Annotated in this window: 57 protein-coding genes and 5 tRNA genes (2 of these 62 running past the window's edge); 38 read left to right on the top strand and 24 right to left on the bottom strand. The window is 70.5% G+C overall.

The genetic code is table 11. The annotated features are described in order from the left end of the window. From ppk2 to ACIRJR_RS26060, 3 genes are all read left to right on the top strand, one after another. Nucleotides 1–788: the 3' portion of a polyphosphate kinase 2 gene (ppk2, locus tag ACIRJR_RS26050; protein ID WP_403784841.1), read on the top strand. 163 nt of this gene lie to the left of the window's left edge; the window shows 788 of its 951 coding nt (coding positions 164–951); the start codon falls outside the window, past its left edge; its stop codon occupies nt 786–788. Nucleotides 789–831: 43 nt separating this feature from the next. Beyond that, nucleotides 832–1368 carry a DUF402 domain-containing protein gene (locus tag ACIRJR_RS26055; protein WP_403784843.1) on the top strand — a complete coding sequence of 179 codons (537 nt, stop codon included), beginning with the start codon at nt 832–834 and terminating at the stop codon, nt 1366–1368. Between the two features lie 143 nt (nt 1369–1511). After that, a complete protein-coding gene (locus tag ACIRJR_RS26060) occupies nt 1512–2084 on the top strand; it encodes a GNAT family N-acetyltransferase (protein WP_403784845.1) in 573 nt (190 codons plus the stop codon). Nucleotides 2085–2127: 43 nt separating this feature from the next. Here the strand turns inward: ACIRJR_RS26060 and ACIRJR_RS26065 are convergent, their stop codons facing one another. Next, a complete protein-coding gene (locus tag ACIRJR_RS26065; protein ID WP_403784847.1) occupies nt 2128–2892 on the bottom strand; it encodes a DUF4097 family beta strand repeat-containing protein in 765 nt (254 codons plus the stop codon). Nucleotides 2893–3046: 154 nt separating this feature from the next. Further along, a complete protein-coding gene (locus tag ACIRJR_RS26070; protein WP_403784849.1) occupies nt 3047–4444 on the bottom strand; it encodes a cellulase family glycosylhydrolase in 1398 nt (465 codons plus the stop codon). A 702-nt stretch (nt 4445–5146) separates the two neighbouring features. Between ACIRJR_RS26070 and ACIRJR_RS26075 the strand changes: the two genes are divergently transcribed. Together ACIRJR_RS26075 and ACIRJR_RS26080 are read left to right on the top strand one after the other, a co-directional pair. Beyond that, a complete protein-coding gene (locus ACIRJR_RS26075) occupies nt 5147–5383 on the top strand; it encodes a hypothetical protein (RefSeq protein WP_403784851.1) in 237 nt (78 codons plus the stop codon). Between the two features lie 134 nt (nt 5384–5517). Further along, nucleotides 5518–6564, top strand: coding sequence for a sigma-70 family RNA polymerase sigma factor (locus ACIRJR_RS26080; RefSeq protein WP_403784853.1), 1047 nt, complete (start codon nt 5518–5520; stop codon nt 6562–6564). Between the two features lie 59 nt (nt 6565–6623). On the opposite strand, the gene ACIRJR_RS26085 is transcribed toward ACIRJR_RS26080, so the two are convergent. Together ACIRJR_RS26085 and ACIRJR_RS26090 are read right to left on the bottom strand one after the other, a co-directional pair. Then, on the bottom strand, nt 6624–6875 hold the full coding sequence (locus tag ACIRJR_RS26085; protein ID WP_403784855.1) for a DUF397 domain-containing protein: 252 nt from the start codon (nt 6873–6875) through the stop codon (nt 6624–6626). Beyond that, nucleotides 6872–7693 carry a Scr1 family TA system antitoxin-like transcriptional regulator gene (locus ACIRJR_RS26090; protein ID WP_403784857.1) on the bottom strand — a complete coding sequence of 274 codons (822 nt, stop codon included), beginning with the start codon at nt 7691–7693 and terminating at the stop codon, nt 6872–6874. The genes ACIRJR_RS26085 and ACIRJR_RS26090 overlap by 4 nt, the downstream gene beginning before the upstream one ends. A 112-nt stretch (nt 7694–7805) precedes the next feature. On the opposite strand from ACIRJR_RS26090, the gene ACIRJR_RS26095 reads away from it, so the two are divergent. The 3 genes from ACIRJR_RS26095 to ACIRJR_RS26105 are packed head-to-tail and all read left to right on the top strand — an operon-like array spanning nt 7806 to nt 9940. Beyond that, nucleotides 7806–8252 carry an ATP-binding protein gene (locus tag ACIRJR_RS26095; RefSeq protein WP_403784859.1) on the top strand — a complete coding sequence of 149 codons (447 nt, stop codon included), beginning with the start codon at nt 7806–7808 and terminating at the stop codon, nt 8250–8252. A gap of 15 nt (nt 8253–8267) precedes the next feature. Next, nucleotides 8268–9308 (top strand): NAD(P)/FAD-dependent oxidoreductase, encoded by a 1041-nt coding sequence (locus tag ACIRJR_RS26100; RefSeq protein WP_403784861.1) that lies wholly within the window; start codon nt 8268–8270, stop codon nt 9306–9308. Then, entirely contained in the window at nt 9305–9940 is a 636-nt protein-coding gene (locus tag ACIRJR_RS26105; protein WP_403784863.1) for an SAM-dependent methyltransferase, read from the top strand. The genes ACIRJR_RS26100 and ACIRJR_RS26105 overlap by 4 nt, the downstream gene beginning before the upstream one ends. Before the next feature lie 63 nt (nt 9941–10003). Here the strand turns inward: ACIRJR_RS26105 and ACIRJR_RS26110 are convergent, their stop codons facing one another. Next, on the bottom strand, nt 10004–10618 hold the full coding sequence (locus ACIRJR_RS26110) for a YceI family protein (protein ID WP_403784865.1): 615 nt from the start codon (nt 10616–10618) through the stop codon (nt 10004–10006). 240 nt (nt 10619–10858) lie between these two features. On the opposite strand from ACIRJR_RS26110, the gene ACIRJR_RS26115 reads away from it, so the two are divergent. Next, nucleotides 10859–11380, top strand: coding sequence for a hypothetical protein (locus ACIRJR_RS26115; protein ID WP_403784867.1), 522 nt, complete (start codon nt 10859–10861; stop codon nt 11378–11380). 72 nt (nt 11381–11452) lie between these two features. On the opposite strand, the gene ACIRJR_RS26120 is transcribed toward ACIRJR_RS26115, so the two are convergent. From ACIRJR_RS26120 to ACIRJR_RS26130, 3 genes are all read right to left on the bottom strand, one after another. Beyond that, nucleotides 11453–11677, bottom strand: a complete 225-nt coding sequence (locus ACIRJR_RS26120) for a hypothetical protein (RefSeq protein WP_403784869.1) — start codon at nt 11675–11677, stop codon at nt 11453–11455. Nucleotides 11678–11771: 94 nt separating this feature from the next. Continuing rightward, nucleotides 11772–13517 carry an amidohydrolase gene (locus tag ACIRJR_RS26125; protein WP_403784871.1) on the bottom strand — a complete coding sequence of 582 codons (1746 nt, stop codon included), beginning with the start codon at nt 13515–13517 and terminating at the stop codon, nt 11772–11774. A 222-nt stretch (nt 13518–13739) separates the two neighbouring features. Continuing rightward, nucleotides 13740–14951, bottom strand: a complete 1212-nt coding sequence (locus tag ACIRJR_RS26130; RefSeq protein WP_403785143.1) for a glycoside hydrolase family 64 protein — start codon at nt 14949–14951, stop codon at nt 13740–13742. Nucleotides 14952–15714: 763 nt separating this feature from the next. On the opposite strand from ACIRJR_RS26130, the gene ACIRJR_RS26135 reads away from it, so the two are divergent. Together ACIRJR_RS26135 and ACIRJR_RS26140 are read left to right on the top strand one after the other, a co-directional pair. After that, nucleotides 15715–17298 carry an acyl-CoA carboxylase subunit beta gene (locus ACIRJR_RS26135; protein ID WP_403784873.1) on the top strand — a complete coding sequence of 528 codons (1584 nt, stop codon included), beginning with the start codon at nt 15715–15717 and terminating at the stop codon, nt 17296–17298. 62 nt (nt 17299–17360) lie between these two features. Then, nucleotides 17361–17564: an acyl-CoA carboxylase subunit epsilon gene (locus ACIRJR_RS26140; protein ID WP_403784875.1), complete on the top strand. Its 204-nt coding sequence runs from the start codon at nt 17361–17363 to the stop codon at nt 17562–17564. A gap of 113 nt (nt 17565–17677) precedes the next feature. Here ACIRJR_RS26140 and ACIRJR_RS26145 read toward each other — a convergent pair whose 3' ends face one another. The 8 genes from ACIRJR_RS26145 to ACIRJR_RS26180 all read right to left on the bottom strand — a co-directional run bounded on the left by ACIRJR_RS26145 (nt 17678) and on the right by ACIRJR_RS26180 (nt 28171). Beyond that, complete coding sequence (locus ACIRJR_RS26145) at nt 17678–18259, bottom strand: ATP/GTP-binding protein (protein WP_014048542.1); 582 nt, start codon at nt 18257–18259, stop codon at nt 17678–17680. Then, nucleotides 18240–18911 carry a DUF742 domain-containing protein gene (locus ACIRJR_RS26150; protein ID WP_403784877.1) on the bottom strand — a complete coding sequence of 224 codons (672 nt, stop codon included), beginning with the start codon at nt 18909–18911 and terminating at the stop codon, nt 18240–18242. The genes ACIRJR_RS26145 and ACIRJR_RS26150 overlap by 20 nt, the downstream gene beginning before the upstream one ends. Nucleotides 18912–19000: 89 nt before the next feature. Next, complete coding sequence (locus ACIRJR_RS26155) at nt 19001–19414, bottom strand: roadblock/LC7 domain-containing protein (RefSeq protein WP_006127847.1); 414 nt, start codon at nt 19412–19414, stop codon at nt 19001–19003. A 10-nt stretch (nt 19415–19424) separates the two neighbouring features. Next, nucleotides 19425–22631: a nitrate- and nitrite sensing domain-containing protein gene (locus tag ACIRJR_RS26160; protein ID WP_403784879.1), complete on the bottom strand. Its 3207-nt coding sequence runs from the start codon at nt 22629–22631 to the stop codon at nt 19425–19427. Between the two features lie 350 nt (nt 22632–22981). Then, on the bottom strand, nt 22982–23563 hold the full coding sequence (locus tag ACIRJR_RS26165; RefSeq protein WP_014153856.1) for an ATP/GTP-binding protein: 582 nt from the start codon (nt 23561–23563) through the stop codon (nt 22982–22984). Then, a complete protein-coding gene (locus ACIRJR_RS26170) occupies nt 23544–23951 on the bottom strand; it encodes a DUF742 domain-containing protein (protein WP_003966010.1) in 408 nt (135 codons plus the stop codon). Before ACIRJR_RS26170 ends, ACIRJR_RS26165 begins: the two co-directional genes overlap by 20 nt. A 134-nt stretch (nt 23952–24085) precedes the next feature. After that, the gene (locus ACIRJR_RS26175; RefSeq protein ID WP_006127850.1) at nt 24086–24499 is read right to left on the bottom strand and encodes a roadblock/LC7 domain-containing protein; all 414 of its coding nucleotides are present in this window, start codon (nt 24497–24499) and stop codon (nt 24086–24088) included. A gap of 9 nt (nt 24500–24508) precedes the next feature. After that, complete coding sequence (locus ACIRJR_RS26180) at nt 24509–28171, bottom strand: nitrate- and nitrite sensing domain-containing protein (protein WP_403784881.1); 3663 nt, start codon at nt 28169–28171, stop codon at nt 24509–24511. Between the two features lie 608 nt (nt 28172–28779). On the opposite strand from ACIRJR_RS26180, the gene ACIRJR_RS26185 reads away from it, so the two are divergent. From ACIRJR_RS26185 to ACIRJR_RS26225, 9 genes are all read left to right on the top strand, one after another. Next, nucleotides 28780–28962, top strand: a complete 183-nt coding sequence (locus tag ACIRJR_RS26185; RefSeq protein WP_403784883.1) for a hypothetical protein — start codon at nt 28780–28782, stop codon at nt 28960–28962. A gap of 102 nt (nt 28963–29064) precedes the next feature. After that, entirely contained in the window at nt 29065–29841 is a 777-nt protein-coding gene (locus tag ACIRJR_RS26190; RefSeq protein ID WP_403784884.1) for a fumarylacetoacetate hydrolase family protein, read from the top strand. Further along, nucleotides 29834–31315: a glutamate--tRNA ligase gene (gene gltX / locus ACIRJR_RS26195; RefSeq protein WP_403784886.1), complete on the top strand. Its 1482-nt coding sequence runs from the start codon at nt 29834–29836 to the stop codon at nt 31313–31315. Before ACIRJR_RS26190 ends, gltX begins: the two co-directional genes overlap by 8 nt. Before the next feature lie 100 nt (nt 31316–31415). Next, the gene (locus tag ACIRJR_RS26200; protein WP_403784888.1) at nt 31416–32135 is read left to right on the top strand and encodes an HAD family hydrolase; all 720 of its coding nucleotides are present in this window, start codon (nt 31416–31418) and stop codon (nt 32133–32135) included. Nucleotides 32136–32220: 85 nt separating this feature from the next. After that, nucleotides 32221–32292 (top strand) — tRNA-Gln (locus ACIRJR_RS26205). Between the two features lie 19 nt (nt 32293–32311). Then, a tRNA-Glu gene (locus ACIRJR_RS26210) sits at nt 32312–32384 on the top strand. 83 nt (nt 32385–32467) lie between these two features. Further along, nucleotides 32468–32540, top strand: a tRNA-Glu gene (locus tag ACIRJR_RS26215). A 12-nt stretch (nt 32541–32552) separates the two neighbouring features. Next, nucleotides 32553–32624 (top strand) — tRNA-Gln (locus ACIRJR_RS26220). A 20-nt stretch (nt 32625–32644) separates the two neighbouring features. Then, nucleotides 32645–32717 (top strand) — tRNA-Glu (locus tag ACIRJR_RS26225). A gap of 252 nt (nt 32718–32969) precedes the next feature. Here ACIRJR_RS26225 and ndgR read toward each other — a convergent pair. Beyond that, a complete protein-coding gene (ndgR, locus tag ACIRJR_RS26230) occupies nt 32970–33686 on the bottom strand; it encodes an IclR family transcriptional regulator NdgR (protein WP_033303994.1) in 717 nt (238 codons plus the stop codon). 173 nt (nt 33687–33859) lie between these two features. Here ndgR and leuC point away from each other — a divergent pair, with 173 nt between their 5' ends. The 4 genes from leuC (at nt 33860) to ACIRJR_RS26250 (ending at nt 37011) form a co-directional block, all read left to right on the top strand. Next, complete coding sequence (leuC, locus tag ACIRJR_RS26235; protein WP_403784890.1) at nt 33860–35284, top strand: 3-isopropylmalate dehydratase large subunit; 1425 nt, start codon at nt 33860–33862, stop codon at nt 35282–35284. Between the two features lie 5 nt (nt 35285–35289). Further along, nucleotides 35290–35883, top strand: coding sequence for a 3-isopropylmalate dehydratase small subunit (gene leuD / locus ACIRJR_RS26240; protein ID WP_403784892.1), 594 nt, complete (start codon nt 35290–35292; stop codon nt 35881–35883). A gap of 104 nt (nt 35884–35987) precedes the next feature. Then, nucleotides 35988–36215 carry a hypothetical protein gene (locus tag ACIRJR_RS26245; protein WP_403784894.1) on the top strand — a complete coding sequence of 76 codons (228 nt, stop codon included), beginning with the start codon at nt 35988–35990 and terminating at the stop codon, nt 36213–36215. A 142-nt stretch (nt 36216–36357) separates the two neighbouring features. After that, complete coding sequence (locus ACIRJR_RS26250; RefSeq protein ID WP_403784896.1) at nt 36358–37011, top strand: HU family DNA-binding protein; 654 nt, start codon at nt 36358–36360, stop codon at nt 37009–37011. A gap of 111 nt (nt 37012–37122) precedes the next feature. Here the strand turns inward: ACIRJR_RS26250 and ACIRJR_RS26255 are convergent, their stop codons facing one another. Together ACIRJR_RS26255 and cofC are read right to left on the bottom strand one after the other, a co-directional pair. Beyond that, nucleotides 37123–37326, bottom strand: a complete 204-nt coding sequence (locus ACIRJR_RS26255; RefSeq protein ID WP_403784898.1) for a hypothetical protein — start codon at nt 37324–37326, stop codon at nt 37123–37125. 10 nt (nt 37327–37336) lie between these two features. Continuing rightward, nucleotides 37337–38023: a 2-phospho-L-lactate guanylyltransferase gene (cofC, locus tag ACIRJR_RS26260; protein WP_403785145.1), complete on the bottom strand. Its 687-nt coding sequence runs from the start codon at nt 38021–38023 to the stop codon at nt 37337–37339. A gap of 147 nt (nt 38024–38170) precedes the next feature. On the opposite strand from cofC, the gene ACIRJR_RS26265 reads away from it, so the two are divergent. From ACIRJR_RS26265 to ACIRJR_RS26275, 3 genes are read left to right on the top strand one after another with little or no spacing between them, the layout of a single operon-like run. Continuing rightward, nucleotides 38171–38923, top strand: coding sequence for a lysophospholipid acyltransferase family protein (locus ACIRJR_RS26265; protein ID WP_403784900.1), 753 nt, complete (start codon nt 38171–38173; stop codon nt 38921–38923). Continuing rightward, the gene (locus ACIRJR_RS26270) at nt 38920–39930 is read left to right on the top strand and encodes an NAD(P)H-dependent glycerol-3-phosphate dehydrogenase (protein WP_403784902.1); all 1011 of its coding nucleotides are present in this window, start codon (nt 38920–38922) and stop codon (nt 39928–39930) included. Before ACIRJR_RS26265 ends, ACIRJR_RS26270 begins: the two co-directional genes overlap by 4 nt. Before the next feature lie 34 nt (nt 39931–39964). Beyond that, nucleotides 39965–41149, top strand: a complete 1185-nt coding sequence (locus tag ACIRJR_RS26275) for a D-alanine--D-alanine ligase family protein (RefSeq protein WP_403784904.1) — start codon at nt 39965–39967, stop codon at nt 41147–41149. Between the two features lie 30 nt (nt 41150–41179). Here ACIRJR_RS26275 and ACIRJR_RS26280 read toward each other — a convergent pair whose 3' ends face one another. Further along, nucleotides 41180–41665 (bottom strand): DUF3515 domain-containing protein, encoded by a 486-nt coding sequence (locus tag ACIRJR_RS26280; RefSeq protein WP_403784906.1) that lies wholly within the window; start codon nt 41663–41665, stop codon nt 41180–41182. Between the two features lie 20 nt (nt 41666–41685). Further along, nucleotides 41686–41919, bottom strand: coding sequence for an Lrp/AsnC family transcriptional regulator (locus ACIRJR_RS26285; RefSeq protein WP_403784908.1), 234 nt, complete (start codon nt 41917–41919; stop codon nt 41686–41688). Nucleotides 41920–42239: 320 nt separating this feature from the next. Here ACIRJR_RS26285 and ACIRJR_RS26290 point away from each other — a divergent pair, with 320 nt between their 5' ends. Together ACIRJR_RS26290 and thiD are read left to right on the top strand one after the other, a co-directional pair. After that, the gene (locus ACIRJR_RS26290) at nt 42240–43208 is read left to right on the top strand and encodes a thiamine-phosphate kinase (protein WP_403784910.1); all 969 of its coding nucleotides are present in this window, start codon (nt 42240–42242) and stop codon (nt 43206–43208) included. 77 nt (nt 43209–43285) lie between these two features. Then, a complete protein-coding gene (thiD, locus tag ACIRJR_RS26295) occupies nt 43286–44095 on the top strand; it encodes a bifunctional hydroxymethylpyrimidine kinase/phosphomethylpyrimidine kinase (protein ID WP_403784912.1) in 810 nt (269 codons plus the stop codon). Nucleotides 44096–44325: 230 nt separating this feature from the next. Here thiD and rpmB read toward each other — a convergent pair whose 3' ends face one another. Then, entirely contained in the window at nt 44326–44511 is a 186-nt protein-coding gene (gene rpmB / locus ACIRJR_RS26300; protein WP_003965989.1) for a 50S ribosomal protein L28, read from the bottom strand. 256 nt (nt 44512–44767) lie between these two features. On the opposite strand from rpmB, the gene ACIRJR_RS26305 reads away from it, so the two are divergent. The 9 genes from ACIRJR_RS26305 to mutM all read left to right on the top strand — a co-directional run bounded on the left by ACIRJR_RS26305 (nt 44768) and on the right by mutM (nt 53831). Beyond that, a complete protein-coding gene (locus tag ACIRJR_RS26305; protein WP_403784914.1) occupies nt 44768–46390 on the top strand; it encodes a DAK2 domain-containing protein in 1623 nt (540 codons plus the stop codon). Between the two features lie 51 nt (nt 46391–46441). Beyond that, nucleotides 46442–48670, top strand: coding sequence for an ATP-dependent DNA helicase RecG (gene recG, locus ACIRJR_RS26310; protein WP_403784916.1), 2229 nt, complete (start codon nt 46442–46444; stop codon nt 48668–48670). Nucleotides 48671–48759: 89 nt separating this feature from the next. After that, nucleotides 48760–49344 (top strand): 16S rRNA (guanine(966)-N(2))-methyltransferase RsmD, encoded by a 585-nt coding sequence (gene rsmD, locus ACIRJR_RS26315; RefSeq protein ID WP_403784918.1) that lies wholly within the window; start codon nt 48760–48762, stop codon nt 49342–49344. A 26-nt stretch (nt 49345–49370) separates the two neighbouring features. Next, nucleotides 49371–49850, top strand: coding sequence for a pantetheine-phosphate adenylyltransferase (gene coaD / locus ACIRJR_RS26320; protein WP_403785148.1), 480 nt, complete (start codon nt 49371–49373; stop codon nt 49848–49850). 97 nt (nt 49851–49947) lie between these two features. After that, nucleotides 49948–51060, top strand: coding sequence for a cell division initiation protein (locus tag ACIRJR_RS26325; RefSeq protein ID WP_403784920.1), 1113 nt, complete (start codon nt 49948–49950; stop codon nt 51058–51060). A 149-nt stretch (nt 51061–51209) separates the two neighbouring features. Next, entirely contained in the window at nt 51210–51875 is a 666-nt protein-coding gene (locus ACIRJR_RS26330; protein ID WP_361583551.1) for a DUF177 domain-containing protein, read from the top strand. Between the two features lie 2 nt (nt 51876–51877). Further along, nucleotides 51878–52051 carry a 50S ribosomal protein L32 gene (gene rpmF / locus ACIRJR_RS26335; RefSeq protein WP_003965982.1) on the top strand — a complete coding sequence of 58 codons (174 nt, stop codon included), beginning with the start codon at nt 51878–51880 and terminating at the stop codon, nt 52049–52051. A gap of 19 nt (nt 52052–52070) precedes the next feature. Further along, nucleotides 52071–52895 (top strand): ribonuclease III, encoded by an 825-nt coding sequence (gene rnc / locus ACIRJR_RS26340; RefSeq protein ID WP_403784922.1) that lies wholly within the window; start codon nt 52071–52073, stop codon nt 52893–52895. Nucleotides 52896–52973: 78 nt separating this feature from the next. Continuing rightward, a complete protein-coding gene (mutM, locus tag ACIRJR_RS26345; RefSeq protein WP_403784924.1) occupies nt 52974–53831 on the top strand; it encodes a bifunctional DNA-formamidopyrimidine glycosylase/DNA-(apurinic or apyrimidinic site) lyase in 858 nt (285 codons plus the stop codon). Nucleotides 53832–53840: 9 nt separating this feature from the next. Here the strand turns inward: mutM and ACIRJR_RS26350 are convergent, their stop codons facing one another. Together ACIRJR_RS26350 and ACIRJR_RS26355 are read right to left on the bottom strand one after the other, a co-directional pair. Then, a complete protein-coding gene (locus ACIRJR_RS26350; protein ID WP_403784926.1) occupies nt 53841–54248 on the bottom strand; it encodes a winged helix-turn-helix transcriptional regulator in 408 nt (135 codons plus the stop codon). A 74-nt stretch (nt 54249–54322) separates the two neighbouring features. Next, a protein-coding gene (locus ACIRJR_RS26355) for a PA14 domain-containing protein (protein ID WP_403784928.1) crosses the window boundary here: on the bottom strand, nt 54323–55620 show its 3' portion. It continues 742 nt past the right edge of the window; the window shows 1298 of its 2040 coding nt (coding positions 743–2040); its start codon lies beyond the right edge, outside the window — the gene reads right to left on this strand; it ends in the stop codon at nt 54323–54325.

Here is a 55620-nt window from a genome sequence, read left to right on the forward strand (position 1 = left end):
TCAAGCGCGTCCTGCAGATCGAGATGCTCAAGCTGCAGCGGTGGACGAAGGACACCGGCGCCCGGGTCGTCGTGGTCTGCGAAGGCCGGGACGCGGCCGGCAAGGGCGGCACCATCCAGCGCTTCACCGAACGCCTCAACCCCCGTGGCGCACGCATCGTGGCCCTGGACAAGCCCACGGACCGCGAGCGCGGACAGTGGTACTTCCAGCGCTACGTCGCCCACCTGCCGGCCCCCGGCGAGCTCGTCTTCTTCGACCGCTCCTGGTACAACCGGGCCGGCGTCGAACGAGTCATGGGCTTCTGCACCCCGTCCGAGTACGAACTCTTCCTCCGGCAGTGCCCGGCCTTCGAGGAGATGCTCGTCGACGACGGCATGGTGGTCGTCAAGTTCTGGTTCTCCGTCTCCCGCGCCGAGCAGCGCACCCGCTTCGCCATCCGGCAGGTCGACCCCGTACGCCAGTGGAAGCTCTCGCCCACGGACATAGACTCCCTCGACCGCTGGGACGACTACACCACGGCGAAGATCGACATGTTCCGTGCCACCGACACCCAGCACGCGCCCTGGACCGTCGTGAAGAGCAACGACAAGCGCAGGGCCCGCCTGGAGGCGATGCGCAGCCTCCTCGCGCGCATCGACTACGCGGCGAAGGACGCCGAAGCCGTCGGCAGGCCCGACCCGCTCATCGTGGGCGCCGCCGCCACCCTGCTGGAGCCGGGCGAGGAGGACACCGCCCTCTCACCCACCCGGTTCGCCCCGAACGCCGAGGGGCCCGGCGCGCACCCGTGACCCGTGCCGGGCTACCGGCCGGGAGAGTGGGCAGGGTGGAGGGATGACGACTCGGGGAACGTCCGTGCTGGTCGACGTCCGGAAGTACGACGGCGGGGTCAGCGGACGGTGGACGGCCGTGCGGCTGGGGGAGGACGAGCACGGTGTGTGGCTGGGCACGGCGAGGGGCGTCCCCGTCGCCGCGTCCGGGGGCGGCTGGACGAACCGGTTCGACCACGTGCTGCTGGTCCCGCGCGACCAGTGGTGGATCGCCACGTTCTGCGCGGAACCGGGCCCCGAGGTCTACTGCGACGTGTGCACCGTCCCGGTGTGGGACGCCGGCGGCACCGTGTTGCGCACGGTCGATCTGGACCTCGATGTCGTACGGTTCCGCGGCGGAGACGCGTACTCCAAGGACGAGGAGGAGTTCGCCGAACACCGGGTGAGTCACGGCTACCCCGCGAGCGTCGTCGAAGGCGCCCTGGAGGCCTGTGCCCGGCTCATGGAGGCGTGCCGCGGTGAGGGCGCCGGCACGGAACCCTTCACCTCGGCGTACCGGACCTGGCTCGATCTCATGGCCGGGGACTCCGGGCACCGGTGAACCTGTCCGTGAGGCGGGAGGGCCGAAGCCGGCGAATCGGGTTCCCGCCGCCTTCCGGAGCCCTGGACGGGCAGTTCCGGTGTCCGGTGCCGTGTCGTCGGGGGATGCGCGTGTCACCACGCGGGCCGTGGCATCGTGGCGCCATGACCATCGCAGTCCGCCCGGCTTCCGCCTTCGAGGATGTCCGTACCCTGGTCGGCCCGAAGTCACCCGGGGCCAACGTCTGCTGGTGCCTGAGCTACCGGATCCCGTCCAGGCTCAACAACGAACTGCGCGGGCCCGCGCGCGGTGAGTACGTCGCCGGGCTGTGCCGTGCGGAGCCTCCGCCCGGAGTGCTCGCCTACGACGGCGACGAGCCGGTGGGCTGGGCCGCCGTGGCGCCGCGCTCGGACACCACCTTCGCGCGCAGCCGCAGGATCCCGCACGTCGACGCCCTGCCGGTCTGGTCGCTGTGGTGCGTCCGTGTGCGCCCAGGCCACCGTGGAAAGGGCATCTCGCACGCGCTGATCGAGGGTGCGGTCGAGTTCGCCCGTTCCCACGGCGCACCGGCCATCGAGGCCTACCCGCTCGACAACGGTGGTGCCGAGGTCGACCTGACCATGGCGTACGCCGGGATCCGGAAGAACTTCGAGCGGGCCGGATTCGCCCACGCCTCCGACACCACCTCGGTGCTGGCCGGTCACCCCCGCGTTCTGATGCGGCTCGACCTGCGCTGACGGACCGGCCCGGGGCCGGGCGCCGGTCCGGGCACGCCGCCGCTCAGTCGCGTGCTGCCGTGACGTCACCGTTGACGGTGGAGAGCGACATCTCGTGACCGGCCTTGTCCGTCGCGCTCGGGACGGTGACCGAGGTCCGGCCGTTCCGCGCGGTGGCGGTGGTGCGGTAGGCGGGGGCGTCGTGGGGGAACGACACCCGGACCGAACCGTTGGTCGTGAGCGCGGTGAGCCCGGCGGGCGAGGTCGCGTTGCCGATCGCCACGTCCCCGTTCACGGTCTCCGCGTGCAGGTGCGCGGAGCGCAACGTGCCCGCCCGGACGGAGCCGTTGCGGGTGGTGAGCCGGACCGTGGCGTCATCCCGGCCCGAACGGGTCACCGTCACATCGCCGTTGACCGTGGTCAGGTCCAACTCGGCCTCGATGCCCGCCGCGTCGACGCCCGCGTTCCTCGCCGTGACCGTGACGGACGTACCGGCGGGGACGCCGACCACGGGCATCCGGGGGCAGCCGGGCAGATCGCGGCCGTCGTCGTCCTCGCAGGCCAGGTCCAGGGTCCAGGTGTCGTCATGGCGCGACCAGCCGCTCGTGACGTGCCGGTCGGCAGTGGCCCGGTCGCCTTCCGCCGGCCGCAGCCGCACGCCGTTCTCGGTGGTGATCAACAGGTGCGACCCCGGGGAGAGGCCGGGCGGTGACAGTCCGAGACGCCCGTCCGGGCCCCCGTCGTGACCGCCGCCGCACCCCGCCGTCAGGGGCACGACGGCCAGCAGTGCGGCGAGAGGCCATCCGTGGCCGAGGGTTCTGGTGTCCATGCCTGCTCGTCTTCCCGGAGCCGGGCCGTCCATGGCACGGTCCTGGCCCCGCCGGACCGACCGCCGACGTGCCGGGGCCGGCCGGCCCGGGCACGCCGTGCGGTCGACGGCGCGCCCGGTCCCGTGTCCCGGAGTTCCCGACGGCCGGGGGAGGTCAGCTCGTGGGGAAGCTGTCCGGCGTACTGATCCGGCTCTTGAGCAGGGCTCCCGACTCCGTCAGCACACCGCTGCTGCTGTAGTCGCCACCGCCGCAGGTCCCGGGCTTGAACGCCGCGCTGCTCTCGGGTGCGTCGGAGTAGGTCCAGTTCGCGTAGCTGATCTTCCGCTGGTCGAGCAGGTCCAGCCAGGCCGTGGTGCTCGCCCGGTCCATCGCTCCGCCGCCGGTGGCGCTCACCGTGCCGAACTCGGAGACGAACAGGGGGAGTCGTGAGGCCGCCTGGCTCAGTGTGGCGCGGTAGTTGTCCTTGTGGCTCGCGGCGTAGAAGTGGAACGCGTACATGATGTTGGTGGCGTTGACCGGGCTGTTGACGACCTCGCTCTCGTTGGAGCCGTCGGAGACCCCCAGTGAGGACCAGCCGCGGGTGCCGACGATGACCACGGCGTCCGGGTCGGCGGCCCTGATCACGGGGATGACCTGCTCGGCGTAGCTCTTGATGCCCGCCCAGCTCACGCCGTTGGGCTCGTTGGCGATCTCGTAGATCACGTTCTTCTTGGCGGCGTTGCGGGCGGCGACGGACGCGAAGAACGTCTTCGCGCGGGCGAGGTTGTGGTTCGGGTCGCCCGGCGTGAGGGTGTGGAAGTCGATCAGCGCGTACATGCCGCGGGCCTCGGCCATGTCGACGAGGCCGTTCACCTTGCTGGTGAAGCCCGCGGGATCGGTCTCGTAACCGTCCTCCTGCACGTACATGGCGGCGCGCAGCAGGTCGGCCTTCCAGTCGTTCGCCAGCGCGTCCAGGGACGCGGTGTCGTAGCACTGGCTGAACCACTGGAGGCCGTGCGTGCTCATGCCGCGCAGCTGGATGGGGCGGTCGTACTGGTTGCACAGGTTCACGCCGCAGACGTGGAGTTGGCCGTTGACGTCCACGGGGGTGCCGTTGTCGTCGCCGTCTCCGTCGTCGCCACCGTCACCGGGCGGGGGCTCCTCTTCGAGGGAGCCCGTGCAGGCGACGCCGTTGAGCGTGAACGCCGTCGGCTTCGGGTTGGCGCCCGTGAAGGTGCCCGTGAACCCCAGGTCGGCCGACGCGTTGGTGGCCAGCGTGCGGTTCCAGTCGACGCCCGCGGCGGTGACCGCGGAGCCGGACTGCGACCAGGTGGCGTTCCAGCCCTGGGCGATCTTCTGTCCCGCGTCGGGCAGGGAGAACCCGAGAGTCCATCCGGTGAGGGGTGCACCCAGGTTGGTGACCTTCACCCCGGCCTGGAAGCCGCCCGTCCACTGGCTGGTGACGGTGTAGTCGACCTTGCAGCCGGTGGCGGCCGCCGCCTGGGGAGCCACTGCTGCCGTGAGGCCCAGGACTGTCGCACAGGTCGCCAGTAAGGCGAGTAGGCGTTTCATAGCGTTCCTCCTCGTGGGGGTGAAGCGGAAACAGCACCATGGGAGCGCTCCCAAAGCCCATCGGGGCGAGACCGTACACCGGTGCGCGGGGGTGCGTACAGAGATTCGACAGGCATTCGACGAAGAGCGGCCCGGCGGGCGGGCGCGGGATCCGGCCGGGCGGGCCGGGGGGTGAGGTCCTCGGGCGGTCCGGCCGTCAGGCCGCTCGCAGGCCCGGACCCGGAGCCCCGGGGCGACGTGCGGTGCACGCTGCCCCCCGACAGCGCGGGGCGCCCCGTCAGGCCCCCTGCGGCAGATCTGCACACGGTGCATGCAGGTGGCGCGCGGCCGGAGACCGTCCCGCGCGGCCGGACCCGGTGCGGCGCGTCCACAGCCGGGAATGTCTCTTTCGCTGCGGCTTAAAGACGTGGTCGCCCGGCTGTCCGTCGGTCAGCGAAGTGAAGAAGCTGTACCGGTCCGAAGGGTGATGTGAGCGCACCGTCCTTTCGTCGCGGAAAAGCCTGAGGAGGCCCTGCCGGGCGGGTGGCTTCCCCCCGAGCTCACGTGCTTACATCCTCCACATCGCGGAAGCCGCACAGGAATGTGCCGCATCCCTCGGGCCCCACATCGAGGCGCCGGCAACCGCGAAAGCGGCAAGGGCCTTCTTTCCTGACGGTGCCGGCCCCTGCCATTTTCGGAATTGACGCGAAGGGAATTCACATCATGAGCTCCGCCCCCCAGGTGCAGACCCAGGAAATCTCCGACGCCGACCTGGACAACGTGTCCGGTGGCCTCGGCGGTGCGGTTTCTCTCGACGCGCCGGTCGTCGGCGGCATCGCGGGTGGCGTCAGCGCCGGCCTGACGGGCGTGGCGCCGCTCGCGGGCGGCATCGCGGGCGCCGTCGGCGCCAACGTGCTGGGCGTCGCCGGGATCGGCTCCGCCACCACGCTCTCGGCCTGATCCACGCTCTCGGCCTGATCCGACAGCGAGCCCGTATGCCCCGATGCCGACCCAGGCCGCGGGGCATACGGGTCGTGGGGCACCGTGATCGGGCACATGGCGAACCCTGAACCACGGACCAGAGGGCTTTGAAGGTGAAGGACTCAGGTACCGCTCGTCGACCGCACGGTCCGGGCAACCGGTGGGAACTCGTCTGGAGCCACCGGGACGAACTGCTGGAGATGGCGCGCAGCCGCTCGGCGAGCGCCGAAGAGGCCGAGGACGCCGTCCAGGAAGCGATGATCCGCGCGGTGGAGGATCCCGACGTCCAGTACGGCCGGGTCCGCTCATGGCTCAGGCTCGCGACCGTACGCGCGTGCGCCGACCGGCGTCGCCAGGTCGTCCGGGACTCGGAGTTGAGCGAGAGCCTCTCCGCCACCCTCGCCGACCCGTGCATGGTGGAAGAGGCGGCGTGTGACCGGGCGGAGGCCAGGTGGCTGGCCGCCCGCAGCGCGGAGTTGCTGCCCGCACGCCAGGTGGAGGCGCTGCGGCTGCGGTCCCAGGACCTCGACGTCGGCCAGGTGGCCCGGACCATGGGCCTGAGTTACCGGGCCACCGAGTCACTGCTCGCCCGGGCCAGGCGCTCACTGCGCAACGCCCTGGCCGGAGGCCTCACGCTCGCCATGACCGTGTGGCTGTCCGTGCGGAGATTCCCGCGTACGGGGGTCACCCAGCAGGCGGTGGCGGCATCGGCGGCGGTGACGGTCACCGTGGTGGGACTGACCCTGCCCGCCGATTCCCCCGCCCGACCGGAGAGCCGGCCTCCTGCGGACAGCTTCACCCCGCCGGCCGTGGAGGCTCCCGCTCCCCGCGTGACTCCGGGAAGTTCTCCCACGCCTTCCGCTTCCCCGGACTCCACCGACCGGAAGATCCGGGACCATGCGCGGCCGACGCCGAGGAAGCCGCCGAGAACGCGCGAGCCGTCGAATGCGGCAGTCGTGGAGATAGAGATCGGATTCGGCGAGCGCGCGACCGTACTACGACCGGTGGCCATAGCGGCGTCGATTCCGGACCTTCGTGTCGACGTGCCCGAAATCGATGTCCCTGAAGTGCCGCCGGCGCCGGTCGATGTCTCCACCGAAAGGCCCACCGTGCTACCGGATCTGGATCGGACCGGCCGACAGGGAGTACTTTCCCGCTGAGCCTTCTCCTTGGCTGTCGGCCCGGCCCGGCACCTGTGTGATCCGGGGGAGATCTGCTGTCAGAGGGCGGCGCGGACGAACGCGGCCCAGGCGGCCGGAGGCACGGTCAGCACCGGGCCGTCGGTGACCTTGGAGTCGCGGATGTGCACGGCGGAGGGGTGTGCGGCCACCTCGACGCAGGCGCCGCCCTGATCGCTGCTGTAGCTGGACTTGTGCCAGTCGTAGGCGACTTCGAGACAGTCGCCGCCCTCGCTGCCGCTGTAACTCGACTTGAACCAGGCGAGCGCCGTGCCGTGTGCTGCGCGGGTCATGACTCTCCAAGCAGGTCGTCCAGTAGGCGCATGCTTTCCTCGGGGGAAAACGCCTGCGAACGCAGCATCCCATATTTCTGCTGCAGCACACTGACCTCGTCGAGGTCGTCCAGCAGGACGCTGACCCGTTGTCCTTCGATGTAGGCGAGTTGATCGTGGTCCGGGGTCTCCAGCAGCACCATGGGACCGTCGAGGGCGGCGTGCGTCTCCCGGTTCGTGGGCATGATCTGGACCCCCAAGCAGGGTAGCTCCGCGCAGCGCCGCAGATGCCTGAGCTGTTCGCGGAGTACGGCCATGCCTCCGAGGGGCCGGGCCAGAATGCATTCCTCGATCAGGAAGTTGGCCATCAGCCGGGGCTTGCGCTCGAACACGCGCTGCCGGTCGAGCCGGGCTGCGAGGCGTTCATCCAGCTCGTCGTCTTCCAGGGGCGGGTAAAGGCTCGCGAAGACAGCGCGTGCGTACGCCTCCGTCTGGAGCTGCCCAGGCACCACCTGATTCTGATACGACAGCAGTGTCACCGCCTCCTGCTCGTACTCCACGAAGTCCTGCACGAACGCCGGGAACCGCTCCCTCTGCGGCACCTTCGCCACCGCGACCGACAACACCCCCTTCGTGTCCAGCAGTTCGTCCAACTGTGCCGCGAAGTCGGCCTGGAGCGGGCGGCGGCCCTGCTCGATCGAGGCGATCGTGTCCTCGCCCACGCAGAAGCGGTCGGCCAGCGCGGCCTGGGTGAGCCCGGCCGCCCGGCGGAAGGCCGCGACCTGGGCGCCGATCACATGCCAGGACGTGACCCGCTTGTTCCTCTTCGCCGAGTGCATGAAGTGCCTTTCCCCGTACGCGGGTCCTGGCGGACCCGTCTGCGCTCGTACAAACGCGGTGTACGACCTGACGCGGTGAAGAACTCTAGTCACGTTCTGTGACAGTCGTCGGGTGAACGAATCAACTCAACTCATCGACTTCCGCGAGGCGTTCTACCGCCGTGAGCGCAGGTCCGTCCCCCTCGCGCGCCAGTTCGTCCGGGAGGCGCTGCTCGACTGGGCGTGCGAGGTGGATCTCGGCGACGTACTGCTCTGTGCAGGTGAGCTGGTCACCAACGCACTGGTCCACGGTGTCCCGCCCGGGAGGGGCTTCCGGGTCCGGCTGACATGGGGGAGCAGGCTCCGGATCGAGGTGCACGACAGCGGCGGGGGCCGGGTCGGGGTGCCGTTGGCCCCCGGCCCCCTCGCCGAGTGCGGGCGTGGGCTCACGCTCGTCGGGGCGCTCTCCGACGCGTGGGGGGTGGGGGAGCGGGATCCCGGGAAGACCGTCTGGTGCGAGTTTGCCGGTTCGGCAAGCAAGCTTGTCGAAGTGGCGCCTGGCGCGCACCATCTCCCGTAACAGGAGGTGATCCGCATGAGCGAGACGAACCAGCGGTACGACGTAGTGGTGATCGGCGGTGGGGCCGCCGGGCTGAGCGGGGCACTCGCCCTGGCCAGGGCCCGGCGTTCCGTGCTCGTGATCGACTCGGGCAGCCCGCGCAACGCGCCCGCGTCCCACGTGCACAACTACCTCGGCCGGGAGGGGACCCCGCCCTCGGAGCTGCTGGCCACAGGCCGGGCCGAGGCGGCGGGCTACGGGGCGGAGATCGTCCAGGGCAACGTCGTCTCGGCCGAGAAGCTGGCCGGCGGCTTCCGCGTCGTACAGGAGGACGGGACCACCGTCCACGCCCGACGGCTGCTCGTGACCACCGGGATCGTGGACGAGCTGCCGGCCGTGGAGGGCCTGGCCGAGCGCTGGGGCAGCGAGGTGCTGCACTGCCCGTACTGCCACGGGTGGGAGGTGCGGGACAGGCCGGTCGGCATTCTGGCGAGCAGCCCCATGGCCGTGCACCACGCGCTGCTCTGGCGGCAGTGGACCGACGACGTGATGCTGTTCCGGCACGACCAGCCCGACTTCAGTGACGAGGAGTACGAGCAGTTCGCCGCGCGGGGCATTTCGGTGGTGGAGGGCGAGGTGGCCGCGGTGGAGGTGGCCGACGACCGGCTCACCGGCGTGCGGCTGGCCGGGGGCACGGTGATCCCGCGGGATGCGCTCGTGGTCCAGCCGCGCTTCACCGCCCGGTCGGCGGTGCTGGAGGGACTCGGCCTGGCGCCCACCGAGATGACGATGGGCGACCACGTCATCGGCACGTACATCGCGGCCGACCCCGCCGGGGCGACCGACGTGCCCGGCGTATGGGTGGCCGGTAACGTCGCCAACCTCATGGAGCAGGTCGTCGGAGCGGCGGCAGCCGGGCTTAAGGCGGCCTCGATGATCAACATGGACCTCGTCACCGACGACACCCGCCGGGCGGTCGACGCCCGCCGCGCACCCTTCTCGGCCGAGGCCGAGCGCCAGGTCACCGAGCGCGTGCTCGGGGACCGCCGTCATGGACTTCAGGAGACGACACGATGACCACCGACAGCACCCGCACCGACGCCGAGATGTGGGACGACCGGTACCGCGAGAGCGACCGGATCTGGAGCGGGAACCCCAATGCCGCCCTCGTCCGGGAAGTGGACGGGCTCAAGCCGGGCCGCGCCCTCGACCTGGGATGCGGGGAGGGCGCCGACGCGGTCTGGCTCGCCCGGCAGGGCTGGAAGGTCACCGCCACCGACATCTCGCGGGTGGCCCTGGACCGGGCGGCCGGTCATGCGGCCGACGCCGGTGTCACGGACGGGGTCGACTGGCAGTGGCACGACCTCGGGGTGTCGTTCCCCGAGGGGGAGTACGACCTTGTCTCCGCCCAGTTCCTGCACTCGATGGGCGACCTGCCCCGCGACGAGATCCTCCGGCGGGCGGCGTCGGCGGTCTCCCCGGGCGGAGTGCTGCTGATCGTCGGACATGCCGGCTTCCCTTCCTGGGAGCACGACCACCCGGACGTCGAACTGCCGACGACGGACGAGGTCCTGGCCTCCCTCGAACTCCCGGAGGGAGAGTGGGAGGTGCTGGTCAGCGCGGAGCACGAGCGCGTCCAGAACGACCCCGACGGCAATCCGACCACCCGGACCGACAACGCGCTGAAGGTCCGCCGCACCGCCGGATGACGCCGAGCGCCCGCCGGCCTCCCCCGAAGGGAAGGACCGGCGGGCGCGCTCGGTTCCGGAGGGTCAGGCCTGCGGGGCGGCCTTGATCGCGGAGATGTCGAAGTTCAGCTTGACCTTGTCGCCGACCAGCACGCCGCCGGTCTCCAGCGCGGCGTTGTAGGTCAGGCCCCAGTCGGAGCGCAGGATCTCGGCGCTGCCCTCGAAGCCGACGCGCTGGTTGCCGTAGGGGTCGGTGGCGGAGCCGTTGAACTCCAGGTCGATGGAGAGCGGGCGGGTGACGTCCTTGATCGTCAGGTCACCGGTGACGCGGTACGTGTCGCCGCCGAGCTGCTCGGCCTGGGTGGAGCGGAACGTCATGAGGGGGAACTTCTCGGCGTCGAAGAAGTCGCCGCTGACCAGGTGGCCGTCGCGGTCGGTGATGCCGGTGTCGACGCTGGAGATCCTGACGTCGATGGACGCGGTGGAGGCGGCGGGGTTCGCGCCGTCCAGCACCAGGGTGCCCTCGTGCTCGCCGAAGGAGCCGCGCACATTGGTGACCATGGCGTGACGCACGGTGAAACCGATGCTGCTGTGCGCCGGGTCGATCGTGTAGGTGCCGGTCAGGGCGGCCAGTGCCGGGTCCACGGCGAGGGTGGCGGTGGTGGACGGGGCGGTGTTCTTGCGGTTGAACAGAGCCATGGCTCCTCCTCGGGACGTGGTCCGGCGCGTTCTGTACGACAGCCCGCCGAACGTTTGGTTTAACCTTCAACGAGTTCGACTGTAGACCTGTTTTGTTCAAAGTTCAACATCAAGGGTCCAGGCCGGTCCGGAAGTCGCGGGAATCCTGGCGCGAGCCGGGGTCGCCCCCTGGCGGACGCGCGTAGAGCTGGGGCACTATCTCCCTGCCCTGAAATTGTCATGAGCAGGAGGACTCCCCCCATGGCCCGTCCCCGCATCCACGCGGTGCTGACCGCTCTCGCCCTCGTCCTCGGCGCCCTCTTCGCGCCCGGCGTCGGCATCCTCGGAGGTGGCGCCGAGGAGGCGCACGCCGCCACCAAGCTGACCCACTCCCAGGCGACCTCCCGCTTCTCCTCGTCCGGGATCACGTGGTCGTCCTCCGGCGGCTGCTCCAACCGGAACGTCTCCACCTGTACGTCCTTCGACCAGCTCAACCTGACCAGTGCGCAGGGCGCCCAGACGCTGAAGAGCGCCACGGGCTGCGCGCTCAACATCACCGGGGGCACGGAGACCGGGCACGCCTCCGGCACGTACTCGCACTGGAACGGCTACAAGCTCGACTTCGGCAAGACCACCTGCCTCACGAACTACGTGAAGGGCGTGTTCAGTTACATCGGCCTGCGGGGCGACGGAGCCCCCCAGTACAAGTCCGGCTCGGGCAACATCTACGCCGACGAGGGCAACCACTGGGACGTGACGTACTACAACTGCGGCGGTTGCTGACCGCACGCACGAGGGCCCGCGCGCCCGCACGCACGAGGGCCCTCGTCCCGTTCCCACGGGGCGAGGGCCCTTTCAGCCGAACCAGACGACCAGGCGCACGCAGGCGGCGCCGTGCCGCTCGGCCAGGACCCGCATGACAGTGAGGACGGGGGCCCAGGTCCCGGCGTGCACGGTCTGCCGACGGGTCAAGGGCTCGATCCTCCACAGCACGTCGTCGTCCTGCCACTCCGTCCCCGCAGGCCACCCGCTGCCGCCAGGGGGCGGTGTCAGCCCGGACAGCTCCGCGAAGCGGTCCACGGAGACGGCGCTCTCCTCGAAGACCCACGCGTCGTCAGGGGAGCGCCGCAGGTAGCGAGGGAGACGCGCGCCGCGTGCCGCTCCGGTGCCGTGCTCAGACCTGCGGCTCCAGCGCCGGCCCGAGCGAGGCGAACTTCTCCTTGCTGACGATCCTGCGCGGCGGCCAGGTGATGTTCTCCGGCGGCCAGCTCTGCCGGGTCTTCCTCAGGAACCAGGCCGGCGGCTCGTACATCGGCGGTTCGTAGCCCTCCGGCAGCGCCGTCTTCCAGGTCAGGCCCTTGGTCCGCTTCTCGAACTCCTCCCTGATGTCCCGCAGCAGCTCCGGCTTGGTCAGGAGGTCGACAGCCGTCGCCGCCAGATAGGCCGCCGCGGCCGGAATCGCCGCGTGGGCGGGCGCCGATCCCGCGCAGGAGGCGGTCGACCAGGTGTGCATCTTCGACCCGATGGGGGCGACGGCCGCCCCCATGGAGACCGTCGGGACCTGCCAGCTGATATCGGCCACGTCGGTGGAACCGCCGCCCAGGAAGACCGGGTTGGGCGGTGTCAGCTCACCGACCTTGTCGTGAAGTCCGCTCTCCGGCAGGCCCAGGGAGCTCTGGAGCTCCTTGGCGAGCCGCTGGGCGTCCTCGGAGAAGACCGGGGGACCGATCTGCCGCATGTTGTCGTACAGCAGCTCGGCGAATGCCTTCGAGGGGAGCTGGTTCCAGCACGCCGACGTGATCCGGTGCCGTACCGTCGTGCGGCTGGCGGTCGCGGCCGCCTCCGACACGGCGATGACCTTGTCGAGCAGCGAGGTGACCCGCCCGACGCTGCCCTCACGGACGTAGTACGAGATCTCCGCGATCTCGGGCGTCACGTTGGGGATGTCACCGCCGTTGTTGATCACCCAGTGCAGCCGCGCCGAGGGGGCCATGCTCTCCTCGCGGAGGAACTCCGACATGGTCGCCATCATGACGGCGGCGTCCAGCGCGCTCTTGTTGCCGAGCGGAGTACCACCGTGGCCGGCGACACCGAGGAAGGTGAACGTGACGGCCGTCATGGCGTTGGAGGTGCCCCAGCCGGTGGCGTTCCCGGTGGAGGGGTGCCAGTCGAGGAAGGCGTCGAGCCCGTCGTAGACGCCCTTGCTGACGGCGTACGTCTTGCCGATCAGCTGCTCCTCGGCTGTGGAGCCGAAGAACTTCACCGTCACGTCGAGCTTGTGGCGCCGGGAGGCCTCCGCGACCGCTGCCGCGGCGGCGGCCGCCGCCGTTCCCAGAGCGCAGTGCCCGCAGCCGTGGCCCGGCCCGTACCCAGGGGCGAACGGGTCGTGGACGTACTCCTTCGGGTCGTGCTCGCCCACGCCCTTGTTCTGGGACAGCCCGGGGAGCGCGTCGTACTCACCGCTGAAGCCGATGACCGGGCCGCCCTTGCCCCGGGTGTACGTGGCGGTGAAGGCGGTCGGGAAACCGGCCGTGCCGAACTCCACGTCGAACCCCGCCTTGCGCAGGAAGTCGGCCTCGGCGAGAGAGGAGTTCCACTCCCGCAGGCTCAGCTCCGCGTGCTCCCAGATCTCGTCGTTCAGCGCGTTGATCCGGGACGTGTTCCGCTCGATCCAGCCGAGTGCCGTGCGCTTGGCCGCCGAATCCTGGGCGAGCCCCTCGGGCGGGGCGTAGGCGGCGGCGTCCACCGCACCGTCGGCGGCCTCGTCCGACGCGGCCGCCATGGCCGGGTCCGCCGTCGCACCCATCGCCGTGGTGGCGATTCCGGCGGCACCGAGCATCTGCATGATCCGGCGGCGGCTCAGTCCGTCGCCCGTCTGTACCGCATGGTCGTGGTCGCTGGGGTCGTGCAGGTCGCACACGGGCGCCTCCGGTCAGATGGCATGTACAAGCACAGTGCCGGAACTCTGCAATCCGGATGTTGCGAAGTCAAGAGGTGCGGATGTCCGTGGAGTTACACCCTCCGCTTCCCGTGGCGGCGGCACGGGAAGCGCGCGGGCGGCCGCGGGCCCCGCGGGCGCCGGACACGACAGGGCCGCCCCCGCCGCGGGAGGCGGCAGGGGCGGCCCTGTGGAGCGGTACGGTCAGGAGCCCACGCTCACCGTGAAGCGCCGGGGGTTGCCGTCGTGCGCGGCCCCCGACACGTCCGGCTCGCCGTCCGGGCGTACGTCGTCGTACGGGAACGCGTAGCCGATCGGGGAGTTCGCGTGGACGACGCGCGACCAGTGGTTGGTCACCGCGCCCTTGTAGTAGTCCGCGACCGTGGTGCCGTTGGGCTGCTGCGGGTGGCTCAGCATGATCGAACGGTTGAAGCCCGCCGAGATCCTGGCCAGCAGCGCCTTCTTGTCGTCGGAGTCACCCGGGTTGTTCGTGAAGGGGCCGTGGTTGCAGGTGAAGATGTCCTTCGACGTCGGCTTGATGAAGGTGTGACCGCCCTCGAAGGTGAGCGTGTCCCCGCTGACGCGGCCGGCCAGCGTGCCCCGGCCGCCCTGCAGGTCGATCCGCAGGTCGGTGGAGCGGTACTTCTCCCAGACCTCGTCTATCTGCGCGGTGAACAGGTCCCGGAACGGCATCTGGTCCGGCCGGTCGAAGAACGGGGCCATCAGGTTCTGCGGCGACACGACACGCAGGACCTTCCCGTCCGAGCCGCGGGTGACCAGCTTGTCCCAGGGCTGCCCGTCGGAGGCCGCCTGGGCCGTGAGGTCGTCGGCGATGCGCTGGACCGCACCGTCCGGGAGCGGGGCCACCGTGTGCGTGGCGTCGCCCTCCAGGGTCAGCCCGATCGGCAGAGCGGTCACCAGGTCGACGTAGCTGATGTTCGCGTAGAGCTGCTGCGGGTTGAAGGTGAACTCGCAGAACGACCAGGTCCGCCCGTAGTTCGGGTCGGTGGGGGTCGCGAAGGCCGGCTCGACCAGGGAGGGCCCCGGGTTGAGGTAGAAGTCCAGCTTGTCGTCGCGGACGAAGTAGACCCTCGCGCCGTACATCTGGGGCAGGGTCAGGACGACCGCTCCGGCGCCGGCGGCCTTCAGCGGGATGGCGCAGTCCACGGGCAGCGGGGTCTGCGGGGCGCCGGGGGAGTCCGGGCGGTAGACGCTGCCGTCCGGGCGCAGGAGCACCCAGCGGTCCGTGCCCTGCTCGTGGCCGGTGACGTACGCGTGCACCGTGCCGGGAAGTGAGCGGTTCTCCAGCGCCAGTTCGCAGGTCGCTGCGGCTGCCGATGTGCGCGGGCTCAGGGCGCTGCCCCAGACGGGGTAGGTGAGCGCGGTCGCGGAGGCGGCTGCGCCGGTCAGGAACATTCTGCGCGAAATCACGGAGGAACTCCCGAGGTGTGGGGGCGCAGGCAGGGATACAGGGCGTGGTGCGGGGAGGCGGAGCAGTGTGGGGGCTGCCTGCGGTGCGCACCACTCTCGCGACGCCTCCGGTGACCGTCAAGAGTTATGACTGAGAGCGCTCTCAAGAAGTAGCCGTTCTTCACAACTCGACGTCGCTGTAGGGGTTTTGGCGACGCCCGGTCGTTCTCCGCATGCGTGGAGTAAACAGGAACTGAACACGGCGGCCCGCGGGATCACGCACAGGCCGGAGGGGGGGTCGGCTCACCCCGGGGCTGTCGCGGGAGTACTGTCCCCCTCGGGCCGCGAGGACGCGGCCTGGAGCCGTGACCTCCCGGCGGCCGTGACCCCGGGGGCGATCGTCCGAGGACGTGGTCCCGGGGGGGATCTTCCGCGGGTGCGGGCCCGGGGGTGAACCCTCCGAGGACGCGGTCCGGGTCGTGATCGCCCTCCGGTGCGCGGTCTCCACACGTGGTGCACCGGGTGCCGCCCCCTGCCATTGCGGTGCGTCCGGTCGCCCGCCCGGTGTATCCGCGGCGTGGCGCGCGGGCCGGTGTGTGGCTGGGGCCACACTTCCCTCTTTGTAGGAGCCCCACAACACGCACGCCCCGTGAGCTGGCAGATGGGTTGCATCGCGCCCGGCTTCTGTCAGGTGCCACCAGGAAACCGGGCAGGAGACTGTCCGGAGTGAACGGCAGGGTTTGCGCGGTCGGGTTCGTAGGGTCGACGTATGACCGTTGTGGACGAAATCCCGGGCGAGCCCAGCGACACGCGTGGCCGGGTGGCCGAACTGCTGGCGCTGCGCGACGAGGCCCGGCGCGGGCCGAGTGACCGGGCGACCGAGGCGCAGCACGCCAAGGGCAAGCTGACCGCGCGGGAGCGTATCGCGCTGCTGCTGGACGAGGGATCGTTCAAGGAGGTCGAGCAGCTGCGCCGGCACCGGGCGACCGGTTTCGGGCTGGAGGAGAAGAAGCCGTACACCGACGGTGTGATCACCGGCTGGGGCACGGTGGAGGGCCGGACGGTCTTCGTCTACGCGCACGACTTCCGGATCTTCGGCGGGGCGCTGGGCGAGGCCCATGCCACGAAGATCCACAAGATCATGGACATGGCCATCTCGGCGGGTGCTCCGCTGGTCTCGCTGAACGACGGCGCGGGTGCCCGTATCCAGGAGGGCGTGTCCGCGCTCGCCGGTTACGGCGGGATCTTCCAGCGAAACACCCGTGCCTCGGGTGTCATCCCGCAGATCTCGGTGATGCTCGGCCCGTGCGCGGGCGGCGCGGCCTACAGCCCGGCGCTGACCGACTTCGTCTTCATGGTCCGTGAGACCTCGCAGATGTTCATCACCGGCCCCGACGTGGTCAAGGCCGTCACCGGTGAGGAGATCACCCAGAACGGCCTGGGCGGCGCGGACGTGCACGCCGAGACCTCGGGCGTCGCGCACTTCGCGTACGACGACGAGGAGACCTGCATCGCCGAGGTCCGCTACCTGATCGGGATGCTGCCCTCCAACAACCGCGAGAACCCGCCCGTCGTCCCGAGCGACGACCCGGCCGACCGTCGCGGCGACGTCCTGCTGGACCTGGTCCCGGCCGACGGCAACCGCCCGTACGACATGCACAAGGTCATCGAGGAACTCGTCGACGACGGCGACTTCCTCGAGGTCCACGAGCGCTGGGCCCGCAACATCGTGTGCGCCCTGGCCCGTCTCGACGGCCAGGTCGTCGGCATCGTGGCCAACCAGCCCCAGGCGCTGGCCGGGGTGCTGGACATCGAAGCGTCCGAGAAGGCCGCCCGTTTCGTCCAGATGTGTGATGCCTTCAACATTCCCATCGTCACTCTGCTGGACGTACCCGGCTTCCTGCCCGGCGTCGATCAGGAGCACGGTGGGATCATCCGGCACGGTGCGAAGCTGCTCTACGCGTACTGCAACGCCACCGTGCCGAGGATCTCGCTGATCCTGCGCAAGGCCTACGGAGGCGCCTACATCGTCATGGACAGCCAGTCCATCGGCGCCGACCTCACCTACGCGTGGCCGACCAACGAGATCGCGGTCATGGGCGCCGAAGGTGCCGCCAACGTCATCTTCCGCCGGCAGATCGCCGACGCCGAGGACCCCGAAGCCATGCGGGCCCGCATGGTCAAGGAGTACAAGGCCGAGCTGATGCACCCCTACTACGCGGCCGAGCGCGGCCTGGTCGACGACGTCATCGACCCCGCCGAGACGCGCGAGGTACTGATCGCCTCGCTCTCGATGCTCCGCAACAAGCACGCCGACCTGCCGTCCCGCAAGCACGGCAACCCCCCGCAGTAGTCACGGTGCGGCGGCGACCCCGCCCCACGTCCGCGACCCTCTGCCCAGAAGACGGAGACACCATGAGCACCACTTCCGCCGATTCGGTCCTGCGCGTCGAGAAGGGCCAGGCCGGCCCCGAGGAACTCGCCGCGATCACCGCGGTCCTGCTCGCCCGCGCGGCAGCCCAGCCCGACGCACCGGCCCACCGGGGCCGCAGCACCGCCGGATGGCGCCGGCTGGAGCGCACCCCCGGCTTCCGCGCCCCGCACAGCTGGCAGGGCTGAGAGCGGCCGCCGAGGCCGCTCCAGGGCCCACCCGGCCCGGCACGTCCGTTTACGGCGAAGGCCCCGCACCCCTCCGGAGAGGGGTGCGGGGCCTTCGCCGTAAGGTGGCGGGCTCAGCGCAGGCGGGCCATCAGGGCGTGCTCGACCAGTGTGATCAGCGCGCTCTTGGCGTCCGCGCGGTGCCGGGCGTCCGTGGTGAGGATCGGAGTGTCCGGGCCGATCTGGAGGGCTTCGCGTACTTCGTCGGGTGTGTAGGGCTGGTGTCCGTCGAAGCCGTTGAGGGCGATGACGAAGGGGAGGCCGCTGTTCTCGAAGTAGTCGACGGCGGGGAAGCAGTCGGCGAGGCGGCGGGTGTCGACGAGGACGACGGCGCCGATGGCGCCGCGGACCAGGTCGTCCCACATGAACCAGAAGCGGTCCTGTCCGGGGGTGCCGAACAGGTAGAGGATCAGGTCCTGGTCCAGGGTGATGCGTCCGAAGTCCATGGCCACCGTCGTGGTGGTCTTGTCCCCGGTGTGGGTCAGGTCGTCGATGCCCGCGGACGCGGACGTCATCACGGCTTCGGTGCGCAGCGGATTGATCTCCGAAACGGCACCGACAAACGTGGTCTTACCCACGCCGAAGCCCCCTGCCACCACGATCTTCGCCGAGGTAGTGGAGCGGGCCGCTCCGCCGCTAGAGCTTGCGAAGTCCACTGAGCACCCTTTCGAGCAGTGTCACATCTGGTTGGCCGCCGGCGGTCTCGTCGCCGCCGGGCTGATGGATAGCGACGAGTCCGGCCTCGGCCAGGTCGGCGACGAGGATCCGGGCAACGCCGAGGGGGATCGAGAGCAGGGCCGAGACCTCGGCCACCGACTTGATCTCGATGCAGAGCCGGCAGATCCGCTGGTGCTCGGGCAACTGCCCTTGCAGCCGGGCCGGATCGGCCGTGGTGCTGACCAGTGCCTCGATGGCGAGCTGGTAGCGCGGCCGGGTCCGTCCGCCGGTCATGGCGTAGGGCCGGACCAACGGGTTGTGCGCCGCGGGCTTGGCGGGCGCCGGAGCCTGCCGCTGTACAGGCTGGATGCGCGACGGCGGTGCCTCGTACCGCTGCGGAGGCTGCTGCTCGTGCTGCGGCTGCTGGTAGTGAGGCTGCTGCTGCGGCCACCCCGGGCCGGGCTGCTGGGGCTGCTGCTGCCAGTCGCCGCCCTGCGAGCCCTGCTGGGACTGGTAGGGCTGATACGGCTGATAAGGCTCTTGCGGGCCCTGTCTGCCGGGCATGGAGGGGGCGTCGAAACGGTTGTCACCCTGCTCACCCGAAACCCGCTGACCGCCCTCGTACGGGTGTCCGCCTGTGGGTGCTGCCACGTTTCCTCCTCCGACTGCCGGTCGCCATCCCAGTGGTGCCGCGCCACCGCACCTTATGGCGCGGTGACGAGAAACGCACTGTCTGTCTATTAGTTAAGAAGACTTCCCTGGAGTTCGGCGCGGAGATCCGGGGTAAGAACACTTCCTGCACGGTCTACGAGAAGTGCCATTTCGTACCCAACCAGACCGATATCGGCGTCCGGGTGGGCGAGGACGGCAAGTGAAGATCCGTCAGAGATGGACATGATGAAGAGGAATCCTCGCTCCATCTCCACAACGGTCTGATTCACGGCGCCGCCTTCGAAGATCCGGGAGGCACCCGCGGTCAGCGACGTCAGACCGGAGGCGACGGCCGCCAGCTGATCGGCGCGGTCCCGTGGGAAACCTTCGGACATCGCCAGCAGGAGTCCGTCGGCGGAGACCACCACCGTGTGCGACACCCCAGGGGTGTTGTCCACGAAGTTGGTGATCAACCAGTTCAGATTCTGCGCCGCCTGGCTCATCGGGCTCACACTAACGCTCCTGGTTGTAGGTATTACTTGTGTCCGACCCGGCCGTGCGACCCCGCAGGACACCGCGTCGCAGGTTGCTCAACCTGCCCCGCACGTCCTCCGGGGCGCGGGAGACCTGTGGGCCGCCCTGCTGGGTCTGCTCCGCCGTTCCCTCGACCAGGTTGGCCTTGGGCACGCGCCGGGGGAGTCCGGAAGGCGTGATCCCGCCCGCCTTCGGATCCTTGAGCTTCTCGGCCCGCTCCCAGCGCTCGTCGTTCGCCGAGCGCCAGTCGTCGGGACCTTCCCCGCCGGAGGATTCGGCCTGGGGCTGCTCCTGCGGCGGCCGCTGCCGCTGCTCCGGTGCCGTGGGCTGATCGTTTCCGCGGCCGGTGGGCTGCCAGTGCTGCTGGCCGGCGCCCCGTCGCGGGAGACCCGCGTCGGTGAGCTCGCCACCGGGATTCGGGGTGGGCCCCGGGCGGTCGAAGCCTACGCGTTCCTGTGTCTCCGCGGGAGCGTTCGGCACAGCTTCCGCTTCGGGCTGCGCCGTGGGCTCGAAAGCTCCCTGGTACGAACCCTGATCGGTCCAGTCGCCCTGGTGGGAGCGGTCGCCCTGCGGAGCGAACTGGTCGCCGTACCGCTCCTGACGGCCGTCAGGAGCGGGGTACGAGGATTCCGTATAGCCGTTCTGCTGCGGGTCCTGGTAGCCGTTCGGGGCGTACGGGTCGTAACCGCCCTCGTAACCGGGCTGCGTGTACTCCTGCTGCTGGGCGTAGGGCTCGGGCGCGTACTGCTGCTCCTGGCCGTACTGCGCCTGCGTGAACTGCTCCTGGGGGTAGTCCGGCTGCCGGCCCGCCCCGTTGTCCTGGAACGCCTGGGGGTCGCCCCCCGACTGAGCCTCCAGCGCGGCCCGGCGCTCCTCACGCATCAGCGAGCGGTTGACCGGGTCCAGCTGCGGGGAGTCCGCGGCAGGCGTGTCGTAGCGCGAGTCGTCGAAGCCGAGCTCCGCGGCGGTACGCATCGGCACCTGCTGCGGCATCGGGTCGAAGGCCTGCGGCTGCCGCTGCTCGGGAATGATCGAGGAGACGGTGAAGTCGCTGTCCTGGGCGGACTCGCCACCGCCACCGTGGGTGATGGCGTCCGGCAGCATGACCAGCGACGTGGTCCCCGCCTGCTCGCCCGACGGGCGCAGCTGGACGCGGATGCCGTGCCGGTCGGCCAGTCGGCCGACCACGAACAGACCCATCCGCTGGGACACCGCGGCGTCCACGGTCGGCGGGTTGGCCAGCTTGTGGTTGATGTCCGCGAAGTCCTCGGCCGTGAGGCCGATGCCCTTGTCGTGGATCTCGACCATGACACGGCCGTCCGGCAGGCGGGTCGCGGTGACCCGGACCTTGGTCTGCGGGGAGGAGAAGGTGGTGGCGTTCTCCAGCAGCTCGGCCAGCAGGTGCACGAGGTCGGTCACGGCCTGGCCGTGGATCTCGCTCTCCGGCACACCGGTGAGCTCGATGCGCTCGTAGGACTCCACCTCCGAGGAGGCGGCCCGCAGTACGTCGACCAGCGGCACCGGCTGGTTCCAGCGGCGCCCGGGCTCCTCGCCGGCGAGGACGAGGAGGTTCTCGCCGTTGCGCCGCATACGGGTGGCCAGGTGGTCCAGCTTGAAGAGGCTCTCCAGCTGGTCCGGGTCGGCCTCGTTGTTCTCCAGGTCGGTGATGAGGGTCAGCTGGCCCTCGATGAGCGACTGGTTGCGGCGAGACAGGTTGGTGAAGATCGCGTTGACGTTGCCCCGCAGCATGGCCTGCTCGGCGGCGAGCCGGACCGCCTCGCGGTGGACCTGGTCGAAGGCGCGCGCGACCTCGCCGATCTCGTCCTGGCTGTTGATCGGGATCGGCTGCACCCGGGTGTCCACGCGGCCCGGCTCGGTCCGCGACAGCTGGTCGACCAGCATCGGCAGCCGCTGCTCGGCGATGCCGAAGGCGGCCGTACGCAGCTGGCGCATCGAGCGGCTCATCTGGCGGGCCATGAGCCCGGCGATGATGAAGGCGGCCAGCAGGGCGATGATCACGATCGCCGCGTTGACGATGGCGTCGTTCCGGGCGTCGGACGAGATCTCCGCCGCCTCGGCCACGGCCTTGTCGACGAGCTCGTTCTCGACCGTCGTGTAGCCGTCGAACTTCGCGGTGGACGCGGCCAGCCAGGTCTCGGGGGTGATGCCCTTGGCCTTCAGCTCGTCGGGCTGCTTACCCTGGCCGATCTGCTGGGCCATGCCGTCGAAGACGGAACCGTCGATGCTGGGAGGTGCCACGAAGGGCGCTCCGGTGGCCTTGGCCTGCTCCTGGGCGGCCTTCAGCTGCTTCGCACCCTCGGCGGCCTTGGCGGCCATGACCGCCTTGAGCCGGGCGGCGTCGGCCTCCGTGCCACCGGAGACGAACTCGCCGAGAGCGATCTGCTCCAGGTAGTTGTACGAGCTGAACGCCGTGACCTGGCCGTTGAACTTACGGCTCTCCTGGCTCGGCCGCACCAGCAGGTGCATGCCGATGGAGCGCTGAAGCGATTCTGCGGCCTTGGCCAGCTCGATCGCGTACACGGTCCGGCCGTAACTGGTGATGTTGCCGGTACCCAGGCCGAGCTCGTTGGAGAACTCCATCAGCGAGTGCTGGACCTTGGTGTAGCCCTCTTCCGTCTTCACCGGGTCCATGGCCTCGGCGTAGGCGGCCTTGCGAAGTTCGGGGAGCAGGGGCTCCTCCACCTTGAACAGCTTCAGGCGGCGGTGGAGACCCTCCTTGTCCGGCATGTTCTGCACGGCGGCGTCGAACGCGGAGGCGGCGCTGTCCGTCGTGGCGCGCACCTTCTCCACCTCGGGGGCGGTGCGCTTGTTGGACAGCAGGGGCTGAGCGGTGAGGTCACGCTCGTTCAGCAGCGCCTGCCCGTACGCCGCGGCGGCCCGGACGACCAGAGCTGTCTTCTCGGCGTCCTGGGCCTCGTTCCAGGTGTCGACCGACCCCTTCACCTGGAAGCCGCCCATGACCAGGCCGACCAGTGCGGGAATCAGGAGGATCGCGTTCAGCCTGGTGGGCACCCGCCAGTTGCGCGGTGACAGCCGGCTGGTGCTCCCGCCCGCCGCTTCCGCCTCGGACGACGTGTCCGCAGGCGGGGACACCGCAGCACGCGGCGGCGGGGTGAAGTTGCCCCGCTCCGGCTGCGCCGCGGAGCCCTCGTTGCTTCGCCTCACTCGACCAACAACCTCTCGGCGTCGGCACCTACGTTGTGCCGGATTATCGTTCAGGGGGCCGTACTACTGGGTAGTTCGAGGCATTGCAGCACGTGGACCGGTCGCGTTCCAAACAGTCGGAATGCGTGATTCCGGCTAAGACCACCCAGAGATAAAACGGGCATAAAGAGCGAGCCCCGCCAAAAGGCGAGGCTCGTATGAGCACAGCGGTACCGGTCGTGCGCGTCGGGTATCGACGGGGCCCCAATTCACTGTCGAAATGTTATGAACGCGGGGGCGGATCGTGTCAAAGGACACAGGCCGCCCCCGCGTGACTACTGCAACTTCCGTAGATCGCTACCGACTTGCGGCTACTTCAGCCGGGCCATCAGGGCGTGCTCGACCAGTGTGATCAGGCCGCTCTTGGCGTCCGCGCGGTGCCGGGCGTCCGTCGTGATGATCGGGGCGTCCGGGCCGATCTGGAGGGCTTCGCGTACTTCGTCGGGTGTGTAGGGCTGGTGTCCGTCGAAGCCGTTGAGGGCGATGACGAAGGGGAGGCCGCTGTTCTCGAAGTAGTCGACGGCGGGGAAGCAGTCGGCGAGGCGGCGGGTGTCGACGAGGACGACGGCGCCGATGGCGCCGCGGACCAGGTCGTCCCACATGAACCAGAAGCGGTCCTGTCCGGGGGTGCCGAACAGGTAGAGGATCAGGTCCTGGTCCAGGGTGATGCGTCCGAAGTCCATGGCCACCGTCGTGGTGGTCTTGTCCCCGGTGTGGGTCAGGTCGTCGATGCCCGCGGACGCGGACGTCATCACGGCTTCGGTGCGCAGCGGATTGATCTCCGAAACGGCACCGACAAACGTGGTCTTACCCACGCCGAAGCCCCCTGCCACCACGATCTTCGCCGAGGTGGTGGAGCGGGCCGTACCGCCGCTAGAGCTTGCGAAGTCCACTGAGCACCCTTTCGAGCAGTGTCACATCCGGCGCGCCGCCGGCCTCTCCGTTGCCCGGCTGGTGGATGGCCACCATGCCGGCTTCCGCCAGGTCCGCCACGAGGATCCGCGCCACACCCAGGGGCATGGACAGCAGGGCCGAGACCTCGGCCACCGACTTGACCTCGCGGCAGAGGTGGCAGATCCGCTGGTGCTCGGGGAGCAGCGTCCCGAGGTGTGCGGGGTCCGCTGTTGTGCTGACCAGAGCCTCTATCGCGAGCTGGTAGCGCGGCCGGGTCCGGCCACCGGTCATGGCGTAGGGGCGGACCAGCGGCTGGTCGCCTTCACCGTCGTACGACGCGTGGTGCAAGGCGCCGTACGGATCAGGTGAGGCGGGTGGCGGGGTCATAAATCCTCCGGGCGTGACAGCAGGGTGTCGGCTTGCCGTCTGAAGGTGGCCGGTGGGGGGCTGTGTCGGCCGGACGGGTGAGGGTTTTGAGTGGTACCTGGGGGGATCGTGTCAGGTGTCTGCCGCATGGCCGCCTAGTGGAGCAGACTTCCTTGTAGCTCGGCACGGAGGTCAGGGGTGAGGACGGTCCCCGCGCGGTCCACGAGGAGTGCCATCTCGTACCCGACCAGGCCGATGTCCGCGTCCGGGTGGGCGAGGACGGCGAGTGAGGATCCGTCGGAGATGGACATGAGGAAGAGGAATCCCCTCTCCATCTCCACGACCGTCTGGCTCACGGCGCCGCCTTCGAAGATCCGGGAGGCCCCCGCCGTCAGCGACGTCAACCCGGAGGCGACAGCCGCCAGCTGATCGGCGCGGTCGCGCGGGAAACCTTCGGACATCGCCAACAGCAGGCCATCCGCGGAGACCACCACCGTGTGGGACACCCCTGGGGTGTTGTCCACGAAGTTGGTGATCAGCCAGTTCAGATTCTGCGCGGCCTGACTCATGGGGCTCAACTAACGCTCCTGCTGGTGAGTGGGGCCGAGTTGGAAACTGCCGGTAGACGAGCCGGTGTTGGCCTGTCGTCCCTGCTGGATGCCCCGGCGGAGATTGGTCAGACGGCCGCGTACGTCATCGGGCGCACGCGAAACCTGAGGTCCGGACTGATGATTCTGCTGCTGAGCAGTGCCCGGCACCAAATTGGCACGTGGGACACGGCGGGGCAGACCGGACGTGGTGATCCCGCCGGCGGCGGGCTTCTTGACGCGCTCCGCCTGCCGTACGAGGTCGTCGTTGGGCGAGGCGCGCCACGAACTGGTGACACCGGTGTCCGCCGCGCCACGCCGTGGCATGGCCGGAGGCGGGTTGCCGGCGGGCTGCGGGGCGGCCGGTGCCTGCGGCTCGGCGGGCGGCTGCTGGCCACCCTGCTGCGGGCCGTGGAACCAGTTCGTCTCCAGCGTGTCGTACAGCGGCGTCCGCCCGTCGCCGGGACCGGCCGGCGGCAGCACCTCGGGCTGGTGCGGCAGGGCCGGACGGTGCGGCGGCTCACCGGAGTGGACCGGCGGGCGCGGTGCGCCGAAGTCGGCGTCGTCCTGCCGACGGGGAGCGGGAGCCTGCGGCGCCTGGGCGCCGTAGCCCTGGTTCTGAGGCACCGGGGCGTTGAAGTCGGGGCGGGCGAACTGCGCGGTGCTCGCCGGGTCCTGGGCCTGAGGAGCCTGCGGAGCAGAGAAGTCCGGACGGGCGAACTCCGACGTGGCACCGGGGCCCTGACGGTCGTTCGCCGGCGGACGCTGGTTCGGCGGGCTGAACGGCTGGCTCGGGCCGGAGGTGCCCGGCCGGGCGAACCGGCCGCCGTCGTGCTCCTCGTGACCGCGGGGGGAGTCGGGCTGCGTACGCCGGGGCGCACCCTGCTCCTCGACGCCCCAGCTCGTGTTCTGCGGTCGCTGGGGCTGCGGGTTGCCGCCCGGCAGCTCGGCCCGCGGGCCGCCCGGAGGCGGGAGCTGGCGGCCGGGACCGCCGGGCTGCTGCGGGCCGCCCTGGCCGAGCTGGGCCTGCTGCGGCTGCGGAGCCTGCCGTGCCGTGGGACCGCTCTGCTGACCGGAGTGGCCGAAGAGGTTGGGCCGGCCGGCGTCCGCACCGGCCGAGGGGTCCTGCGGCGGGCGTGCGCCCGGGCGGGCACCGCCGGCGAAGGCACCGGCGAGGCCGCCACCCTGACGCGGGCCCTCGGGACGGCCCTGGCCGGGCAGGCCGGGTCCCTGCTGACCGGGGCCCTGCGGGTTGTTGCCCTGCTGCGGCTGACGAGGTCCGCCGTCGCGCGAGGGCAGCGCGGCCCGAGGGGACGAACCCGGGCCGACCTGCCCGCGAGGAGCGGTCGCGCCCAGTCCCTTGGCGGGAGCCGCGGGGGTACCGGCGAGCCCGGGACGCTGGCCGCCCGCGGCGGGTGCGCCGCCGCCGGCGAGGAGCCCGCCCGGGGCGCCGCCCGGCTGGCCCTTGCCCTGCTGGCCCGGCTTCGGCGGCTGCTTGCCGCCGTGCGCGACCTCCATGGGCAGCATGACCAGTGCGGTCGTGCCCCCGGAGTCCGAGGGACGCAGCTGGATGCGGATGCCGTGACGCAGGGACAGCCGGCCGACCACGAACAGACCCATGCGCCGGGACACCGAGACGTCCACGGTGGGCGGCGAGGCGAGCCGCTCGTTGATCGCGGCCAGGTCCTCGGGGGAGAGGCCGATACCGGTGTCGTGGATCTCGACGAGCACACGGCCGTCGGGCAGCGCGTGACCGGTGACCCGGACCTTCGTCTGCGGTGAGGAGAACGACGTGGCGTTCTCCAGCAGCTCGGCGAGGAGGTGCACGAGGTCGTTGACCACACGGCCGGCGACCTCGGTCGCGGGAACCGCGGCCAGTTCGATGCGCTCGTACTGCTCCACCTCGGAGGCGGCGGCACGGAGCACGTCGACCAGCGGCACGGGGCGGGTCCACCGGCGGCCCGGCTCCTCGCCCGCGAGGACGAGGAGGTTCTCGCCGTTACGGCGCATACGGGTCGCGAGGTGGTCGAGCTTGAACAGCGAGGACAGCTGGTCCGGGTCGGCCTCGCGGGACTCCAGCTCGGAGATGAGGGAGAGCTGGCGCTGGATGAGGCCCTGGCTCCGGCGCGAGAGGTTGGTGAACATCGCGTTGACGTTGCCTCGCAGCAGCGCCTGCTCGGCGGCCAGACGGACCGCCTCGCGGTGCACGTCGTCGAAGGCCGCGGCCACCTGGCCGATCTCGTCGCGGGAGTGCACACCGACCGACTCGACGGAGGTGTCGACGTCCTGCGGGTCCGTCTCGGAGAGCTGCTTGACGAGCTCGGGCAGACGGTCCTGGGCGACCCGGGTCGCGGTGTCCTGCAGCCGCCGCAGCGAGCGGATCATGGACCGCGCCACCACGAAGGCGCCGACCAGCGACACACCGAGGACGATGAGGATGATCGCACCGTTGAGGATCGCGTCGCGCTGCGACTCCTCACGGAGCTCGCGGGCCTTGCTCTCCATCTCACCGAGGAGCGTCTCCTCGATGGTCTTCATGGCCTGGATCTTGTTGGAGCTCTGGTCGTACCAGTCCATGTACGTGCGGGTCTTGCCGCCGCTGCCCTCCATGCCCAGCGGGCTGTCGAGCACCTTCTTGGCGTAGATGTCGGCGGCGGTGATCTCGGGATTCCCGCTGTCCAGCGGCGCCAGCAGCTCGGTGGCGCTCCTACCGGTGGACTTGTAGGTCGTCTCGAACGTACGGAGGGTCGTGCTCGCCTTGCCCAGCGCGTTGCGCCCGAACGCCTGGTCGTTGTCGTTCAGGTGCGTCTCGTTGCTGTCACCGCCGGGCAGGGCCGCGGCGATGATCGCGCGCTCCACGGAGGCGTACTCCTTGGAGGAGGAGAAGGCGGCCAGCGCACGCGTCCGCTTGATCATCTCCGGGTTGCTGGTGGCCTGCGCCATGTCCTGCGAGAGGCTCAGGAGCGAGGTGATCAGCTGGCTGTACTGGTCGACCGTGTTGAGGCTGGGGCTGTCCTTGGCGTACGCGTCCTTGCGGATGCTGGTGATGTTGCCCAGCTGGATGCCGATCTGGCTGACGCTCGCGTGGATGCTGTCCAGGGCCGCGTCGCCCGGGGTGTTGCCTATCTCGTCGGTCGCCTCGAAGAAGGCGTCCTTGGCGCGGTCGGTCCGCTCGCGGGGCTGAGTGACCTTGTAGTCGGTGGCCTTCACGCCGTTCGACAGCGGGCCGGCCGACTTGTCGCGCTCCTCCTGGAGCGCGTTGGCGAGCGCGGTCGCCTGCTTGGTCATCTTCGTCAGCAGCTGCATGTGCTCCAGCTGGTCCATGTCGTTCATGGACTCGTTGATCCGCAGCCCGCCGAGGGTGGTCGCCGCGACCACGGGGAGGGCGAGCAGGGAGACCAGACGCGTGCTGATGCGCCAGTTGCGCAGGGCCATGCGCGAGCCGGCGGTGGTGGGTCCGGCCGGCTTCGGGGGCACCGCGGCGTCGGGGCCGCCGGTGCTCGTCGTGCCGGAGCGTTGCGCGCGGTCGCCGCTGTCACCGGCCGCACCGGGATTCTGGGCGTGCTGGGGCGAGGAACCGCGGTCGTTCCCGCCGCGCGGCTCCTGATCCGCCGGAGCTTCCCCTCGGCCCTGGCGGGGCTGGGGCGACCCCATGCCATCCCTCTTGAAACGTCCCTGCACTAGCGTCGCAACCTCTGGACCAGGCGTCCCTCCGCGCGTGGCGCGACGGGACGGTGTCGGCGTCGTGGGGCGCTGGACGCGCCCCATGGTGGTCGTGAGTGACCGGCGTACTTCCCCCTCCCGCCGCCACTCGGCGCTGCGTTGCGCCCCTGCGCGCTGGGCCTGAAACCCGCGGCGGTGCGTGGAATTTCAGCACAGTGGAGGATCTCCAACAAGGCCCGCGTACCGGGCTGTGACCTGGATGACCCGGTGTGATGGGCGAGTGACAAGGCGTAGAGAGCATTCACCGGCAAACCGGGCGAATGCGGGTGGTCCTGTCGGGAGCGGCAGGTGTCCCAGACGCCATGATCGGGAGCGGAATGCCGGATTCAGTGACGTATTGTCTGGTTTGCATCTCGCGATCAAGTGTCAGGAATGGGCTTTTTGTCCGCAAGTTCGTGAGCAAACTCACATGATGATCGCCGTCTCATCCCGGCCACGTCCGGGAATCGGATGTTTAGCCTGACGCTTTACAGGGACAGCGAATCCGACAACCGGCGCACCTCCGGGCAGCGCCCCAGCGACAAGGGTCCATACGGCAGATGAAGACGACGATGACGTTCCGCAACATTGCCAACCCCCGGCGCACCACGCTGGCGCACCTCGAGGACGCCGAAGCGCTGCGGACGCCGGAGCAGCGGGAGCACGCCGTCGACCTGCCGGCCCAGACGGCCAACCCCCGCCGCACCATCCTCATGGTGGCCCCGGTCACGACGGCGAAGTAGCGGCCGGGGCCCCGGCGCCACACGCACGGCTGTCGCTCTTCCGCGCGCTAGCCTGGAGCGTCAGTCTTCAGCCAGCCAGCAAGTGAGGGGCGACAGCATCCCGTGCGCATCGCCAGGTTCTCCATCGACGGCAATGTCGCCTTCGGCGCGGTCGAGGGCGACAGCCCCGACAGCCTCGTCCTCGACATCATCAAGGGCATTCCGTACACCGACTTCGAGCTCTCGGGCACCAAGGTCCCGCTGAAGAAGGTCCGGCTGCTGCCGCCAGTGCTTCCCAACAAGGTCGTGGCCATCGGCCGCAACTACGCGGAACACGCCGCCGAGATGGGCAACGAGGTCCCGGATGTGCCCGTCGCCTTCTTCAAGCCCACCACCTCGGTGATCGGCGCCGGCGACTCCATCGAGTACCCCTCGTTCTCCGAGGAGCTGCACCACGAGGCCGAGCTGGCCGTGGTGATCGGCCGCATGTGCCGCGAGGTCCCGCGTGAGCGCGTCAAGGACGTCATCTTCGGCTACACCTGCGCCAACGACGTCACCGCGCGTGACGTCCAGCGGCGTGAGAGCCAGTGGGCCCGGGCGAAGGGGTTCGACACCTCCTGCCCCCTCGGTCCCTGGGTGGAGACGGACGTCGACCCCGGCGACCTGGCGATCCAGGCCACGGTCAACGGCGAGCAGCGCCAGCTCGGCCGGACGAGCGACATGATCCGCTCCGTCGAGGACCTGGTCGTCCACATCACGGAAGCGATGACGCTGCTCCCGGGCGACGTGATCCTCACCGGGACCCCCGCAGGGGTCGGCCCCCTGCACGTCGGCGACGAGGTCGCCGTCACCATCGAAGGTATCGGCACTCTCACCAACAAGGTGATCAAGCGTGGCTAACGCACCAGGCGCCCCAGTGCGCGTACGTTTCTGTCCCTCCCCGACCGGCAACCCCCATGTGGGCCTGGTCCGGACCGCCCTGTTCAACTGGGCCTTCGCACGGCACCACCAGGGCACCTTGGTCTTCCGCATCGAGGACACCGACGCCGCCCGCGACTCCGAGGAGTCCTACCAGCAGCTGCTCGACTCGATGCGCTGGCTCGGCCTGGACTGGGACGAGGGCCCCGAGATCGGCGGCCCGCACGAGCCGTACCGCCAGTCGCAGCGGATGGACCTCTACAAGGACGTGGCCGCCAAGCTCCTGGACGCCGGGCACGCGTACCACTGCTACTGCACCACCGAGGAGCTCGACGCCCGCCGCGACGCCGCCCGCGCGGCCGGCAAGCCGTCGGGTTACGACGGCCACTGCCGCGACCTGAGCGACGAGCGGAAGGCCGCGTACGAGGCCGAGGGCCGCACCTCGATCGTCCGCTTCCGGATGCCCGACGAGGCGATCACCTTCACCGACCTGGTCCGCGGCGACATCACCGTCCAGCCGGAGAACGTGCCGGACTACGGCATCGTCCGCGCCAACGGTGCCCCCCTCTACACGCTCGTCAACCCGGTGGACGACGCCCTGATGGAGATCACCCACGTCCTGCGCGGCGAGGACCTGCTCTCCTCCACCCCGCGCCAGATCGCCCTCTACCGGGCGCTCGCCGAGCTGGGCATCGCCAAGGAGACCCCGGCCTTCGGCCACCTTCCGTACGTCATGGGCGAGGGCAACAAGAAGCTCTCCAAGCGCGACCCGCAGGCCTCGCTCAATCTCTACCGCGAGCGCGGCTTCCTGCCCGAGGGGCTGCTCAACTACCTCTCGCTGCTCGGCTGGTCGATCGCCGAGGACCGCGACATCTTCGGCCGGGACGAGCTGGTGGCCGCGTTCGACATCGCCGACGTCAACGCCAACCCGGCGCGCTTCGACCTGAAGAAGGCCGAGCACATCAACGCCGAGCACCTGCGGATGCTCGACGTGAAGACCTTCACCGAGGCCTGCGGCCCGTGGCTGAAGGCGCCCTTCGCGCCCTGGGCGCCCGAGGCCTTCGACGCGGAGCAGTTCGCCGAGATCGCTCCGCACGCCCAGACCCGTGTGACGGTTCTCTCGGACATCACGGCCAACGTCGACTTCCTCTTCCTGGACGAGCCGGTCCACGACGAGGCGTCCTGGGCGAAGGCCATGAAGGAGGGCTCGGACGCCCTGCTCGTCACGGCCCGCGCCGAGCTGACCGCCGCCGAGTGGAACGCCGAGGCCCTGAAGACCGCCGTCCTCACCGCGGGTGAGAAGCACGGCCTGAAGCTCGGCAAGGCGCAGGCCCCGGTCCGCGTCGCCGTCACCGGCCGCACGGTCGGTCTGCCGCTCTTCGAGTCCCTGGAGATCCTGGGCCGCGAGAAGACGATCGCCCGTATCGACGCCGCGTTGGCGAAGCTCGCCGCGTAACGAGCCGTATGCGTGACGCCGGAGGCCGGGACACCCTGAGGGTGCCCCGGCCTCCGGCGTTTCCGTGCCCGGGGCCGTCCCGGCCGGTAGGTTCGCTCACATGACGATCCGCGCGGTGCTCTGGGACATCGACGACACGATCTTCGACTACTCCGGAGCCGACCGCACGGGGATGCGCAAGCATCTGGAGCACGAGGGCTTCCCCGAGGGCTACGACTCCCTGGAGGGCGCCCTCGACGCCTGGAAGGCCATCACGGACGTGCAGTGGGCGCGCTTCGCCGCAGGGGAGCTCGACTTCCAGCAGCAGCGGAGGGAGCGCGTCCGCGCCTTCCTCTCGCGGTGGCTGAGCGACGCCGAGGCCGACGAGTGGTTCGGCCGTCACGCCACCCACTACGAGGCCGCCTGGGCGCTCTTCCCGGACACCCTGCCGGTCCTGGACCGGCTGGCGGGGACCTTCCGCCATGCCGTCCTGTCGAATTCCAGCATCCACAACCAGGACCGCAAGCTGCGCGCCCTGGGGGTCCGTGACCGCTTCGAAGCGGTGGTGTGCGCCGTCGAGCTGGGCGTCTCCAAGCCGGACGCGGGCGCCTTCCACGCGGCCTGTGACGTCCTGGAGCTGGAGCCGCGGTGCGTGGCGTACGTCGGCAACGAACCCGACATCGACGCCGGCGGCGCGGCGGCGGCCGGGCTGACGGGGATCTGGCTGGACCGGGAAGGGCGGGGCGGACGCCCCGAGCTCGTGCGGATCACCGGCCTCGACGAGCTCCCCGGGTTGCTGGCAGGCAATACCCGTTTTGGAGCGCCGGACACCTTCAGGTAATGTTCTTCCTGCGCCACCGGAGCGGGCCGAAAGATCCGGCCGGGAAGCGCAGACAGAAACAGAACCCCCAGGGGTTGCGTTTCAGTGGGCTATGGTGTAATTGGCAACACTACGGTTTCTGGTACCGTCATTCTAGGTTCGAGTCCTGGTAGCCCAGCGCAAGACCGAAGTAACAAGCCCCCGTTGTGTAGCGGCCTAGCACGCTGCCCTCTCACGGCAGTAGCGCCGGTTCGAATCCGGTCGGGGGTACAGATCCATCCCGCGAGAACATCTGGGTCGCACCCACGTTCTTCGGTGACAACATCCGGTTGATGCCGGATGGGATCGCTAGGGCCCCCGTTGTGTAGCGGCCTAGCACGCTGCCCTCTCACGGCAGTAGCGCCGGTTCGAATCCGGTCGGGGGTACTTGTCACACCATGGGCTATGGTGTAATTGGCAACACTACGGTTTCTGGTACCGTCATTCTAGGTTCGAGTCCTGGTAGCCCAGCGCAAGTCAGCAGTAACCACGCCCCCGTTGTGTAGCGGCCTAGCACGCTGCCCTCTCACGGCAGTAGCGCCGGTTCGAATCCGGTCGGGGGTACAACACAGCAGTAGGACAAGGCCCTTCACCTCGGTGGGGGGCCTTTTCCGTATCCCCGGCACGTTCAGGGGCAGTCGGGGGACCGGGAGGCCACTTCCCGTACGGGAAGGGTCTGTTGCGGGGCGCCGGGAGGGCGCGGCGTGAGGAGTGGCCGCCACGACGCTGGGGCGGCTCGGAGAGGGGCGCGAGGCGGAGGCGGGGGTGCGCGGGCCTCGGTCGAGTACGGCGAAGGGGCGGGGCCCTTCCGGAGGTTCAGCCCGTGCGGCGCAGCGCTTCGCTCAGCCGCGCGGCCGAGTCGATGATCGCCTGCGCGTGCATCCGGCCCGGGTGGCGGGTGAGCCGCTCGATCGGGCCGGAGACCGACACCGCGGCGACGACCCGGTTCGACGGTCCGCGGACCGGAGCCGAGACCGAGGCCACACCCGGCTCGCGCTCGCCGATCGACTGGGCCCAGCCCCGTCGCCGTACGCCGGAGAGGGCCGTGGCCGTGAAGCGGGCTCCCTGCAGGCCCCGGTGCAGACGCTCCGGCTCCTCCCAGGCCATCAGGATCTGCGCCGAGGAACCCGCCTTCATCGTGAGCGTGGAGCCGACCGGCACGGTGTCCCGCAGTCCGGACAGGCGCTCCGCCGCCGCCACGCAGATCCGCATGTCGCCCTGCCGGCGGTAGAGCTGAGCGCTCTCGCCGGTGATGTCGCGCAGATGGGTGAGTACGGGTCCGGCCGTCGCCAGGAGGCGGTCCTCGCCGGCCGCGGCGGCGAGCTCCGCCAGCCGGGGGCCGAGGATGAACCGGCCCTGCATGTCCCTCGCCACCATGCGGTGGTGTTCGAGTGCCACGGCGAGTCTGTGTGCCGTGGGTCGTGCGAGCCCTGTCGCCGCGACCAGCCCGGCGAGGGTGGCCGGACCGGACTCCAGGGCGCTCAATACCAGAGCTGCCTTGTCGAGAACGCCGACGCCGCTAGAGTTGTCCATACGACGATACTCGCGTCTCACTCTGTGAAACGCAAGTTCAATTTTCCCCGGAAGTTGCGAACCTGTACGTGCGGCCTTACAAAGGCCCGCAGCCACCGCCCCGCTCGGGGGTCCGGACGGCGGCACCCGAATCTCTAGTTGGGCCGGTGAGGATGCCGGCCGGAGGGAAAGCGATGGGTAGGACACTCGCGGAGAAGGTCTGGGACGACCATGTCGTCCGGCGCGCCGATGGCGAGCCCGACCTCCTCTTCATCGATCTGCACCTGCTGCACGAGGTGACCAGCCCGCAGGCGTTCGACGGCCTGCGCCAGGCCGGCCGCCCGGTCCGGCGTCTCGACCTCACCATCGCCACCGAGGACCACAACACCCCGACCCTCGACATCGACAAGCCGATCGCCGATCCGGTCTCCCGCGCGCAGCTGGAGACCCTGCGCAAGAACTGCGCGGAGTTCGGCGTCCGGCTGCACCCGCTGGGTGACGTCGAGCAGGGCGTGGTGCACGTGGTCGGCCCGCAGCTGGGCCTGACCCAGCCGGGCACCACGGTGGTCTGCGGCGACTCGCACACCTCCACCCACGGCGCGTTCGGAGCACTGGCCTTCGGTATCGGCACCAGCCAGGTCGAGCACGTCCTGGCGACGCAGACACTGCCGCTGGCCCGCCCCCGGACCATGGCGATCACCGTCGAGGGCGAACTGCCCGACAGCGTCACGGCCAAGGATCTCATCCTGGCCATCATCGCCCGGATCGGCACCGGCGGCGGCCAGGGCTACATCCTCGAATACCGTGGCCCGGCCATCGAGAAGCTCTCGATGGAGGCCCGGATGACCATCTGCAACATGTCGATCGAGGCCGGCGCCCGCGCGGGCATGATCGCCCCCGACGAGACCACCTTCGCCTACCTCCAGGGCCGTGACCACGCCCCCGAGGGCGAGGACTGGGACGCCGCGGTGGAGTACTGGAAGACACTGCGCACCGACGACGACGCGGTCTTCGACGCCGAGGTCGTCATCGACGGCGCCTCGCTGGCTCCGTTCGTCACCTGGGGCACCAACCCCGGTCAGGGCGCCCCTCTGTCGGCGAACGTCCCCGACCCCGCTTCGTACGAGGACGCCTCGGAGCGCTACGCCGCCGAAAAGGCCCTGGAGTACATGGGGTTGACCGCCGGGCAGCCGCTGCGCGAGATCAACGTCGACACGGTGTTCGTGGGTTCCTGCACCAACGGACGCATCGAGGACCTGCGCAACGTGGCCTCGATCATGGACGGCCGCAAAGTCGCCGACGGTGTAAGGATGCTGGTCGTCCCGGGCTCCGTCCGGGTCGCCCTGCAGGCCGTCGAGGAGGGGCTGGACAAGGTCTTCACCGCCGCGGGCGCCGAATGGCGGCACGCCGGGTGCTCGATGTGCCTCGGCATGAACCCGGACCAGCTGGCCCCCGGTGAGCGCTCCGCCTCCACCTCGAACAGGAACTTCGAGGGCCGGCAGGGCAAGGGCGGCCGTACCCACCTGGTCTCCCCGCAGGTCGCCGCCGCCACCGCCGTGCTGGGCCATCTGGCCTCGCCCGCCGATCTGTCCGACGACCGCACGCCCGCCGGAGTCTGAGAGCCATGGAAGCATTCACCGCACACACCGGCCGGGTCGTCCCGCTGCGCCGCAGCAACGTGGACACCGACCAGATCATCCCCGCGCACTGGCTGAAGAAGGTGACCCGCGACGGCTTCGAGGACGGGCTCTTCGAGGCCTGGCGCAAGGACGAGAACTTCGTCCTCAACCGCCCCGAGCGCCAGGGCGCCTCGGTTCTGGTCGCCGGACCGGACTTCGGCACGGGCTCCTCGCGTGAGCACGCGGTCTGGGCCCTGCAGAACTTCGGCTTCAAGGCCGTCATCTCCTCGCGCTTCGCCGACATCTTCCGCGGCAACTCCCTGAAGAACGGTCTGTTGACCGTCGTCCTGGACCAGAAGGTCGTCGACCGCCTCTGGGAGCTCACGGAGGCCGACCCGACGGCCGAGGTGACCGTCGACCTGGAGAAGCGCCAGGTCCTCGCGGAGGGCGTCACGGCCGACTTCGAGCTCGACGAGAACGCCCGCTGGCGACTGCTGAACGGGCTGGACGACATCAGCCTCACTCTTCAGAACGAAGCGGACATCGCGACTTACGAGGCGGCCAGGCCGTCCCACAAGCCGCGTACGATTAACGCCTGAGCAGCGCTTTTCCCGAACTGCGCCCCCTGCCGGAAGGCAGGGGGCGCAGTCGCTTGTTGAGACCCCCTCGGGCGACAACTCGCCCCAGATGGCACAATCGGTGCATGGAACGCGACAGCCAACTCGAGCTCTATGGCCACGTCGCCGACCGATTGAAGGAAGCGCACGCAAGGGTGCGCGCACTGCAAGTCCCGGAGGGCGTAAGGATGGCGCTGTCCCGGAAGCTGCTGGCCGTCACGGCTGCGGCTAAGCACGATCTCCCAGGCGCGGCAAAGCGTCTGGACCGGTTGATGAAGGACCTCGATGAGGGCCGATTCCCCGAAGGTGACTGACTCTGCGGACAGCGCAGCGGTCGACTTCGTTGCGGCACTAGGGTGATTAGCCCGTTTCGTGTTTGATTTGCGGTATATATCTGCCTAACGTGCGAAAAAGCCTGAACAGTTTCGTTCGGGCAATGTCTCCGAAGGGGAAGACGTGAACAAGGCGCAGCTCGTAGAAGCGATTGCCGACAAGGTCGGCGGCCGTCAGCAGGCCGCGGACGCCGTCGACGTGGTACTCGACGCGATCGTCCGTGCGGTCGTCGCGGGGGACCGTGTCTCGGTCACCGGCTTCGGATCGTTCGAGAAGGTCGACCGTCCCGCCCGGTACGCCCGCAACCCGCAGACGGGCGAGCGCGTACGGGTCAAGAAGACCTCCGTCCCCCGTTTCCGTGCGGGACAGGGGTTCAAGGACCTGGTGAGCGGCTCGAAGAAGCTCCCCAAGAACGACGTGGCCGTGAAGAAGGCACCCAAGGGCAGCCTCTCGGGCGGTTCTTCCACCCGGACCACGGCGAAGGCCGCCGCGAAGAAGGCCACCGCCAAGAAGACCACCGCGGCGAAGAAGGCCACGGCGGCCGCGAAGAAGACCACCGCGGCGAAGAAGACCGCCCCGGCGAAGACCACGGCCGCGGCCAAGAAGACCACCGCGGCCGCGAAGAAGGCGACCCCGGCGAAGAAGGCGACGGCCACGAAGAAGACAGTGGCCGCCAAGACGGCGCCCGCCAAGAAGGCCACGGCGAAGAAGGCGCCCGCGAAGAAGACCACGGCACGCAAGACCACAGCCAAGAAGGTCACCGCACGCAAGAAGTGAGACCGGGCACCGCTCGTTCCTCATACGCGCCGGGCCGGGCTCCCCTCGGGGAGCCCGGCCCGCGGGCTGTCCAGGGGTCCGTTCAGGGCGTCAGCGGCCTCGCAGAGGTGCTCAGAGCGTCTGCAGTGTCACCAGGGTGATCCGCAGCGAGGGGCCCGCACCCTCGGTCTCGATCCGCACCCGCTGCCCCGGACGCAGCAGCCGCAGACCCCCCGCGTCGAACGCGGGTGCGTCGAAGTCCACCGGGGTGCCGTCGTCGAGCAGCACGCTGCCGGTGCGGGTCTCGGAGTCGTACGTGAACGAGGTCGCCTGCATGAGCGGCAGCCTATCGGTCCGCGGCGGGCGCCACCGGGGCCGCCAGCTCCGTGGTGAACCGTCCCACGCCCAGTGCCAGCGCCGCCCCCAGGTCGTCGCCCGTGTCCACGTCCCTGCGGACCGAATCGAGTCCCCGCAGCGCGATCTCCACCGCGCCCGATGCCAGGTGCCGCGCCCGTGACGCCCCGCCGAAGGCCGGGCGCAATTCCACCCCAGGCGCCGCGGAAAGAAATGTCGTGCCGATTCCCTGCGCATCGCTGACAAATGTTCGGGGAAATGCCGAAGAGAATTCGAGCACCCGCGCCAGTTCATCCGGACGCAATGCCGGAAGATCCGCGTTCAGCGCGGCCACCGCCGCGCCCCCGTGCCGGGCGAGCGCAGCCCGCGCCCCGTGCTCCAGCGCCGCGTTGAGCCCTGCCGCCGGGGTGTCGGCCACCGTGCGCGCGCCGAGCGCGGCCAGCGCCGCCCCGGCCACCGGGTCGTCCGTGACGACCACCACATCGGCCACCGCCCGGCAGGAGAGCGCCGCCGAGACGGTGTCCTGCGCGAACGCCAGGGCCAGCCGCGGACGCAGGTCCCCGCCCACCGCCCGGCCGAGCCTGCTCTTGGCCCGTACGAGCGGTTTCAGCGGGACGACCAGGGACCAGAGGCCGGTCGGGTCGGTGTTCGTGGCGATCTCCCCCTCCGTACGCGTCAGCCCTTATTGTCGCCTGCCGGTACGACAACCCGGAGGTCCGCCCCCACGGGTGAGGCGTACGGTGTTCTCCACACAGCAGGGGCCCCGGGGCGAGGCAGCATGAGCGCCGGCTCCCGAAGCAGCACAGTTCTAGAGGAAGGCGTCCGAGTGTCCCGCCGCAGAATCGGCTTCTGGTACCGCCTGGCGGCGGTCATCGCGAAACCGCCCCTGGTGGTTCTGTTCAAGCGGGACTGGCGGGGAATGGAAAACATTCCGGCCGATGGCGGATTCATCACCGCGGTCAATCACAACTCGTATCTGGACCCGCTGTCGTACGGGCACTTCCAGTACAACACCGGACGTGTGCCCCGGCTTCTCGCCAAGGCCGGACTCTTCAGGACACCCTTCGTCGGAATGATCCTGCGCGGCACCGGGCAGATCCCCGTCTACCGCGAGACGACCAACGCGCTCGACGCCTTCCGCGCCGCCGTCGACGCCATCGAGCGGGGCGAATGCGTCGCCTTCTACCCGGAAGGCACACTCACCCGCGACCCCGACATGTGGCCGATGGCCGGAAAGACCGGCGCCGCCCGGGTCGCGCTCATGACCAGGGCCCCGGTCATCCCCGTCGCCCAGTGGGGCGCCAACCTCGCGATGCCGCCCTACGCCAAGGAGAACAAGCTCCAGCTGTTCCCCCGCAAGACCCTGCGGGTGCAGGCCGGGCCGCCGGTCGACCTCTCGCGCTACTACGGCCTCGAGCCGACGCCCGACGTCCTGCGCCAGGCGACCGAGACCATCATGGCCGCCGTCACCGCCCAGCTCGAGGAGGTCCGCGGGGAGAAGGCTCCCGCCGAGCTCTACGATCACCGCAGGGCCCGCGCCGAACAGCGGCGCAAGGCAGAGGGAAAGGGATCGACGTGACGCACCCCGCGAAGGCCGCCGTCTTCGGAACCGGCTCATGGGGTACGGCCTTCGCCATGATCCTGGCCGACGCCGGCTGCGAGGTGACCCTCTGGGGCCGCCGTGCCGAGGTCGTCGAGGCCGTCAACACGACCCGGACCAACCCCGGCTACCTGCCGGGCGTCGAGCTTCCCGCCTCCGTCAGGGCCACGACCGACCCCGCCGAGGCGCTGCGCGGCGCCGACTTCGCCGTCCTGGTGGTTCCGTCCCAGACCCTGCGCGCCAACCTCGCCGACTGGGCGCCCCACCTGGAACCCGGCACCGTGCTCGTCTCCCTCATGAAGGGCGTCGAACTCGGCACCGCCAAGCGGATGAGCGAGGTCATCGAGGACGTCACCCACGTCGCCCCGGACCGCGTCGCCGTCATCACCGGTCCCAACCTGGCCAAGGAGATCGCCGAACGGCGTCCCGCCGCGGCGGTCGTCGCCTGTGCGGACGAAGGCGTGGCACAGCGCCTCCAGGCCGCCTGCCACACCCCGTACTTCCGGCCGTACACCAACACCGATGTCGTCGGCTGCGAGCTCGGCGGCGCCGTGAAGAACGTCATCGGCCTCGCGGTGGGCATCGCCGACGGCATGGGCCTCGGGGACAACGCCAAGGGCTCCCTCATCACCCGGGGCCTCGCCGAGACCACCCGCCTGGGGCTGGCCATGGGCGCCGACCCGCTCACCTTCTCCGGACTGGCCGGACTCGGCGACCTCGTGGCGACGTGCTCCTCACCGCTCTCGCGCAACCACACCTTCGGCACCAACCTCGGGCGGGGCATGACCCTCCAGGAGACCGTCGCCGTCACGAGCCAGACCGCCGAGGGCGTCAAGTCCTGCGAATCCGTGCTCGATCTGGCGCGCAGGCACGGCGTCGACATGCCGATCACCGAGACGGTCGTCGGCATCGTCCACGAGGGCAAGCCCCCGGTCGTCGCGCTGAAGGAGCTGATGTCGCGCAGCGCCAAGCCCGAGCGACGCTGACGCGAGGCCTACCAGCAGGTACGCTCATCGCGATATGAGCAGCCAGAACCTCCCCCAGAGCACTGAGGGCCCCCTGAGCTCCGAGCAGAGCTCAGAGCCGGGCCGCAAGCCGCGCGTCGCCGTCGTGTTCGGCGGCCGGAGCTCCGAACACGGCATCTCGGTCGTCACGGCCGGCGCCATCATGAGCGCCATCGACCGGACGAAGTACGACGTCCTGCCGATCGGTATCACCAGGGACGGACGCTGGGTCCTCACGTCCGACGACCCGGCCCGCATGGCCATCACGGACCGGCGGGTGCCCGACGTGGACCAGCTCGCCGAGACCGGGCGCGGCGCCGTGACGCTCTCCGTGGACCCCGGCAACCGCGACGTCGTCGTGGGCGAACCCGGAGCGGTGCCCACGGCCCTGGGAGAGGTCGACGTCGTCTTCCCGATGCTCCACGGCCCCTACGGCGAGGACGGCACGCTCCAGGGGCTCCTGGAGCTCTCCGGGGTGCCCTACGTCGGCGCCGGTGTCCTGTCCTCGGCCGTCGGCCAGGACAAGGAGTACATGAAGCGGGTGTTCACCTCCTTCGGGCTGCCGGTCGGCCCCTACGAGGTCGTCCGCCCCCGGGAGTGGGAGTCCGACCGCCCCGCCGCCCGCAAGCGCATCATGGAGTTCGCGGCCGAGAACGGCTGGCCGCTCTTCGTCAAGCCCGCCCGCGGCGGCTCGTCCATGGGCATCACCAAGGTCGACGACGCCGCCGGCCTCGACGAGGCGATCGAGGAGGCCCGCCGGCACGACCCCAAGTTCCTCGTGGAGTCCCTGCTGCGCGGCCGGGAGATCGAGTGCGGCGTGCTGGAGTTCGAGGACGGACCGCGTGCCAGCGTGCCCGCGGAGATCCCGCCCGTCACCGCGCACGACTTCTACGACTTCGAGGCCAAGTACATCGACTCGGCGGCGGGCCTGGTTCCCGCGCCGCTCACCGAGGAGCAGACCGCCGAGGTCCAGCGCCTCGCCGTCGCGGCCTTCGAGGCCGCTTCCTGCGAAGGCCTGGTGCGGGCCGACTTCTTCCTCACCGAGGACGGCACGTTCGTCATCAACGAGATCAACACGATGCCCGGCTTCACCCCGATCTCCATGTACCCGCGCATGTGGCAGGCGAGCGGCGTCGAGTACCCGGAGCTGGTGGACCGGCTGATCACCTCCGCGCTGAACCGCTCCACCGGCCTGCGCTGACCCTGAGGGCCGTCCCGTGCGGGACGGCCCTCAGAGACTGTCCGGGACCGTCTTCTCCACGGGTACGGCGAACGCGGACAGCGGGGTGATGTCGTGGGCGTACTCCGTCCCCAGCGTCACCTCGACGTACGCCTCGCGATACGTGGTGGTGAAACGGGGGCCGGCGTCATCACGCTGCTCCAGCAGCCAGTTGACGCCGTCCGCGTCGACGGCCTTCGCCTGGGAATCGTCCATCCTCGCGGGCCGGGCGACACCGCAGCGCAGTACGATCGCCCCGTCCCCCCAACCGGCGGTCAGGTCCGAATCCGGCGAGGGATCACTCCGTTCCAGACCGGCGACGGTCTCCGGCAGCTCCTCGTGCAGCTTCCCGCAGTACCCGGCGGCCTCCGACGACGGCGTGGGAACCGCCACCGAGGGCTGGTCACCGCCGGAACAGCCCGCCACGGCCAGGAGGAACAGGGCGGCGGACGGTGCGAGAACACGTGAGCGGGCGGACCGGCGGCGGGTGTGAGTCACCGGACCAGCGTAGACAGGGGTCAGAGGTGGACGACCGGGCAGGTCAGGGTTCGCGTGATGCCGTCCACCTGCTGGACCTTGGCGACCACCATGCGGCCGAGCGCGTCGACCGTGTCGGCCTGCGCGCGCACGATCACGTCGTAGGGGCCTGTGACGTCCTCTGCCTGGATCACTCCCGGGAGCTCGGCGATGGTCTCGGCGACGATCGACGCCTTGCCCACCTCGGTCTGGATAAGGATGTACGCCTGTACCACGGAACCTCCAGGGCGGCCACGAGGATCATGTGGGGGAAAGGGACGCCACGTTATCGCGTCGCCCCGGGCCACGGGGAGACCTACGGGCCGGTTGACGCCCAGAGCGTGGCGTACGCACCACAGAAGTTGACGTATCTCTTGACGGTACCGACAGCAGTCGGGGCTCGCGACCGCAAGCCCACCGGTGCGGAAGGGGGACGGTGACGCCCGTACGTCCCGGGGCCGCCGGCCCCGGTGGGCCGTCCGTCCACGATCCGGACATCCGGCCGCTGAAGCTGCCCGGACAGGTGTCCGGTGCGATAGATGAGAGGTGAGACTCGGTGAAGGGAACCGTGGGCGAGTTGGGGGAGTTCGGGCTCATCAGAGAGCTCACCTCCCGGCTCACCACCACTCCGGCGGTACGGCTCGGACCCGGCGACGACGCCGCGGTCGTGGCCGCTCCCGACCGCAGGGTCGTGGCCAGTACGGACATCCTGCTGGAAGGGCGGCACTTCCGCCGCGACTGGTCGACCGCGTACGACGTCGGCCGCAAGGCCGCCGCCCAGAACCTCGCCGACATCGCCGCCATGGGCGCCGTGCCCACCGCGCTGCTGCTCGGCCTCGTCGTGCCGGCCGACCTGCCGGTCACCTGGGCCGCCGAGCTGATGGACGGGCTGCGCGACGAGTGCCAGGTCGCCGGCGCGGCCGTGGTCGGCGGTGACGTCGTCGGCGGTGACACCATCACCGTCGCCATCACCGCCCTCGGCGACCTGCGCAACCACGAACCCGTCACCCGGTCCGGGGCCCGGCCCGGCGACGTCGTCGCCGTCACCGGATGGCTCGGCTGGTCGGCCGCCGGATTCGCCGTGCTCTCCCGGGGGTTCCGCTCGCCGCGCGCGTTCGTCGAGGCCCACCGGCGCCCCGAACCGCCCTACCACGCGGGCCCCGCGGCGGCCGGGCTGGGCGCCACGGCCATGACCGACGTCAGCGACGGACTCGTCGCCGACCTCGGGCACATCGCCGAGGCCAGCAAGGTCCGCATCGACCTGAGGTCCGGGCGCATCGACATCCCCTCGCAGATGTCCGACATCGGACAGGCCGTCGGGGTCGACCCGCTCCAGTGGGTGCTCACCGGGGGAGAGGACCACGCGATCGTGGCGACGTTCCCCGCCGACGTGAAGCTCCCCGCGCGCTGGAAGGTCATCGGGGAGGTCCTCAACCCGTCGGCGCTGCCCCAGGTCACCGTCGACGGGGCGCCCTGGACGAGCAAGGGCGGCTGGGACCACTTCGGATCCATCGAGGACGCTTAGGACGGGTCGGGGAAGCTCCGCCCGCCCGCCGGGCGGCCGGCGCCACTTCCCCAGGACGCCCTAGTAGATTCCGGGGCATGACCGCACCCGCCCCGATACCGCCCCGTGTCCTCACCGTCGCCGGATCAGACTCCGGCGGCGGTGCGGGCATCCAGGCAGACCTGAAGACGATGCTGGCCCTCGGCACCCACGGCATGAGCGTGCTGACCGCCGTGACCGCCCAGAACTCGCTGGGCGTGCAAGGAGCCTGGGAGCTTCCGGCCGACGCCGTGCGCGCCCAGTACCGCAGCGTCGTCGACGACATCGGCGTCCAGGCGGTGAAGACCGGCATGCTGTCCTCGGCCGCGCTCGTCGACACCGTCGCGGAACTCCTCGCGGGGACCGGCGCACCCGTCGTCGTCGACCCCGTCGGGGTCTCCAAGCACGGGGACGCGCTGCTCGCCGCCGAGGCCCTGGACTCCGTGCGCACGAAACTGCTGCCCGTCGCCACGGTCGCCACCCCGAACCTCGACGAAGTGGCCCAGCTCACCGGCGTCACCGTCACCGACGAGGCGGGGATGCGGCGGGCCGCCGCGGAGATCCTCGCGTACGGTCCGCGCTGGGTCGTGATCAAGGGCGGCCATCTGCCCGGCGAGGCCGTGGACCTGCTGACGGACGGCGGCGAGGAGCACTGGCTCCGCGCACCGAGACTCGACAACCGGCACACCCACGGCACGGGCTGCACCCTCGCCTCCGCCATCGCGTGCGGACTCGCCCGCGGCCAGGACGTGCCGACGGCCGTGCGGAGCGCGAAGGAGTACGTCACCGGCGCGATCCGGGCCGGCTTCGCGCTCGGCGGCGGGATCGGCCCCGTCGATCACGGCTGGCTGACGCGCTCCGGACGGTGACGTCCTCACGGACGACGCGCCCTGCTCGGTGCGCAGGGCCCTGGCCGTGCGGGGTCACGCCGAGCGGGACGCCCGGGGCACCGGCGATCAGCCCGTCAGGACGGCCGAGGTGAGGACCTTGGCCACGGTCCGGGTCTGCCGGGGGCTTCCACGCCGAGCACAGCAAAAAGCCGGTCCACCGAGATGGACCGGCTTTTTGGGCAACCGGAAGGCTGCGCTACGACGAGACGTCAGCGCGCGACCTTGCCGGCCTTGATGCACGAGGTGCAGACGTTGAGCCGCTTCGGCGTCCGCCCGACCACGGCACGCACGCGCTGGATGTTGGGATTCCAGCGACGGGACGTACGGCGGTGCGAGTGCGAAATGCTGTTGCCGAAGCTCGGCCCCTTGCCGCAAACGTCGCAGTTGGCAGCCACGGGTCACTCCAAAGACTTCAGATGCACTTACAGTGAATTCCGGCGCGCCGGAATCATTTTACTGAAGTGGCGGTACCGGAGGAATGGCCCGACTTTCGTCGGGCAACCGAAGCAGCATACAACGGCTGCGTCGGAGATACGAAACTACCACGGCTCCCCGGGCCCTCCGTCCCGCACCTGTGCCCGCCGGGCCCGCGGACGAGGACTACCCTGCGGTGCAGCCAGCCCCCCACGGCCGTCCCAAGGAGGACCAACGGTGCCTCAGTCCCCCGACGATCTTGACGCCGTCGCGGTGCGCACCTGGTGCTCACTGGCCCTGGAGGCACTGGGCCGGGAGCGGGCGGCCATCGACGCCATCAACGTCTACCCCGTCGCCGACGGGGACACCGGCACCAACCTGTATCTCACCGTCGAGTCGGCGGCCGCCGCCGTCGAAGCGGTCTTCGCCGCCCACGAGACCGGCTCCACCACGCCCGCCCCCGCCGACGCGGTACGCGCCATGGCCCACGGCGCGCTGATCGGCGCCCGGGGGAACTCCGGGACCATCCTGGCCCAGCTGCTCCGGGGCATGGCCGGGGTTCTCGCCGAGTCGGGTGACGCGGATCACCTGCGCGCGGCCCTGACCGAGGCCGCCGCGGCGGCACGGCAGGCGGTCGCCCACCCCGTCGAGGGCACCGTGCTCACCGTCGCCACCGCCGCGGCCGAAGCCGCCGCGGGCACCGAAGGGAGCGCCGTACTCAAGGACGTGGTCGACGCGGCGTACGACGGAGCGCGCGCGGCGCTGGCGGCCACCCCCGGCCAGCTCGCCGTCCTCGGGCGCGCGGGCGTCGTGGACGCGGGCGGGCAGGGCCTGGTGGCCGTGCTCGGAGCGCTGCTGGAAGCGGTCGGCGGCCGCGCTCGGGAGCCGGGCGTCCGGCCCGCTCCCGAGCCCGCACCCCTCACGGGCGACTGTGCCGACGCGGATCCGGACGGCGGCCCCGCCTTCGAGGTCATCTTCCTGCTGGAGGCACCCGACGACGCCGTGGCCCGGCTGCGGAGCCGGCTGGACGCCCTGGGGGACTCCCTCGTCGTGGTCGGCGGGGACGGCCTGTGGAACGTCCACGTCCACGTCGACGACGCCGGGGCGGCCGTCGAGGCCGGCGTCGAGGCCGGCCGGCCCTACCGGATCCGGATCACCCACTTCGCCGCCGACCGGGGCGCGGCCCACCGGGAACCCGCCCAGCGCGCGGTCGTGGTGGTCGTCCCCGGCGACGGGCTCTCCGGCCTGTGCGCCGAGGCCGGGGCCACCACCGTGCTGGCACGCCCCGGTGAGCCGCCCGCCAGCGGAGAGCTGGTCGACGCCATCCGCCGGGCCCACGCCCGCGAAGTGGTCCTGCTGCCCAACGACGCACAGCTGCGCCACACCGCGGCCGCCGCCGCCGAGCAGGCCAGGGCCGAGGGCATCCGCGTCGCGCTGGTCCCCACCCGAGCCGCGGTCCAGGGCATCGCCGCGCTCGCCGTCCACGAACCCGACCGCAGCTTCGACGAGGACGTCGTCGCGATGACGTCGGCGGCCGGAGCCACCCGCTACGCCGAACTCGCCGTCGCCGAAAGGCAGTCGTGGACCATGGCGGGCATCTGCCAGGCCGGCGACATCCTCGGCCTGATCGACGGGGACGTGGCCGTCATCGGTCAGGACGTCCACGGCACGGCCCGCACGGTCCTGGACCGGATGCTGTCGGCGGGCGGCGAACTCGTCACCCTGGTCCTCGGCGAAGACGTGACCGACGCCCTGGCCGACGGCCTGGAGGCGTACATCCGCGAGGGCTACCTCGCCGTCGACACGGTCGTCTACCGGGGCGGGCACCAGGCGGCCCCCCTGCTGATCGGCGTCGAGTGACACCCCACGGGGCGCGCCGCCCGGCGACATCTGTCAGTGCCGTGGTGTGCAATGGACCGCGTGTCCGCTTTCGATGAACCCCTCAAGAAGCTGCTCGGCGGAGCCACCGCGAAGGTGATGGCCGAACACCTCGACCTGCACACGGTCGGTGATCTGCTGCACCACTACCCCCGGCGCTACGAGGAGCGGGGCCGTCTCACGGCACTCACCGAGCTCCCGCTGGACGAGCACGTGACGGTCGTCGCTCAGGTCGCCGACGCGAGGATCATGATGTTCAACAACGGCCGGGGCAAGCGGCTGGAGGTCACCCTCACCGACGGCAGCGGCAGACTCCAGCTGGTCTTCTTCGGGCACGGCGTCCACAAGCCCCACAAGGAGCTCCTCCCGGGCCGGCGGGCGATGTTCGCGGGCAAGGTCTCCGTGTTCAACCACAAGATGCAGCTGGCGCACCCCACGTACCAGCTCCTCGACACCCGGTCCGAGGACGAGGCGGCCGACGTGACGGAGGCCGTCGACGCCTTCGCGGGGCAGCTGCTGCCGATCTACCCGGCCTGCAAGCAGCTCGACTCCTGGCGGATCGCCAAGGCCGTCGACACGGTCCTGCCCAGCGCGCAGGAGGCGGTGGACCCGCTGCCCCCGGCGCTGCGCGACGGCAGGGGCCTGGTGCCGCTCCCCGAGGCACTGCTCAGGATCCACCGCCCGCAGACCAAGGCGGACATCGCCGCCGCGCGGGACCGGCTGCGCTGGGACGAGGCCTTCGTCCTCCAGGTCGCCCTGGCCCGCCGCCGGTACGCGGACACCCAGCTCCCGGCGGTGGCGCGGCGGCCCGTTCCCGGCGGACTGCTCGACGCCTTCGACGCCACGCTCCCCTTCACCCTCACCGAGGGCCAGCAGAAGGTCACCGGGGAGATCTTCGACGCCCTGGCGACCGAACACCCCATGCACCGGCTGCTCCAGGGCGAGGTCGGGTCCGGCAAGACGCTCGTCGCGCTGCGGGCCATGCTCCGCACGGTCGACGCGGGCGGTCAGGCGGCGATGCTCGCCCCCACCGAGGTGCTGGCCCAGCAGCACCACCGGTCGATCACCGAGATGATGGGCGAGCTCGCCGAGGGCGGGATGCTCGGCGGCTCCGACCTGGGGACGAAGGTAGTCCTTCTCACCGGCTCCATGGGCACGGCGGCCCGTCGGCAGGCCCTGCTCGACCTGGTCACGGGCGAGGCCGGGATCGTCATCGGCACCCATGCGCTGATCGAGGACAAGGTCCAGTTCCACGACCTCGGTCTGGTGGTCGTCGACGAACAGCACCGCTTCGGGGTGGAGCAGCGGGACGCCCTGCGTTCCAAGGGGAAGCAGCCGCCCCACCTGCTCGTCATGACGGCCACCCCCATTCCCCGCACGGTCGCGATGACGGTCTTCGGCGACCTGGAGACCTCCGTGCTGGACCAGCTCCCGGCCGGCAGGTCGCCGATCGCCAGCCACGTCGTCCCGGCCAAGGACAAGCCCCACTTCCTCAGCCGTGCCTGGGAGCGGGTCCGCGAGGAGGTGGAGAACGGCCACCAGGCCTACGTCGTGTGCCCCCGCATCGGCGACGACGGCGAGGAGGCGGCGGAGAAGAAGGGGAAGACCGCCAAGAAGAAGGCCGCCCCCGAGGAGGACGCCGAGAAGAGGCCACCGCTCGCGGTACTGGACATCGCGGACCAGCTCGCGAAGGGCCCGCTCGCGGGTCTGCGCGTCGAGGTCCTCCACGGCAGGATGGCGCCCGACGACAAGGACGACGTCATGCGCCGGTTCGCCGCCGGGCAGGCCGACGTCCTGGTCGCCACCACCGTCATCGAGGTCGGGGTGAACGTCCCCAACGCGACCGCGATGGTGATCATGGACGCGGACCGCTTCGGGGTGTCCCAGCTGCACCAGCTCAGAGGCCGCGTCGGGCGAGGCAGCGCCCCCGGTCTCTGCCTGCTGGTCAGCGAGGCACACGAGGCGAGCCCCGCCCGGGCCAGGCTCTCCGCGGTCGCCGCCACCCTCGACGGCTTCGAGCTCTCCCGCATCGACCTCGAACAGCGGCGCGAGGGCGACGTCCTCGGCCAGGCCCAGTCCGGCGTCCGCTCCTCCCTGCGGGTGCTCAGCGTCATCGACGACGAGGAGGTCATCGCGGCGGCCCGCGAGGAGGCCGTACGCGTCGTCGCGGACGACCCGGGGCTCGAACGGCTGCCGGAGCTGCGCACCGCGCTGGACGCCCTGCTCGACAAGGACCGCGAGGAGTACCTCGACAAGGGGTGACCGGGCGGATCCCCGGGGACGCCATATCGTGGGGAGCACGGCACGCGTCCCGTCCTGTGTGCCGCCCGCGACCCGAGGAACAGACACCCATGACCCGCGTGATCGCCGGCACGGCCGGCGGACGCCGCCTCGCCGTCCCGCCCGGCACCGGCACCCGCCCCACCTCCGACCGTGCGCGGGAGGGCCTGTTCTCCACCTGGCAGGCGCTCCTGGGCACGCTCGACGGCATCCGTGTCGCCGATCTGTACGCGGGGTCGGGGGCCGTGGGCCTGGAGGCCCTCTCGCGCGGGGCCGCCCACGCACTGCTCGTGGAGGCCGACGCCACGGCCGCGCGCACCGTCCGCGACAACATCCGCACCCTCGGTCTGTCCGGGGCGGAGTTCCGCGCGGGCAAAGCCGAACAGATCGTGACCGGACGGGCGCCCTCGGACCCGTACGACGTGGTCTTCCTCGATCCGCCCTACGCCGTCACCGACGACGATCTTCGGGAGATCCTGCTCACACTCCGTGCTCAGGGGTGGCTCACGGGCGATGCCCTCGTCACGGTGGAACGGAGCACCAGGGGCGGGGAATTCGACTGGCCCGGCGGATTCGAGCCACAGCGGGCGCGCCGTTACGGCGAGGCGACGCTTTGGTACGGTCGCGCCGCTTCCACGTGCGAAGACGCACGATGACCGCATCGGAGAGCGAGGGAACCACGTTGCGCCGCGCCGTCTGTCCGGGGTCGTTCGACCCCATCACCAACGGACATCTCGACATCATCGGACGAGCCTCGAAGCTGTACGACGTCGTACACGTCGCCGTGATGATCAACCAGTCCAAGAAGGGCCTGTTCACCGTCGACGAGCGGATCGACATGATCCGCGAGGTGACGGCCGACTTCGGCAACGTGGAGGTCGAGTCCTTCCACGGCCTGCTGGTCGACTTCTGCAAGCAGCGCGACATCCCGGCGATCGTGAAGGGCCTGCGGGCCGTCAGCGACTTCGACTACGAGCTGCAGATGGCCCAGATGAACAACGGCCTCTCGGGGGTCGAGACGCTCTTCGTGCCGACGAACCCGACCTACAGCTTCCTGTCGTCCTCCCTGGTCAAGGAGGTCGCCGCCTGGGGCGGCGACGTGGCGCACCTGCTGCCGCCGACGGTCCACGAGGCCCTCGTGGACCGTCTCGGCCAGAAGTGATGCGCTGACCGTCCGTCACCAGGTGTCGGACGGCAGGCGACTGGCCTTACAGTCGTCCCGTCCGTCTCCAACAGCAGCAGAGAGTGGCGAGCACACGGTGGACGTGCAGAAGAAGCTCGACGAGATCGTCGAAACGGTGGGGAACGCCCGCTCCATGCCCATGTCGGCGTCCTGCGTGGTCAACCGGGCCGAACTGCTCGCGATGCTCGCGGAGGTGCGCGAGGCCCTGCCCGGCTCGCTCGCCCACGCCGAGGAGCTCATCGGCGGCAGCGAGCAGCTCGTCCAGCAGGCCCGGCAGGAGGCCGAGCGGATCATCGAGTCCGCCCGCGCGGAGCGCGGCTCACTGGTCTCCGGCACCGAGATCGCCCAGCGGTCCCAGGCCGAGGCGGACCGGATCCTCTCCGAGGCCCGCCGGGAGGCCGACGAGGTCCGGGGCGAGGCCGACGAGTACGTCGACAGCAAGCTCGCCAACTTCGAGGTCGTCCTCACCAAGACCATCGGCTCCGTCGACCGCGGCCGGGAGAAGCTCCTGGGCCGCGGCGAGGGCCTCGACGAGCAGGGCTACCAGGACCCGGACTTCGCCGAGGCCCCGGAGCGCAGCGCCGACCCCGAGATACTCCGCCGGCGTGCCGACGACTACGTGGACACGAAGCTCGGCGCCTTCGAGGCCGTGCTCGCCAAGACCCTGGAGGCCGTCGGCCGGGGTCGTCAGAAGCTGCACGGCCGGGTCGCCACCGACGACCTCGGCGCACACATGGCCGCCCAGGACGCCGCGGGCGGCCACCAGCGGACCAGCGACGAGGACCACTGGGCGGGCCTGGCGGAGCTGGCCACCCCCGATCCGCGTCAGAGCCCGCAGCAGCCCTCCTACGCGGAGCCCGCACAGCCGGACTACGCGCCGGTCGCCGACTACCAGGACCCCGCGCAGGGCGGCTTCCCGGTCCAGGCCCAGCCGGACCAGCAGTACGCGCAGACCTACGGCTACCAGGACCAGCAACAGGTCCAGGACGGTTACGGCTACCCGCAGCAGCCGGACCCGTACGCCGCCTACCAGCAGCAGGGGTACGCGCCGGACCAGCAGCAGGAGTACTGGCCGCAGCAGGCCCAGGTGCCCGCGCAGCAGGGCGAGAGCGCGCTCGACGAGACCAGCCTCTTCGACACGAGCATGATCGACCTGGAACAGCTGCGCCGGTACGAGCAGGGCCGCTGACCGGAGCGGTCCGGACCGGATTGGGAGCTGGGCGGTACGTCCAGTATCCTGGCTCTTCGGTCGCGCGTATGTCCGCGATCCCGGCTGCCCTCCTTCCTCGGGGATCTCCCCAAGGCATGGGCGGCCCTCCCGAAAGCCGCACCACGCACATGATCTCGAAAGCAGGAGAAGCCCTGAACGGCCACCTCGACCACCGCAGCCCTCTCGTGTTCGATACGCGCGAGCTGGGCCGGCGTCCGGGTACCCAGAAGCGGCTGACCCGCACGGCGGAAGCACCGAAGGACCTCGGCATCGACGGGGTCGTCGGAGTTCCGGAGAACGCGCCCCTGGCGCTGGACCTCCGCCTCGAATCGGTCATGGAAGGGGTGCTTGTCACAGGCACCGCCCGTGCGACGGCCGAGGGGGAGTGCGTAAGGTGTCTGGAGCCGCTGACCCTCGAGGTCGAAGCGGACTTCCAGGAGATGTTCTCGTACCCTGACGCCGATGACCGGAACCGCAGCAGGACCGCGGACCCGGTCGACGACGCCGAGGACGACGAGGACAGGTTCTTTCTCGAGGACGACTCGTTCGACCTCGAGCCTGTGCTGCGTGACGCGGTGGTGCTCGCACTGCCGCTGCAGCCGGTGTGCAAGGAGACCTGTGCCGGTCTGTGTTCCGAATGCGGAATCAGGCTGGACGAGAATCCGGATCACCACCACGACGTCGCCGACATTCGTTGGGCGGCACTGCAAGGACTCGCCGAGACCGTTCAGGACGGCGAGAAGGACAACATGGGCGGCGCCGAACCGGGCGTCGACGAGAAGCAGGAGAAGTAGCCGTGGCTGTTCCGAAGCGGAAGATGTCGCGCAGCAACACGCGCCACCGCCGGTCGCAGTGGAAGGCTGCGGTCCCCACCCTGGTTTCGTGCGAGCGTTGCCAGGAGCCGAAGCTCCAGCACATTGCGTGCCCGAGCTGCGGCACCTACAACAAGCGCCAGGTCCTCGAGGTCTGAGCGGCTGGTGAGAGGCCCGATGTCTGAGTTGTCCAGCGCCAAGAAGCAGGCAGACAACATCAACACAGCCTCGTCCCACACGCTTCTGGAAGGGCGGCTCGGGTATCACCTCGAGTCCGCCCTTCTGGTGCGTGCGCTGACCCACCGTTCGTACGCGTACGAGAACGGCGGTCTGCCCACCAACGAGCGGCTCGAATTCCTCGGGGATTCGGTGCTCGGCCTGGTGGTCACGGACACGCTGTACCGCACTCACCCCGACCTGCCCGAAGGCCAGCTGGCCAAGTTGCGGGCCGCGGTGGTCAACTCGCGTGCGCTTGCGGAAGTGGGCCGCGGCCTCGAACTCGGCTCCTTCATCCGGCTCGGCCGCGGTGAAGAGGGCACGGGTGGCCGGGACAAGGCTTCCATCCTCGCCGACACCCTTGAAGCGGTGATCGGCGCCGTCTATCTCGACCAAGGGCTCAGCGCGGCCTCGGAGCTGGTCCACCGGCTCTTCGACCCGCTGATCGACAGGTCCTCCAACCTCGGAGCCGGCCTGGACTGGAAGACCAGTCTCCAGGAGCTCACCGCGAGCGAGAGCCTCGGAGTCCCCGAGTACCTCGTCACGGAGACCGGTCCGGATCACGAGAAGACCTTTACTGCTGCTGCTCGCGTCGGTGGTGTCTCGTACGGCACCGGCACCGGCCGTAGCAAGAAGGAAGCGGAGCAGCAGGCGGCGGAGTCCGCCTGGCGCGAGATCAGCGCCGCCGCGGAAGCACGGGAGGCGACGGCGAAGGCCGCAGCCGACGGAGGGGTCGCCGACGCCCCTGCCGACCCGTCGCCGAAATCGGACGCGGCTCCCGCCTGACCCACCCGGAAGCCCCTCGGTACCCTCGCGGACCGGGGGGTTTCCGCTTGTCCCGCCACGTCCCCGAAGGAGTGCCAGGTGCCCGAACTGCCCGAGGTCGAAGTCGTGCGGAGAGGGCTGGAGCGCTGGACCGCCGGGCGGACCGTGGAGGCGGCCGAGGTCCTGCATCCGCGCGCGGTGCGCCGGCACCTCGCGGGCGGCGCGGACTTCGCGGCCCGGCTCCGCGGTCTGCGCTTCGGCACGGCGATGCGTCGCGGCAAGTACCTCTGGGTCCCGCTCGACGACGCCGGTTCCTCGCTGCTGGGACACCTCGGCATGAGCGGCCAGCTGCTCGTGCAGCCCGAGGACGCCCCCGACGAGAAGCACCTGCGGATCAGGATCCGCTTCGACGACGCGCTCGGCACCGAGCTGCGCTTCGTCGACCAGCGCACCTTCGGCGGGCTGTCGCTCCACGACAACACCCCCGACGGCCTGCCCGACGTCATCGCGCACATCGCGCGCGACCCCCTCGACCCGGCCTTCGACGACGCAGCCTTCCACCTGGCGCTGCGGCTGCGCCGTACGACGGTCAAGCGCGCCCTGCTCGACCAGTCCCTGATCAGCGGAGTGGGCAACATCTACGCCGACGAGGCGCTCTGGCGCAGCCGGCTGCACTACGAGCGGCCGACGGCGACCCTGACCCGCCCGAGGACGGCGGAGCTGCTCGGCCATGTCAGGGCGGTGATGCGGGAGGCCCTCGACCAGGGCGGGACCAGCTTCGACAGTCTCTACGTCAACGTGAACGGCGAGTCCGGCTACTTCGACCGGTCGCTGGACGCGTACGGACGCGAGGACGAGCCCTGCCGCCGCTGCGGTACGCCGATGCGCCGCCGGCCGTGGATGAACCGCTCCAGCTACTTCTGCCCGCGCTGCCAGCGTCCGCCGCGGGTCTCCTGACGTCCCGGCTCAGGCCTCACGTGCCGCGTCGTACCGGTCCTGGGCCTCGATGACCTCGGGCATCCGGCCCTCGACGAGCAGGATGAGGTCCATCAGCCGTCCCGTGACCTCCCGGCCGAGCGCGGTCAGCTCGTAGTCGACCCGGGGCGGATTGGTGAGCTGGGCCTCCCGGTGCACCAGCCCGTCGCGCTCCAGCGCGTGGAGCGTCCGGGAGAGCATCTTTTCGCTGACCCCGTCGACCCGGCGCCGCAGCTCGTTGAAGCGTGCGCCGCTCTCGTGCAGCGCGCCCAGGGTCAGACTGCCCCAGCGGCCGGTGACGTGTTCCAGGGTTACCCGCGAGGGGCACCGACGTGAGAAGACGTCGAAGGGCGAGTCGCCGTCGTCGTCACGCACGGAGTCCGCCGGTGTCTCACCCATGCCCGCAGCTTACGCCTGTGCAGCGCTCACTTCCGGTGAGCGCTGCACAGGCCGGGGCGCCAGGGGCGCGGGTGTCAGCGCGTCACGACGGCGACCTCGCTCGCGCCGGACGTGGTGCCGTCCGTGTAGAGGGCCGAGACGCGGTAGTAGGCAGTGGTCGCGGGCGGCAGGACGGGGTCCACCCAGTGCCAGGTGGTGCCGGCGCCGATGGGCTCCGTCCGGACCAGGTCGAAGACCCCGGTCGTCGGGTTCCAGCGGTGGATCGCGAAACCAGAGACCTCACCGAGGGTCTCCGAGCTGTCGAGGGCCCAGGACATCCAGCCGTTCTGGTCGGCGCCGAGGTAGGCGATCGGCCCGCCGGGCGCTGCCGGGACGGTCGGGCGGAGATCCAGCTCGGTCACGTCGAGCGCGGTGGCGCCGGTGGCGGGCGTGAGCTGGTTCCCGTACTGGTCGACGGCGACGACGCCGTAGCGGACCTGCTGTCCGTCGGCCGGCACGTGGTCGTGGAAAGAAGTCTCCGTGACCTCCCACGGCTTGAAGTCCCAGGGGTGCAGTACGGCCTTGTACGTCCACTGCCCGTCGACGAGGGTGCCGCGCAGCACGTGGTAGTACGCGAGGCCGGGGTCCTCGCTCGCGTCCCAGGAGAGGGTGACGCCGTTCGCCTCGGGGACGGCCCTCACACCGGTGACGGCGGCGGGCGCGGTCGTGTTCCCCGCGACGGTGACGGAGAGCTCCGCGGAGGGGGCGCCGCCGTTCCCCTCGTGGTCCAGGGCGACGACCCGGTAGGAGTAGGTCGCACCGGGCGGCGGCGCGGCGTCGGTGAAGCTGGTCCCCTTCACCCCCTTGCCGACCTCGGAGCGCGAGGAGCCGGCGGTGCCGGGGCGGCTGGTCCGGAAGACCGAGTAGCCCGCGAAGTCGTCGCTGGTCCGCTCCGAGGCGTCCCAGGTCACGGTGACGCCGGCCTCGCTCTCCGAGGCCCGTGCGCCGAGCGCGGTGTCGACCGGGCCGGTCAGGTCGTCGCTGTAGTACTGGGCGGCGCCGGAGGCCGGGGACTCGTTGCCGCTCGTGTCGACGGCGGTGACGACGTAGTAGTAGACGTCACCGGTCTGCGGCAGCGGTCCGCTGAAGCCGCCGCCCGTGGAGGCCAGGCGGTTGGCGGACGTGAGGGGGACCGGCTTCGAGGTCGAGCGGTAGACCCGGTACTCGGCGAGGTCGGGCTCGGTGTTGCCGTCCCAGTAGAGCGTGATCTTGGTGGGGCTGCCCATGGCCCAGTTGTCCTCGACGCCCTTCGGGGCGGCGGGGGCCGTGCGGTCGAGCGTGGTGATGCCGAGGTCGGCGGTGCCCGAGGAGGTGTTGCCCGCCTTGTCGTACG

It is taken from the genome of Streptomyces sp. NPDC102402 (genome assembly GCF_044765765.1).
Lineage (GTDB): Bacteria > Actinomycetota > Actinomycetes > Streptomycetales > Streptomycetaceae > Streptomyces.

Excerpts from the sequence above, each read along its gene's own strand:
- ACIRJR_RS26055 (WP_403784843.1), top strand. The coding sequence starts at position 832 with ATGACGACTCGGGGAACGTCCGTGCTGGTCGACGTCCGGAAGTACGAC.
- ACIRJR_RS26060 (WP_403784845.1), top strand. The coding sequence starts at position 1,512 with ATGACCATCGCAGTCCGCCCGGCTTCCGCCTTCGAGGATGTCCGTACC.
- ACIRJR_RS26065 (WP_403784847.1), bottom strand. The coding sequence starts at position 2,892 with ATGGACACCAGAACCCTCGGCCACGGATGGCCTCTCGCCGCACTGCTG.
- ACIRJR_RS26070 (WP_403784849.1), bottom strand. The coding sequence starts at position 4,444 with ATGAAACGCCTACTCGCCTTACTGGCGACCTGTGCGACAGTCCTGGGC.
- ACIRJR_RS26075 (WP_403784851.1), top strand. The coding sequence starts at position 5,147 with ATGAGCTCCGCCCCCCAGGTGCAGACCCAGGAAATCTCCGACGCCGAC.
- ACIRJR_RS26085 (WP_403784855.1), bottom strand. The coding sequence starts at position 6,875 with ATGACCCGCGCAGCACACGGCACGGCGCTCGCCTGGTTCAAGTCGAGT.
- ACIRJR_RS26090 (WP_403784857.1), bottom strand. The coding sequence starts at position 7,693 with ATGCACTCGGCGAAGAGGAACAAGCGGGTCACGTCCTGGCATGTGATC.
- ACIRJR_RS26100 (WP_403784861.1), top strand. The coding sequence starts at position 8,268 with ATGAGCGAGACGAACCAGCGGTACGACGTAGTGGTGATCGGCGGTGGG.
- ACIRJR_RS26105 (WP_403784863.1), top strand. The coding sequence starts at position 9,305 with ATGACCACCGACAGCACCCGCACCGACGCCGAGATGTGGGACGACCGG.
- ACIRJR_RS26110 (WP_403784865.1), bottom strand. The coding sequence starts at position 10,618 with ATGGCTCTGTTCAACCGCAAGAACACCGCCCCGTCCACCACCGCCACC.
- ACIRJR_RS26115 (WP_403784867.1), top strand. The coding sequence starts at position 10,859 with ATGGCCCGTCCCCGCATCCACGCGGTGCTGACCGCTCTCGCCCTCGTC.
- ACIRJR_RS26130 (WP_403785143.1), bottom strand. The coding sequence starts at position 14,951 with ATGTTCCTGACCGGCGCAGCCGCCTCCGCGACCGCGCTCACCTACCCC.
- ACIRJR_RS26135 (WP_403784873.1), top strand. The coding sequence starts at position 15,715 with ATGACCGTTGTGGACGAAATCCCGGGCGAGCCCAGCGACACGCGTGGC.
- ACIRJR_RS26140 (WP_403784875.1), top strand. The coding sequence starts at position 17,361 with ATGAGCACCACTTCCGCCGATTCGGTCCTGCGCGTCGAGAAGGGCCAG.
- ACIRJR_RS26155 (WP_006127847.1), bottom strand. The coding sequence starts at position 19,414 with ATGAGCCAGGCGGCGCAGAATCTGAACTGGTTGATCACCAACTTCGTG.
- ACIRJR_RS26170 (WP_003966010.1), bottom strand. The coding sequence starts at position 23,951 with ATGACCCCGCCACCCGCCTCACCTGATCCGTACGGCGCCTTGCACCAC.
- ACIRJR_RS26175 (WP_006127850.1), bottom strand. The coding sequence starts at position 24,499 with ATGAGTCAGGCCGCGCAGAATCTGAACTGGCTGATCACCAACTTCGTG.
- ACIRJR_RS26180 (WP_403784881.1), bottom strand. The coding sequence starts at position 28,171 with ATGGGGTCGCCCCAGCCCCGCCAGGGCCGAGGGGAAGCTCCGGCGGAT.
- ACIRJR_RS26185 (WP_403784883.1), top strand. The coding sequence starts at position 28,780 with ATGAAGACGACGATGACGTTCCGCAACATTGCCAACCCCCGGCGCACC.
- ACIRJR_RS26200 (WP_403784888.1), top strand. The coding sequence starts at position 31,416 with ATGACGATCCGCGCGGTGCTCTGGGACATCGACGACACGATCTTCGAC.
- ndgR (WP_033303994.1), bottom strand. The coding sequence starts at position 33,686 with ATGGACAACTCTAGCGGCGTCGGCGTTCTCGACAAGGCAGCTCTGGTA.
- leuC (WP_403784890.1), top strand. The coding sequence starts at position 33,860 with ATGGGTAGGACACTCGCGGAGAAGGTCTGGGACGACCATGTCGTCCGG.
- leuD (WP_403784892.1), top strand. The coding sequence starts at position 35,290 with ATGGAAGCATTCACCGCACACACCGGCCGGGTCGTCCCGCTGCGCCGC.
- ACIRJR_RS26245 (WP_403784894.1), top strand. The coding sequence starts at position 35,988 with ATGGAACGCGACAGCCAACTCGAGCTCTATGGCCACGTCGCCGACCGA.
- ACIRJR_RS26255 (WP_403784898.1), bottom strand. The coding sequence starts at position 37,326 with ATGCAGGCGACCTCGTTCACGTACGACTCCGAGACCCGCACCGGCAGC.
- ACIRJR_RS26275 (WP_403784904.1), top strand. The coding sequence starts at position 39,965 with ATGAGCAGCCAGAACCTCCCCCAGAGCACTGAGGGCCCCCTGAGCTCC.
- thiD (WP_403784912.1), top strand. The coding sequence starts at position 43,286 with ATGACCGCACCCGCCCCGATACCGCCCCGTGTCCTCACCGTCGCCGGA.
- recG (WP_403784916.1), top strand. The coding sequence starts at position 46,442 with ATGGACCGCGTGTCCGCTTTCGATGAACCCCTCAAGAAGCTGCTCGGC.
- rsmD (WP_403784918.1), top strand. The coding sequence starts at position 48,760 with ATGACCCGCGTGATCGCCGGCACGGCCGGCGGACGCCGCCTCGCCGTC.
- ACIRJR_RS26330 (WP_361583551.1), top strand. The coding sequence starts at position 51,210 with ATGATCTCGAAAGCAGGAGAAGCCCTGAACGGCCACCTCGACCACCGC.
- rnc (WP_403784922.1), top strand. The coding sequence starts at position 52,071 with ATGTCTGAGTTGTCCAGCGCCAAGAAGCAGGCAGACAACATCAACACA.
- ACIRJR_RS26350 (WP_403784926.1), bottom strand. The coding sequence starts at position 54,248 with ATGGGTGAGACACCGGCGGACTCCGTGCGTGACGACGACGGCGACTCG.